This window comes from uncultured Salegentibacter sp. (assembly GCF_963972535.1).
In the GTDB taxonomy this organism is placed as follows: Bacteria; Bacteroidota; Bacteroidia; order Flavobacteriales; family Flavobacteriaceae; genus Salegentibacter.
Genome location: NZ_CAXAVR010000001.1, coordinates 1 through 57671 on the forward strand (window position 1 = coordinate 1; position 57671 = coordinate 57671).

Here is a 57671-nt window from a genome sequence, read left to right on the forward strand (position 1 = left end):
AGGAGAAGATAATTAATCTTTTCTTTTTTCAACAAAAATTTAAAAGCATCCCAAAGGGGGTGCTTTTTTTGTTTTAAAAGTCTTTCAAAATAAATCTTAACAAACAACCTGGGAAGCCAGTTCAGCATTTAAATCTGGATTATCGGGTAAAAACTTTTAGTTAGATATTCTAATAATTTTATCTTTACCAAAACAATTGTTATGCTGTCTTTCTTCGGAAAAATACTCAGTAAGAAAAAGCCCCAGGAAGAAGAACAAGATCCCATGAAGAAATTTTTGATCGTAGGACTGGGAAATCCAGGTCCTAAGTATGAGAACACCCGTCACAATATTGGATTCAAAATATTAGATTATATAGCCGAAAAGGAAGAGGTGAGTTTTTCTACAGAAAAATTAGGAGATATAGCTACATTTAAGTTTAAAGGCCGAACCTTTATAATGCTAAAACCTTCAACTTATATGAATTTAAGCGGGAAGGCTGTTAACTACTGGCTTCAAAAAGAGAAAATTGAATTACAGAATTTATTGGTAATTACAGATGATTTAAATTTAGCATTCGGTACTATTCGGCTAAAAACCAAAGGTAGTGATGGTGGCCATAACGGCTTAAAAGACATTCAAAATACCTTAAACACCACAAAATACAATAGGTTTAGATTTGGAATTAGTGATGAGTTTTCTAAAGGCCAGCAGGTAGATTATGTTTTAGGAGAATGGGGAGAAGAAGAGAGAAAAGAATTGCCAGAACGTTTACAGAAATCAGCCGAATTGGTAAAATCTTTTGGCACTGCAGGCGTTTCAAATACTATGAATTCATTTAACGGAAAATAAGTTGGCCTTGAAAATACATAAAGGAGCAAATGCTTTTAAAGGTGAGAAACAAACCGTAGTCACCATCGGTACTTTTGACGGGGTTCACGCCGGGCATCAAAAAATTATAAAACGGCTGGTAGATGCCGCCAAAATTGAAAACCTTGAATCTGTTATCTTTACTTTTTTTCCGCACCCAAGAATGGTTCTGCAAAAAGAAAGCGGGTTAAAACTTATAAATACTATAGAAGAACGTACCGAAATCCTTGAAAAAACAGGGATAGATCATTTGGTGGTGCATCCTTTTACCCAACAATTTTCAAGACTTACCGCGCAGGAATTTGTTCGTGATATTCTGGTAAATCGTTTAAAAGCAAAAAAAGTAATTATTGGTTACGATCATCGTTTTGGTAGAAATCGTACCGCAGATATCAATACCTTAAAACAGTTTGGTGAAGAATATGGTTTTGATGTAGAAGAGATCACCAAACAAGAAGTAGATCAGGTCGCGGTTAGTTCTACAAAAATTAGAAATGCGCTTCTAGAAGGGCGGGTAGAAAAGGCTAATAGTTATATGCAATCTCCTTTTTGCTTAACCGGAAAGGTGGTAAAAGGCCGTGGATTGGGAAAAGAATTTAATTATCCTACCGCTAATTTAAATATTGAAGAAGATTATAAGTTAATTCCGAAAAACGGGGTGTATGTTGTGTGTTCTAAAATTAAAGGAGAACGCTTCTTTGGAATGATGAATATTGGCACCAATCCCACGGTGGGAGGAAAAGACCAAACCATAGAAACTTATTTCTTTAACCTGGACCGGGATCTTTACGGCACCGAGCTAAAAATAGAAATGCTGGTAAGGATTCGCGATGAGAAAAAATTTGATTCTGTAAATGCTTTAAAAATCGCAATGAAACAGGACGAAGCTTTCTCAAGGCAATACATTAGAGACAATTATGCTCAATAAATGGCTTTTTAAGCAAGTAGATAATTCGGCGCTTATTGCTTTCCGAATTATTTTTGGCTTGCTTATTACCATTGAAGCTGTTGGTGCTATTTTTACCGGTTGGATTCGTAGAACTCTCATTGAGCCCGACTTTACTTTTAATTTTATAGGTTTTGAATTCCTGCAACCGCTGCCAGGAAACGGAATGTTATATTATTACGGAATATTAGGGCTGTTCGGTATTTTTGTAATGCTGGGCTTTAAATATCGTTTCAGTATTTTTTGCTACACCATTATGTGGGCGGGAGTTTACCTAATGCAGAAATCTTCTTATAATAATCATTATTATTTATTGATGCTTTTATGCGGAATAATGTTTTTTCTTCCCGCACACCGCTATTTTTCCATTGACGCCTGGAAAAAACCTGCGTTAAAAAAAATTTCCATGCCAAAATGGGTTTGGCTTTTTGTCGTACTACAGTTATGGATAGTTTATACTTACGCTTCAATTGCGAAATTATATCCAGATTGGCTTGATGGTACTTTGCCGGCTATGCTAATGAGTGGAAAGGCAGATTACTGGCTGGTGGGAGAATTTCTTCAGCAGGGATGGGTTAGGTATGTAATAACTTATTTCGGGTTAATCTTCGATTTATTAATTATCCCGGCGCTTTTATGGAGACCAACAAGAATGCCGGCTTTTATTCTTGCCATTTTCTTTCACCTGTTTAATAGTTTTATTTTTCATATTGGTATTTTTCCTTACTTATCGCTGGCTTTTTGCCTGTTCTTTTTTCCTTCAGAAAAGATCAATAAATACATTCTTCGGAATAAAAAACCTTATTATAATAAAGGAGAAATTGTTATCCCCTCGTATAGAAAACCATTAATTACAGTGCTTTCTATTTGGTTTGTAGTGCAAATCGCTTTACCGTTAAGACATTGGTTTTTTCAGGATAATGTACTTTGGACGGAAGAAGGCCATCGACTAAGCTGGCGTATGATGTTGCGCTCCCGTTCTGGAAACACCACTTTTAAAGTGGTTGAAAAAGGAAAAAGAGACACTACGTATGTGAATAAAGCACGCTATTTAAGCCGAAAACAAATTCGCTCGGTAAGTGCTAAACCCGATATGATGTGGCAGTTTGCTCAACATCTCGAAAAAGAATATGCTGAAAAGGGGAAAGAGATACAGGTGTTTGTAAAATCTAAGATAAGTATCAATGGGCGCCCTTATGAGCCTTTTATTGATCCAAAAGTAGATCTCGCTGCAGAAGAATGGCAGCATTTTAAACACCACAATTGGATTTTACCTTCAAAATTAGATTAAAAGTCTTCAGTGCTTTTCTTACATTTGCAGCTTCAAATTAGGAAATAGAAAGCTATGTTACAGGTTAATAATATCAGGGAAAATAAAGAAGAATTTATCAAGGGACTCAAAAAACGAAATTTTGAGGCTGAAAGTATTCTTGAAGAGGTGCTGCAGTTAGACGAAAAACGTCGTGCCACCCAGGTAAAACTCGATGATATTTTAGCTGAATCCAATAGACTTTCCAAAGAAATTGGGATGATGTTTAAAAATGGCGAACATCAAAAAGCCAACCTAATTAAAGGGAAAACAGGGAAACTAAAAGAAGATTCTAAAGCGCTTTCTGAAGAACTTTCAGAAACAATCTTGAAACTTGAAACCTTACTCTATACTATTCCTAACGTACCACACGAATCTGTGCCCGCCGGGACTTTAGAAGATGATAACGAAGAGATCTTTAAGGAAGGTGATGTGCCGGTTCTTGCAGAAGGTTCATTGCCACACTGGGAACTTGCCAAAAAATACGATATCATAGATTTTGAACTGGGAAATAAAGTAACCGGTGCCGGTTTTCCGGTTTATAAAGGAAAAGGAGCGCGCTTACAAAGAGCTTTAATTACTTATTTTTTAGATAAAGCTATTGATGCCGGTTATACCGAATATCAATTGCCTTTAATGATTAACGAAGCTTCTGGTTTGGGAACAGGACAGTTGCCGGATAAAGAAGGGCAAATGTATCATATCACAGCAGATGATCTTTATATGATTCCAACTGCCGAGGTGCCCATGACGAATATGTATCGTGATCGTTTGCTTATCGATAAGGATTTCCCAATCGCCTGTACCGGTTATACGCCTTGTTTTAGACGGGAAGCAGGTTCGTATGGTGCCCACGTTCGCGGACTTAACCGTTTACATCAATTTGATAAAGTGGAGCTGGTAAGAATTGAAAAACCTGGAGATTCTTATGCGGCTTTAGATAATATGGTGGAGCATATTAAAGATATTCTGGCCGATCTAAAATTACCTTACCGAATTTTAAGACTTTGCGGCGGTGATCTTGGATTTACTGCAGCCCTTACTTACGATTTTGAAGTGTTTTCTACCGCGCAAGATCGCTGGTTGGAGATTAGCTCTGTTTCAAATTTTGAGACTTTCCAGGCTAACCGACTTAAACTTCGCTATAAGAATAAAGAAGGTAAAAAAGAGTTGGTGCACACCTTAAACGGAAGTGCTTTAGCCTTGCCTCGTGTACTGGCTGGAATTCTTGAAAATTACCAAACAGAAGACGGAATTAAAGTTCCTGATGTTTTGGTGCCTTATACAGGTTTCGATCTGATAGATTAAACGGCTAAACATAATTATTCACAGGTCAAATCCTTATATTTACAGGATGCGCTCTGTCTTATTTTTTCTTGTTTTTATTTGCTCAATTTCAGGTGCCCTGGCGCAATCTGAGTTGTTGGCGCGTAATTTTTTTGATCAGGGAGAATTTGAGAAAGCCCTGAAAACCTATGAAAAATTAGTTGAAGAAAATCCGCAGAATACTTCTTATTTTTTCGGATTGGTAGAAAGCCATCAGCAATTGGAGAATTTCTCCCGGGCTGAAGAATTACTTCGGAATAAATTAAATAATTCGGCAAACAATCCCACGCTTTTAATAGAGCTGGGGCATAATTATGAGCTTCAGCAAAACACAGAAAGTGCGGAGCAATTCTATGCAGAAGCCTTAAGCGCGGTAGATGCTCGTCCTAATTACGCCTATTCCATAGCCAGAACTTTTCAGAAATACAGTTTGCTTGAAAATGCTGCAGCAACCTATGAAAAGGCAATGCAGCTAAATAATGAGCTAAACTTTAATATGCAACTTGCAAGAATTTACGGGGAGCAGGGTAAAACCGAACTTATGTTTGAGAATTACCTGGAACTTATAGAAACGAATCCCGATTTTTTCCCCATCGCCAATCGAGAATTCGGTAAATATATCTCAGCAGATGCTTCAAGTGAAGCCAATACAATTTTTAGAAGGTTGTTGCTTACTAAGCTGCAAAAAGATCCCAGCTTACTTTATAACGAAATGCTGAGCTGGCTTTTCACACAGGAAGAGGAATTTTTGAAAGCTTTTTCTCAGGAAAAAGCAATATACAGGCGTAGTGATAAAAGTTTACAAAGTATTTTAAACCTTGCGGTTATGGCTCGGGAAGCTTCAGATTTTGAAGCCGCAAAAGAAATTATTGAATACGTAATAGAAGAAGCTCCTTCAGAAAATATCGTGTTACAGGGTAACCAGTTTTTATTAAAAATGAAGGTTGAAAATGAAGAAAAAGAAAATTATTCTGAAATAGAAAAGAGATATACTGAATTATTAGAACAATTTGGCACCGGACTAAACACGCTGAATTTACAACTTGATTTCGCAAATTTCCTTGCCTTTAAGCAAAATAAAAAAGAAGAAGCTATCGCTTTATTGAAACAGGTTTCAGATAAGGCGAATCGCGATTTTGATAAAGCGATGATAAAAATCGCACTGGCCGATATTTTGGTGCTTCAGGAGAAATTTAACGAAGCGCTTATCTATTATTCCCAGGTTCAAAATTTGGTAAAAAACGATCAAATCTCTCAAAACGCCCGATTTAAAGTGGCAAAAACCAGTTATTTTAAGGGAGATTTTAAATGGGCAAAACAGCAGTTGGATGTTTTGAAATCTTCTACTTCGCAACTTATTGCCAATGATGCGATGGAGCTTAGTTTGCTTATTGAAGACAATTCTATAGAAGATTCTACCCAAACCGCGCTTAAAAAATATGCCCGGGCTGATTTGCTCGCTTTTCAGGAGAAAAATTCTGAATCAATTGAACTTTTAAGCGAGATTTTAAACCTTCATAAAGGAGAAAAAATTGAAGATGAAGCTTTGCTCAAGCAAGCTCAACTATTTGAAGAAACCGGCCAGCTCAGAAATGCTGAGAATAATTATCTCGTAATAATCAAAGATTTTAATGCCGATATTTTGGCTGATAACGCTCGTTATTATTTAGCCGAATTATATGCAAATGAGCTGGAAGATCCCGAGAAAGCCAAAGAATATTACGAACAAATAATTTTTAATTTTGCCGATAGTATTTATTTTGTGGAAGCTCGCAAAAAATACCGTGCGTTAAGAGGAGATTATGAAGAAACCCCTTAAAAAATAAACATGTACATATATAACGTAACCATAAATATTGAGGAAGCTATTCACGATGAATGGGTAAAATGGATGAAGGAAGAACATATTCCCGAAATGCTGGATACCGGAAAATTTAAAAAAGCTTTAATGACCCGCGTGATGGTAACCGAAGCTATGGGTGGCATTACGTATTCGGTGCAATACACCGCCGAAAGTAAAGCTGAACTTGATAAGTATTATGAAGAAGATGCTGAAAGGTTAAGAGGAAAAAGTAAAGCTTTTGAAGGCAAGTTTGTTGCTTTTAGAACCGAAATGCAGGTAATTAGCGAGCAATAATTTATGGGAAAATATAAGAAAAGAGGAAAGCCTTCTCAGTCAGAAGACGGTGAAGTAAGGGCAAAAAAGCATCTTGGCCAACATTTCTTAACCGATGAAAGTGTTGCGGAGCAAATAGCCGAAACCCTTACCTATAAAGGTTACAATAAAGTGCTTGAAATTGGCCCCGGGATGGGCGTTCTCACCAAATATTTACTGAAACAGGATGCTGAGGTTCACGTAATAGAAATTGATACCGAAAGTGTTGCTTACCTGCAGGAACATTATCCGCAACTGGAAGATAGAATTCATCAATTTGATTTTTTGAAATATGATGTAGCAACTGCTTTTCGCGACGAAGCTTTTGCGATTATTGGTAATTTCCCATATAATATTTCAACCCAGATTGTTTTTAAAGTTTTAGAATTAAAACACCAAATTCCTGAGTTTTCTGGAATGTTTCAAAAGGAAGTCGCGAAGCGAATTTGCGAAAAAGAAGGCAATAAAACCTACGGAATTCTCTCGGTATTGGTTCAGGCTTTTTATGAAGCTGAATATTTATTTACCGTTCCGCCTTCAGTCTTTAACCCGCCACCCAAAGTAGAGAGTGGGGTTTTGCGTCTAACAAGAAAAGAAGATTTTAGCCTGCCCTGTAACGAAAAATTATTTTTTAGGGTAGTAAAAACCGCCTTTCAGCAGCGTAGAAAGACGATGCGCAATAGTTTAAAAACTTTCAATTTACCCGATAATTTAAGGGAAGATCCTATATTTGACAAACGTCCTGAGCAACTCGGTTATCAGGATTTTATAGATTTGACCCTTAAAATTGAGTCGTATGCAGTTTCAAATCAGTAGTGAGTTAATAGAAAAATTACAATTCCTCATAGAACAGCAGAATAATGAGGAATTGCTATTGCACCTTGAAGATGTGCACCACGCTGATATTGCTGAAATTTTAACTGAACTTTCTTTAGAAGAAGCTACTTATATTGTTAAGCTTCTGGACAGCCAGAAAACGGCCGAGGCATTAATGGAGCTGGAAGAAGGCGTGCGGGAACGTATTCTTGATACCCTTTCAGCAAAAGAAATTGCCGAAGAGCTAGAAGAAATGGATACCGATGATGCCGCCGATATCATTTCTGAACTATCTCCCGAGCGCCAGCAAAATGTTATTGCCGAACTCGTAGACGAGGAACATGCCGATAATATTGTAGAACTGCTGCGCTACGATGAAGATTCTGCCGGCGGACTTATGGCTAAGGAACTTGTAAAAGTTAACGAAAACTGGAGTGTGACCGGTTGTATGACCGAGATGCGCGAACAGGCCGAAAATGTGACCAGGGTACATTCTATTTACGTTGTAGACGATAAAAATAAGCTTAAAGGCAGGCTTTCGCTTAAAGATTTACTCACCGCACCAAGCCACGCGAATATCCAGGATGTTTATATTCCGCAGGTAGATTATGTAAACGTGCATACTGAAGGCGAAGAAGTGGCCCGGGTAATGCAGAAATATGACCTGGAAGCAATTCCCGTGGTAGATGAAATGGGTCGTTTAGTGGGGAGGATTACCATTGATGATATTGTAGATTTTATTAAAGAAGAAGCCGAAAAAGATTACCAAATGGCTTCTGGTATTTCAGAATCTGTAGAAGCCGATGATAGTTTATGGCGCCTTACCAGGGCCCGATTACCCTGGTTGGTTCTTGGACTTTTTGGAGGTTTGGGCAGTGTTTACATTATGAAAGGTTTTGAAGAAGCCCTGGAGCAATTTCCAATTTTATTCTTTTTCACTCCTTTAATCGCCGCGATGGCTGGAAATGTTGGAGTACAATCTAGCGCGATTATTGTTCAGGGACTTGCGAATGATAATTTACGTGGTAGCTTATTACAGCGTTTAATAAAGGAAGTAGGCCTTAGTTTAATAAATGGAGTTGCATTAGGAATCCTGGTTATTTTATTTGGGTTAATTGTTGGTCAGGATCAACTGGTAAGCATAACTATAGCTGCCTCTTTACTTTCGGTAATTATTGTGGCCGCACTGGTGGGAACTTTTGTGCCCATTATTTTAAATAAACAAGGTATTGATCCCGCGATTGCTACCGGTCCTTTTATCACAACTAGCAACGATATCTTCGGAATTTTTCTCTTCTTCTATATTTCTAAATTGGTGCTTGGTTTTTAACTAAAAGGCTTCAGGCTTTAAGTTTTAAAAATCATTCTTTAACTTTGGTTTTTCGTAATGAAAGTTCCCTTGAATAAATCTGGGGAATTAATTTGAAAACTAAATTAGGTTGTTTGAATTGTCATCCTGAACTTGTTTCAGGATCTAGCACGTTAGAAGCTGAAACATCCCGAAGCGTCGGGACAGCCTGACGTAAAATTTTTCACACAGCCTCATAAAACCTCACTTAGTGAGTAAACAAATGAAACCGCCTTCATTTCAAAATCCATTTTTTCTAACTTAATTTTATTTATAATGCGGATAAGCCAGTTTTGAGCTTAATCCCGGCGGGCGTTATATATAAAAATTAAAAACTCAATTTAGAGCAATGATTATCTTACATTCAGATACCAATCATCCAACTTTAATCAAACAATTACAAGATGCCGGGCATCAAAATATTGAAGGCTTTACCCAATCTCGGGAAGAAACGCTGGAAAATCAACATCTCTACGATGGGATCGTTATTAGAAGTCGATATACTATAGACAAAGAATTTATTGACGCCGCACCAAATTTAAAATTTATCGCAAGGGTAGGCGCCGGGCTGGAAAATATTGACGTAGAATATGCTGAAGCACACGGAATCACTTTATTTTCTGCACCTGAAGGAAACCGAAACGCTGTAGGCGAACACACTTTAGGAATGTTATTATCGCTTTTTAATAGGTTGAATAAAGCAGATAGGGAAGTGCGCGATGGTCTCTGGCACCGTGAAGAAAACCGTGGTTTGGAATTAGACGGAAAAACCGTGGGAATAGTCGGCTACGGAAATATGGGAAAAGCCTTTGCTAAAAAACTACGCGGATTTGAAGTTGATGTAATTTGTTACGACATTAAAGAGGGTGTAGGCGACGAAAATGCACGGCAGATGTCTTTAGAAGAATTTCGGGAGAAATGTGACGTAGTAAGCTTGCATACGCCCTGGACGCCCGAGACTGACCAAATGGTGAATAAAGAATTTATTGATGCTTATAAAAAGCCGTTCTGGTTTATAAATACTGCCCGCGGAAAAAACGTGGTTACGGCAGATCTTGTAGATGCTTTAAAAGACGGTCGTGTACTTGGTGCAGGGCTTGATGTTTTAGAATATGAAAAAGCGTCATTTGAAAGTCTTTTTTCTAATAAAAAGAATGTTTCGTTAAGTATTGAAAATCAAATTCCAGATGCTATGCGTGAACTTATGTTCTTAAATAATGTGATTTTGAGTCCGCATGTAGCGGGTTGGACCGTAGAATCTCATGAGCGCCTGGCCAGCGTGATCGCCGGCAAGATCATAGATAAATTCGGAAGAGGAGAAGAGAAGTAATGTTCAAAATTTAAATATTTAAACCTCACAGGTCTTGAAGACCTGTGAGGTTTTTTTATGATTTTTTGTCATTGCGAGGAAGCGATAGCAGACGCGGCAATCTGTAACTTGTTTTAGTAATTGATCGTCTTGCAATTATTTCTACCGAATTATCGTATTTTCCGGAAAATTAATTCAGAAAAAATGGATAAAAGAGTTACAGGAATTGGTGGAGTTTTCTTTAAAACCAAAGATCCAAATGCGGTAAAAGAATGGTACAGCAAGCATCTTGGTTTAAATACAGACCAATGGGGTTGCACCTTTTGGTGGCTGGACGAAAACGGAAATAAATGTTCTACGCAATGGAGTCCGTTTAAAGAAGATACCAATCATTTTAAACCTTCCGAAAAAGATTTTATGATGAATTACCGCGTTGAAAATCTTGAAGAATTACTGGAAACTTTAAAAGGCGAAGGTGTAGAAGTTATGGATGAAATTCAAAAAGTAGAAGAAGGGAAATTCGGCTGGATTATGGATTTGGAGGGAAATAAAATAGAGCTCTGGGAACCTAACGATAAAGCTTTTCTCTAAGCTAAAACATTCTTTTTTAAGTATAAACAGAAAAAATATTTGATTCTTCTTTTTTCCAATTCTTATTAATCGTAATATTGCGATATATAAATATTAAAATTATGAAAACATCAGAATTATTCGATTTGCTGAAACAACATCAGGAAAAACCCCTGTTGTTTGAGTACGCACCCAACTTATTGGTTGGAGCAAATTATCATATTACCGAAGTAAAACACTTAAAAATAGACTCGGTAGACTGTGGCGCGGGAACCGATGCCTGGAACGAAACTATTATTCAGTTATGGGAAAGTCCGGAAGAAATTGGAAAAACGGAATTTATGCAAGTTTCCAAAGCTTTATCTATTTTAGATAAAGTCGGGCAAATGAAAGCTTACGATATGGACGCTGAGGTAAAGTTTGAATACAGCAATGCAAATTTTCACACCGCTCAATTATTCGTAACCGGCTTTAGTATTAAAAATGGAAATTTATTAATGAAATTAGACGTAAATCCAACAGATTGCAAGGCGAAAGAAACTTGTGGTGTTGCAGAGCCGGCGATGGAAAGTGCTAACGAATGTGCACCCGGTGGTGGTTGCTGCTAAAAAACCTTATATGAAGAACGTACTCGTACTTTGTACCGGGAATTCTTGTAGAAGCCAGATGGCGCAGGGATATTTAAAGCATTTTGCCAAAGAGAGGGCTACAATTTACAGCGCAGGAATTGAAACCCACGGGCTAAATCAAAAAGCGGTGGCAATAATGAAAGAAGATGGGGTAGATATTTCGCATTATACCAGTAATCATGTAGACGAATACAAAGAAGTGGACTTCGATTTTATTATTACGGTTTGTGATCACGCCAATGAAAATTGCCCGTTTATTCCTTCGGAAAGTGCAGTGAGATTACATCAGAATTTTAAAGATCCTTCAAAAGTAAAAGGTTCTGGAGAAGAAGTTCAGAAGGCTTTTAGAAGCACCAGGAATGAAATTAAAGCCTGGTGTGAAAAATTTGTGAATGATAATCTATAAAACAAAAAATGCTGTTTGTAATTTAAAAGTCATCCCGAACTTGTTTCAGAATCTAACATTTGAAATTATCAAACAGCATTTTAAAAAGCTCTATCTATTTTTTTAATTATTCTGGCTCAATTCAATAAGAGCAGATTTAATAGATTCTTCTCCTTCCAGCGCCTCGAAGGCCATATTTTTTCCTAAAGGATCGGCAAGGCACATCACCAGTAAAAAGGCTACATCATCACGTGAAATTTCTCCACGTTCATTCAGTTTTAAGTCTAATTTTACCTTGGCAAGCCCCATATCATCAGTCAAAGCACCTGGTCTAACAATAGTATAAACAATTCCGCTATCTACTAAATAATCATCGGCTTCTTTTTTCGCTCTTAGGTAATGTTCAAGGTCTCCACCTTCTTCCGGCTTATCGGTTCCCATCGCGCTAAGCATGATGAATTTTTTTACGTTGAATTTCTTAGCAGCATCAACCATTTTTTTAGCACCTTCCTGGTCTACCGCCGTAGTTTTGTCTGGGCCGGTGCTACCACCAGAACCTGCTGCAAAAATTACCCGGTCAATTCCTTTAAAAGCGTGTTCTATATCGCCTTCAAGGTCTGCCATCACGCTTTCTACATCCATATCGTCAAAGATTTGCTTCTGCTCCTCTTTACGAATCATTGCGATTGGCTTAAAATTTTCGGTATTGTTTAAAATTTCAATAACCCTTTTTCCTGTTTGTCCGGTAGAACCGGCTATTAATATCTTTTCCATTTTTTCTTTAAATTTTTAATCAGTTTGAAGATAAGGATGAATTAAAAACCTTCATAATGAATGCTTCAGAATAACATGAAATTAACAGCTTAATGTATTGAATTAAATTTTTCTTCCAGTTCTTTCTGAAACTCTTCCATCACCGGTTTTACGGTGCTTTCAGGTAAATCTTCAATTTTTATATACATTAATCCATCTACCGCATTATTAAAAAGTGGGTCTACATTAAAGGCCACTACTTTTGCATTCTGTTTAATGTATTTTTTAATTAAAACCGGTAAACGCATATTTTCTGGTTCAATTTCATCAATAATCTTATCGAATTTATTGAGATCGGCATCGCTGGCGTCAAAAACAAGATCTTTATCGGCGTCTTTTAGTTTTACTTTAAACTCTTTTTTCGGTTTAATATATTGCGCCACATTTGGATCGAAATAATGAGATTTCATAAACTCGATCATTAAAGATTTAGAGAAATTTGAGAATTTATTACTAATGCTAACGCCGCCAATAAGGTATTTATGCTCAGGAAAACGTAGGGTGCAATGTACAATCCCTTTCCAAAGTAAAAAGAGCGGCATTGGTTTTTGCTGATATTCTTTAATGATAAATGCGCGGCCCATTTCTATAGACTGGCTCATCATTTTATGCAATTCTGGCTCAAACCTAAATAATTCCTGAAGGTAAAATCCATTAATCCCTTGCCTGGCATAAATTTCATTTCCCATTCCCATGCGGTAAGCACCGGCTACTTTTTTGGCTTCATTATCCCATAAAAACAAGTGGTAATAATATTCGTCAAATTTATCAAGGTCGGTAGCATTGTTGGTGCCTTCACCAATTGCCCTAAAAGTGATTTCCCGTAACCTTCCAAGCTCGGCTACGATATGCGGAATCACCTCTTTTTTTGCAAGGAAAACTTCATAATTCTTACTGGAGAGTAACCGCTTGTCCATTTGGCGGCAGTTTTCTACCTCTATTTCCATAAGTGCCTGCGCCGTTTCTGCTGCAATTTTTTTGGGAGATTTTGGAAGTTTTAGGTGTTTGGGTATTTTCTCAAAAAGTTTTTTCTTTTCAAAAACGTTGGCCAGCATATAGGTTTTTCGACGTAAAAATGCAGTAAAAGCTTCTAAATTTGAATGTTCTAATTGGTCTTCTACCAAAATGGGATTTCCAATCCGCACCTTAATTTTTCTTCTTTTTTGAGTAAGCATTTCGCTGGGGAGTTTGGCGGTGCGCAAAATATCGCTCATGGAAGCCAACTTATAGAAAAAAGTAGAATTTTTAGCGTGGAAATAAATAGGAACAACCGGAACTTTTGCCTTTTGAATAAGTTTCATTGCAGCAGGTTCCCAGGGCTTGTCTACAATAAGTTTCTCGTCTTTATAGGTGGAAACTTCGCCTGCCGGAAACATTCCCAGGGCGTGGCCTTCTTTTAAATGAGAAATTGCTTCTTTAATTCCGCCTAAACTAGACTTTGCATCCTTATGGTCTTCAAAAGGATTCACCGGCATAATATAAGGCCGTAACGGGTCTAAACGATGCAAAAGAAAATTAGCAATTACCTTATAATCGGGGCGCTGGTGTAGTAATAATTTCATTAAAATCATTCCATCAATTCCGCCAAGAGGATGATTAGAAATGGTAATAAATGCACCAGATTTGGGAATTCTTTTTAAATCTTTCTCGGGAATTTCAAAATCTATTTCAAAACCTTCTAAAATTGAATCAATAAAATCAATTCCATTTAAGTTTTTTCTTTTCTGGTATTCTTTATTTAACCTGGAAAGTTTAGTAGTTCGAAGAATTAACCAACCTATTGAGGTTCCAAACAGACCTAGTTTTTGGAGGTTCATTACTTTGGCAACTTCCCTAGCACTTACAATTCCCATATAAATTTAGTTTCGGGTTACAATTTGAAGCGTGTTATGGGTAAGCTGTTTTAGCAGTATTTCTTTATCTTTTTCAAGGCTTTTAATCGCTTCATCGTTAAAATGCCGAATGGTAAAAAGGGAAACTCCTGGCACAAAACTCACTTTAAACCTGGCTTTTAAATGCTGAATTAATTTTTCTAACAGGTTAAATTTATTGTCTACACAAACCGAAAAACTAATCGCAGAATTTTGAATTAAATCTACCTTCATTTGATATTGATGAAAAAGCCTGAAAACCTCACTGATATTTTCTTCTACCATAAAGGAAAAATCCAGTGTGGAAAGTGAAATTAAAACCAGGTCTTTTTTAACGATAAAACAAGGAATTTCAGGAAAAATAAGTTGCCCTTTTCCAACTTTGGTACCTTCGCTTTCGGGATTTAAAAAGGGTTTTACAAAAAGCGGAATTTCTTTTTGTTGAAGTGGTTGTAAAGTTTTTGGGTGAATTACCGACGCTCCATAAAATGCTAATTCAATAGCTTCTTCATAAGAAATTTGCTGAAGTAACTCCGGGTTTTGAAATTCTCGAGGATCGGCATTTAAAACTCCGGGAACATCCTTCCAAATAGTTACATTTTCAGCATTTAAGCAATAAGCGAAAATTGCCGCGGTATAATCACTACCTTCTCTACCAAGCGTGGTGGTAAAGTTATTGGGATCTGAACCAATAAAGCCCTGCGTAATATTTACCTGGCTTATATTTAGATTGGTTTGAATTGCTTCGTGGGTATCTTCCCAATTTACACCGGCATCCCGGTAAACACTATCGGTTTTAACAAGATGCCTCGCATCAAGCCAGTTATTTGCTATGTTTTGGGAATTGAGATATTCACTAACTATGGTAGTAGAAACCAACTCACCATAGCATATTACCTGGTCGTAAACAAAGTCGTATTGCTCAGACTTATTATGCTGAAGAAAATTTCTAAGTTCAGTAAAAAGTGTATTTATTTTATTGAAAACCGGGGATTTAATTTCCGCAAAAAGTTCGTTTATTATCTCAAAATGTGCATCTTCAACCGCTTGTAGGCTTTCGGGAATTTGCTTTTCAAAAAGATAATCTTTAATAACAATTTCCAGCGCATTGGTGGTTTTTCCCATCGCCGAAATCACGATCACTTTAGGGCCGTTACCGGTTTTCTCTAATACATTTTGAACATTTTTTACTCCTGCCGCATCTTTTACCGATGCGCCTCCAAACTTAAAAACCTTCATAAAAATTTAATCGATGTTTTTCTGAATTCCGGTTTCATCCATATGCACGGTGTACCAGTTTTTCTTGATGTCTGCTCCCGTATTTTCATAGAATTCCTGGGCATTTTTGTTCCCTTCAGAAACTACCCACTCTACTCTTTTAACGCTATTTTCGTGGCCATATTTTACGACTCTTTTATAAAGAGCACCGCCAAGACCTGTGCCCCGCATACTTTCTCTAACAATTAGATCTTCCAGGTGAACGGTACGGCCTTTCCAGGTAGAAAACCTAAAATAAACCAGCGCCATCCCTTCAATTTTACCTTTTACATCTGCGACAAAACATTTAAAATTGGCTTCATCAAAACCCTCATGTTCCAAATCACTTACGTGAATTTGAACCTCATCTGCTGCACCCTCGTAAGAAGCAAGTTCTTTAATAAGTTCCAAAACCGCGGGCATATCTTCCCGCTTAGCTTCGCGTATAACGTATTCCATAAGTCTGGTATTTCTACAAAAGTAGGAATAGATTTTAATAAAAAGGGCTAATTATATAGGCTTAGCGTATTATTAACGTGTTTTCTCGAGAAATTTGTCCATTGCTTGCTCTTCCATTTGCACAGTACACCAATGGGTAAAAACAGTGGCACCACTACGGCTGTAAAAATCACGTGCGTGGGTATTCCAGTCTAAAACCACCCATTCGGTACGTTTTACACCTTCTTCTTTCGCAAATTGAATCACACGTTTATAAAGGGCATTTCCTAAACCTTTGCCTCTCATATTCTCTCTTACTACCAGATCCTCGAGGTGTACGGTTTTTCCTTTCCAGGTAGAATATCTAAAATAGCATAATGCCATTCCTTCAATCTTTCCTGCAGCTTCGGCTACAAAACAGGTAAACGACGGATTTTCCCCAAAACCATCTGTTTTCAGGTCTTCCGCAGTAATAATTACTGCCTCGGGCTCTTTTTCGAATTCAGCCAGTTCCTGTATAAGTTCTATAACCGCTGACATATCTTCTGGCCTTGCTTTTCTAATTGTAAATTCCATTTTTTAATTTGTTTTCGTTACAAAAGTAAAGATTGAAATTTCAAATTAGGGATTTCATAAAATATCCGTTGAAAAAATTAGTAAGTAAAGTCTGAAAATAGGTTGTATTAAAATTTCGTAAAATTCAATATAATTTTTACGAAAACGTTTTAGTAACTAAATAAAATGAATAATTTTGACGCAACTAACGATATTAGTACATAATGGTTAAGAAAAATCAGACTTTAGGCGAATTTATAATAGAAAATCAGGAAGCATTTCCTTATTCTTCGGGTGAACTTTCCCGCTTAATTAGGTCCTTACGCCTGGCGGCTAAAGTGGTAAATCACGAAGTGAATAAAGCAGGCTTAGTAGATATTTTAGGCTTGCATGGAGATACCAACATCCAGGGAGAAGATCAGCAAAAACTAGATGTTTATGCAAATGAGACTTTTATTCAAACCCTGATAAATCGTGAAATTGTCTGTGGAATTGCTTCCGAAGAAAACGACGATTTTATAACTATTTCAGGTAAAAATAACGATAATAGAAATAAATATGTGGTGCTTATGGATCCGCTAGACGGAAGCTCCAATATTGATGTAAATGTATCTGTTGGAACTATTTTTTCTATTTATCGTCGTGTGACTCCAATCGGAACCCCAGTTACAAAAGAAGATTTTTTACAACCCGGCAATAAACAGGTGGCTGCCGGTTATATTATTTATGGGACTTCTACGATGCTGGTTTATACCACGGGCTGCGGAGTGAATGGGTTCACCCTCAATCCCGCGCTGGGATCTTGGTATTTATCACATCCCGATATGAAATTTCCGGAAGACGGGAAGATTTACTCTATGAATGAGGGTAATTATGTGCATTTTCCCGATGGTGTAAAGAAATACATAAAGTACTGCCAAGAAGAAAAAGAAGACCGTCCCTATACATCAAGGTATATTGGTTCTATGGTTTCAGATATTCATCGGAATATGATTAAAGGCGGAATTTTTATTTATCCTAAAAGTTCTAAAGCCAGCAACGGAAAACTGAGATTATTATATGAATGTAATCCTATGGCCTTTATCGTGGAACAGGCGGGAGGTAAGGCCACCGATGGTTTTAGTCGAATTATGGATATTCAACCTACAGAATTACACCAACGTGCGCCATTTTTCTGCGGAAGTAAAAATATGGTAGAGAAAGCTGAAGAATTTATGCAGACATATGGATAGAGATAATGGCCTAATAGAAAAGTGATATAATTTTCAGTTAGGCCATTATTCAATATTTTAATCTTATTTATCCAGTAAATACTGGTAATCTTCAAAATTAAGTTGACCGCTAAAAATCTGGATAGATCTTTTTATAATTTTTTCTGCATTTTCACTTGAAAAACCAAGACCTATAGCATAACGTTTAATGAGGGTTTCTTCTTCATTATCTATTTCGTTATCGGCAAAAATAATCTTAAAGAGGTCGTGCAACCGCTCTAAACGTTTTTCGGCACTATTATAAGAGTTAATAGGGAATTCAGCCGGGCGTTTAATCACCATTTTATATTCCTGTTCGCTTATATCTAGTTTACGGGCAAAACGCTCTAAAAGAACACGTTCCTTTTCATTGATTTTTCCATCTACACTCGCCAGGTTTACAATAGATGCAAAATGGTTAATGTTGCGAAGATGTTCCCCCGAATCAAATAAATCTGAAAATGACATTTTTAATATTTTGGTACTGCAAATATACTTAAAGCTTAAAATAAAATTCATCAAAAAACTTTTAAAAGTTTAGGATTTCATCAATCGCTAATCTTTTCTTAATCCCTTTTTTAAGCCTTTCATTTTCGGTAATTTCATTTTAAGTACTCAAAAAATGAAACCACCATTACTGGCTTTTAATAAAAAAGGAATTTACTGCGAAGCTGCAGATGTGTATCTGGACCCTTGGAAACCGGTAGACAAAGCTATTATTTCCCATGGCCACGCCGATCATTCTCGGTGGGGGCATAAAAAATATATTACGCATCACAGCAATGTTCCTATTATAAAGCATCGCCTGGGTGAAATTGAAGTTTCCGGGAAAGAATGGAATGAAACTTTTAGCATTAATGGCGTAAAATTTTCCCTTCATCCCGCCGGGCATATTATTGGTTCTTCGCAAATTAGGGTAGAATATAAAGGCGAAGTTTGGGTTTTTACCGGCGATTATAAAGATGAAGACGATGGTGTAGCGGTGCCTTATGAACCGGTAAAATGCCACACATTTATCACCGAATGTACTTTTGGTTTGCCTGCTTTTAAATGGCAGCCGCAAGCGGAAGTTTTTACCGAAATTAATAAATGGTGGCAGCAAAATAAGGAAGACGGTAGAACCTCTGTGATCTTTGGATATTCCCTCGGAAAAGCACAGCGTTTACTGAAACATCTTGACACTTCTATCGGTAAAATTTACACTCATGGCGCTATAGAAAATATGACAGAGGTGATTCGTCCTTTATCTGAAATGCCAGAAACAACGAGGGTTACCCGTGATACCAAAAAAAATGAATTTAAAGGAAATATCGTGGTGGCACCTCCAAGTGCCCACGGCAGCCCCTGGATTAAAAAAATGGTGCCTTATGTCACAGCTTCTGCAAGTGGCTGGATGACATTTCGGGGGGCTCGTAGAAGAAGAGCTATAGACCGTGGTTTTGTTTTATCTGATCATTGCGACTGGCAGGGACTTTTGAAATCTATAAAAGCTACCGGTGCCGAAAAAGTGATCTGTACTCACGGATATACCGATATTTTCTCACGCTATCTAAGAGAATTAGGATATGATGCTCGAACTGAAGAAACACAATATGAAGGAGAAATGGGAGAGGAAGAATCAAAAAAAGAAATCGAAAACTAAATGCTTTGTCACTTCAAACACAGTCGATAAGTAAATAAAATAAACTAAAATGAAGGACTTTGCAGAGCTTATAAAAACCCTGGACGGCACCAATAAAACTACCTTAAAAGTTGAGGCCTTAACGCATTATTTTAAAAATGCCGAAGATAAAGACAAGGTTTGGACCATCGCTATTTTATCGCATCGCAGGCCGCCAAGACCTGTAAATACCACTTTAATGCGCCAATGGGCTTCAGAATTAGCTAATATTCCTTTATGGCTATTTGAAGAATCTTATCATATTGTAGGCGATCTGGCCGAAACAATCGCGCTGGTGATTCCGCTGGCCGAAGAAAATACCGAAAAAAGCCTTAATCAATTCCTTCAGGAAATACTGGAATTAAAACCTAAAACCGAAGCAGAGAAAAGGGACTATTTACATAAAAACTGGCTGGAGCTTAATTATTACGAGCGTTTTGTGTTTACCAAACTCATCACTGGAAGTTTTCGCATAGGTGTAAGTCAAAAATTAATGACGCGTGCACTTTCAAAAGCAACTGATATCGACGAAGATATTCTTGCCTATAAGATGATGGGCAATTGGAAACCCGAAAAAACCACCTTCAAAAAACTGATTTTAGAGGAAAATGAAGAAGATTATTTGTCGAAACCATACCCGTTTTACCTGGCTTACGCGCTGGATGGCAAAGTGGAAGAACTGGGCGATGTAGAAGAGTGGAGCGCCGAGCATAAATGGGATGGCATTCGTTCCCAGGTAATTGTTAGAAATGACGAACTTTTTGTTTGGAGTCGCGGGGAAGAGCTAGTCACCGATAAATATCCCGAATTTGAAGATTTCGTTGGTAAAGTTCCTAATGGAACGGTAATAGACGGCGAAATATTACCATTTCCAGATGGAAAAATAGGAACCTTTAAAGATCTGCAAACCCGAATTGGAAGAAAAAATATTAGTAAAAAATTGTTGGAGAAAACCCCGGTGATTTTAAAAGCTTACGATGTTTTAGAATGGAAAGGAGAAGATATAAGAACCGAGCCGTTTATGGAAAGAAGAAAAATTCTTGAGAAGCTGTATGCTGAGGTTTCATCAGAAGAAATTCCCTTGCATTTATCTGAAAGAATTTCTTTTAAAAACTGGGCTGAAGTTGCCGAAGAACGCGAGCGTGCCCGGGAGGAAAAATCGGAAGGTTTGATGTTGAAAAGATTGGATTCACCGTATTTAGTGGGAAGAAAAAAAGGCGACTGGTGGAAGTGGAAGGTAGATCCGCTTACGGTAGATGCCGTGCTCACTTATGCTATGCGCGGTCACGGAAGACGAAGCAATTTATTTACCGATTATACATTCGGGCTATGGGATGATGAAAAAAAGGAACTGGTGACTTTTGCGAAAGCCTATTCCGGTTTAACCGATGCCGAATTTAGAAAACTGGATGCGTGGATCAAGAAAAACACTTTAGAACGTTTTGGGCCGGTAAGAAGCGTGACACCACACCATGTTTTTGAAATCGCTTTTGAAGGAATTGCAGAATCTAAACGCCATAAAAGTGGCGTGGCAACAAGATTTCCAAGAATGCTGCGCTGGCGAACCGATAAAAATATACAAGAAGCAAATACGCTGGGTGAGTTGCGGGATTTAATCCCCGATTGAACCACCCCGCCCTATCGGGCACCCCTCCTTAAAAAGGATGGGAACTCTAAAAGGGTAAAGAAAAAGAACAAAAGCTCCTTACCTTTTTAAGGGAAGGTGGCATTCCGAAGGAATGACGGAAGGGTTCCAGGATAAAACCTAAAAACAATGAAAAAGCCAAGCCATAACAGAAAATATTTAGAGCCCTATCGAAAGGCATTAAGGAATAACTTGACTCCAGCAGAAGCATTTTTATGGAAACAGCTACAACGAAGAAAGTTCAAGGGAAGAAAATTTAGAAGACAGCATAGTATAGAAAATTTTATAGTAGATTTTTATTGTGCGGAAGAGCAACTCATTATAGAACTGGATGGAGATGTACACAAGAATCCTCTAGCTGAAGAAAATGATGAAAAACGGACTAAAAAACTGGAAGATTTGGGATTTAAAGTAATACGGTTTGAAAATAAGATGGTGTTTGATTTTTTGCCTTCGGTTTTGAAAGAAATTGAGGATAATTTTAAGAAGTGAACCACCCCGCGCTATCGGGCACCCCTCCTTAAAAAGGAGGGGATCTCTAAATGGGTAAATAGAAAGCACAAAAGTCCCTTCCCTTTTAAGGGAAGGTGGCATTCCAAAGGAATGACGGAAGGGTTAAAACATGAATAGAGATCAACTTACAAAAATCGCCGAAACCTGGTTTTCTAATCAGGAATGGAAGCCTTTTGCTTTTCAGAAACAAACCTGGACAGCTTTTTTGCAAAAAAAGAATGGACTTTTAAACGCACCCACGGGTAGCGGAAAAACTTACGCACTTTGGGTACCAATAGTACTGGATTATTTAAAGAAAAACCCGGATTATAAAACGAAGCAAAAAAAAGGTTTAAAAGCAATTTGGATCACACCACTTCGTGCGCTTTCCGTAGAAATTGAGCAGTCGGCGCAACGATTTGCTGATGAAATTGGGAGTGGTTTAACGGTAGGGATTCGCACGGGAGATACCCCGCAAAAAATTCGTGCTGCACAAAAAAAATCAATGCCCGATTTGCTGATAACCACTCCCGAAAGTCTGCAGTTATTGCTTTCCTCAAAAAACTACGATAAAACATTTAAAAATCTAAGTGCCGTGGTAGTTGATGAGTGGCACGAATTGCTAGGTACCAAACGCGGCGTGCAAATGGAACTCGCTTTGTCTCGTTTAAAAACGGTTTCAAAAAATTTGCGAATTTGGGGAATCTCGGCCACGATTGGGAATTTAGAGCAGGCGCGAGAAGTTTTGCTCGGTCCTAATTCAGAAGCCTTCCAAAATTCGGTATTGATAAGAGCGAACTTGAAGAAGAAAATCAGCGTAAAATCTATTATTCCAGAGAAAATGGAAAAGTTTCCCTGGAGAGGCCATTTGGGTTTACACTTGATTGATGAGGTAGTGCCGATTATAAAAAATTCCAGAACTACATTACTCTTTACCAATACCCGTTCGCAATGCGAACTTTGGTTTCAGAAATTAATGCACAAATATCCCGAGTTTGCCGGGGAAGTAGCAATGCACCACGGTAGCATTAATAAAGAAACCAGGCTTTGGGTTGAACAGGCCATTAGAAATGAAACTTTAAAAGCTGTGGTTTGCACTTCCAGCCTTGATTTAGGAGTGGATTTTGCCCCTGTGGAAACCATTATTCAAATTGGCGGGCCTAAGGGTGTGGCCAGGTTTTTACAACGCGCGGGAAGAAGTGGCCACCAACCAGGTAAAGAAAGTGTAATTCATTTTTTACCCACGCACGCCATAGAACTTATTGAAGCTTCAGCTTTACAAAAAGCGGTACAGAAGACTGCAGTGGAAGATAGAATTCCGTATTTGTTAAGTTTTGATGTTCTCGTGCAATACCTCACAACTTTAGCGGTTTCCAATGGATTTTTTCCGAAGGAAATCTGGCCCGAAATTAAATCTACTTTTTGTTTCCAGGGCATTACTGAAGACGAGTGGCTTTGGCTATTGAATTTTGTAACTAAAGGAAGCCAGAGTTTGCAGGCTTATGATGAATACAAGAAAATTGAAATTGAAGAAGACGGACTTTTTAAAGTAAATAACCGGGGCATTGCGATGCGTCACCGCCTGCAAATTGGAACGATTGTGAGCGATGCAGTTTTAAATGTAAAATACCTAAAAGGTGGTTATATTGGTACGATTGAGGAATGGTTTATTTCCAAACTTACACCCGGTGATGTATTCACTTTTGCTGGAAGAAACCTGGAATTAGTGCGCATTAAAAGTATGCAGGTTTTAGTTAGGAAATCGAAGAAAAAAACGTCTAAAGTACCGAGTTGGATGGGCGGGAGAATGGCTTTTTCCGCGCAGATGAGTGAACTGCTTCGGGAAGAAATGTATGCCGCTTCTGCTTCGACTGCTGCAGGTTCTTCGGAAAAATCAGAAGAATTAAAAGCTTTACAACCAATTCTGGAACGACAACAAAAGGAATCGATTATCCCTAAGCAGGATGAGTTTTTAATTGAAACTTTTAAAACCCGTGAAGGTTATCACGCAATCTTTTACCCGTTTGAAGGTCGATTTGTACACGAGGCTTTGGGAAGTTTACTGGCGTATCGCATCAGTTTGCTTTCTCCAATTTCCTTTAGTATTGCTTTTAACGACTATGGCTTTGAATTGCTCTCAGACCAGGAAATTCATATGCAGCAAGTGTTGGATAACGATCTTTTTTCAGCAGAATTCCTTATGGATGATCTTTATAAAAGTTTAAACGCTACAGAAATGGCCAGGCGAAAATTCAGGGATATTGCAGTAATTGCCGGGATGGTTTTTACCGGTTACCCGAATAAACTGATTAAAAGTAAACATTTGCAAAGCAGTTCGCAGTTGCTATTTAGCGTTTTTAAAGATTATGAGGACGATAATTTATTGTATTTGCAATCTTTCAGGGAGACTTTTGAGCACCAGTTGGAAGAAGGCCGATTAAGATTTGCTTTAGAACGCATTCAGCATCAAAATATCATTTGGAAAAACTGCGAAAAACCAACGCCGTTTTCTTTCCCCATTATTACCGACAGGTTACGAGAAAAATTATCTTCAGAAAAACTGGGAGACAGGATTAGAAAAATGTTGAAAAGTCTGGAGAATTAATTTCTTTCATTCAGTCTTTTAAGAACGGTACTTCTAACAACTTCAGTGGTAATTCCAAACAGTACGTGGGCAAACAGCTCGTTCATTTGCATTTTAATGGGCACATCTGTAGGCTTAGGCTCCAGCCCCATCATAGGAAGCGAAGTTTCGTGTGTTGAAATCCAGGTAGAACCACCTAAAATTATCCCATCCCTAATATTTAATTCTTCGTTGTCTTTCTTTCCAAAACCATAAGCAGCCCCAACGCTGGCACCCATAGGGAAATTTACTAATTGCTCGGCCAATTCTTCATTATTAACACTTATAGGAGACCCGGTGATTTTTGTAGAAAGATCGTCTACAATTTTAATTTGGGCAGAACGTTGCTCTATTTTTCTAACCGGTAGAAAATGTTCAACCAGGCTTTTTACCGCTGTACCGGCAAGTCCGCCAAGTACTCCTGCAAGAAGCCCGCGGCCGGTAGCTTTAGAATAAGAATCTTTATTTAGTAAGGCTTGTACTTTCATAATTAGCTATTTTACAGATTAAAACTATCCATTATGTGAGTTTTCTACAATTGTTTAACAAGGATTTAGCAGCAGATATTTAAAATTTGGTAATTTTGAATATGGCACAGAAATTAAACACCGCACTAATTCAGGCAAATTTAAAATGGGAAGATCCCCAGGCTAATCGCAGCTTTTTTTCAAAAGAAATTAAAGCACTTTCAGAAGAAATTGATCTTATTATTCTTCCGGAAATGTTTACTACCGGGTTTAGTATGAACGCCCGTAAATTAGCCGAAAAAACCGATGGTTTAACGCTAAACTGGATGCGTGAAATGGCAAAATTGAAAGACGCTGCAGTTACCGGAAGCGTGATTATTTCTGAAAATGATAATTTTTACAATCGGCTTTTCTTTGTTTTTCCTGACGGAAGTTATAAAATCTACGATAAGCGGCATACGTTCACGCTCGCTAAAGAAGATAAAACCTATACCGCCGGAAAAGATAGATTAATTGTTGATTATAAAGGTTGGAAAATTTGTCCGCTGGTTTGTTATGATCTTCGTTTTCCTGTTTTTGCAAGAAATACCGAAGATTATGACCTTTTGATCTATGTTGCCAACTGGCCAAGCAAGCGTGTTTTTGCCTGGGATACACTTTTAAAAGCCCGTGCTATAGAAAATATGAGTTACTGTATTGGCGTTAACCGTACTGGAAATGACGTTGATGGCTACGAGTATAATGGCCACACAGCAGCTTACGATTGTTTGGGAAAAAATCTTACAGAGCTGGACCGCGAAGAATCTTTTGTAAAAGAAATTACGCTAGATAAAAAACATCTTGAGGAAATACGGGGGCAGTTAAAATTTCTTCAGGATCGCGATGAATTTACTCTAAAGTAAAAGTCTCTGGCATATCCCAATTAGACCTAACATCTATAGTATCCCGATAATATTGAATTTCTTCCGGTTGAATTCTTTTTAAGTAATTCCCGGTATCCCATTTTCGGTTATCATTATCATCAAAAATAACCCGAATAAGGTATTTACCTGGCTTTAAATACTGGAAATGTAAATTGGTATCGCCATTAGAATATTTTTCTGCCTGTACTTCTCCTTTTTCGTTAGTGAGCTGAACCAGCAACGGAAATCGATTAACATTCTGAAGCCTTAGAATAATACTACCATAATCTGCATAAGATTTGGTATTTAAACTTTGCTGAAGGGTATCGTTGGTTTCCTCAAAAAGATCGGTAATGGCGCCCGGTAAAGCAGTTACGCGATAATCTGTACTTTCTTCTTTTTCAAAAGAAATTACAATTTCATTTTCCAACCTGCGCATTTCAGCATTAAAAGGAACAATTACTGAATCTCCATCCCGAATACTAATAAGCTCCCGGTTAAAATTTGTAATTGGAGTGTTGGCTTTCAACTTAAAATCCTGGCCAAACCCTATTCCGCCAGAAGGTTCTGTGGTAATATTTAGGGAATCACGGTCGGCTTCTGCTATTTTTGTGAATAGGGTGTCACGGCGGGTAGGGCTAACTACTTCAAAAGAAAGGCTGTCGTATTCGGGACGAATATTATACCAATAGTAAAGTGTATCGGTTTTTCTATCTTTTACAATCCTGGATTTAAAACCTTCAGGTTCTGGGGTTAATAAATTAATTTCTACACTATCTACTCCTTTTTTCCCTTCGTAACCAAATAAAATTTGATTTCCTTTTAGGAGTTTTGGTCTTTTAGGTTCAAATTCCAGTTCTTCTTTAAAGATGGTGATTTGGTAAGTAGAATCTGTAGGTAGTGTGATATAATCTTCAATAAACCCTATTTTTTCGTTCTTAGGATTAAAATTATAATTATCGTTTTTGTCTTCTACTGCAAGAATCTGGTAGGTGCCTTCCTTAAGATTTTCCAGTTCAAAATTTACGCTACTGTCTAACGTGTAAGTTACATATCTTGGAGTTTGTTTGTATACCAGGGAATCTGAAAAAGTTGAATCTACTTCATATAAAAAAATAGAAATAAATTCGTTTGGAGCTTTCAAATTAGCGTCTTTTATAGTTCCAGAAATTTTTAAAGAATCCAGGTAGTCACCGGTGGAGAAAACATATTTAAAATATGGTAATGGGTTGCCCTCGTTATTATCTACAATGCTTTTTCCAAAATTTACGGTGTAAGTAGTATTTTCCTGAAGAGAATCCATATTTTGGATACGTACATCTTTGCGTGCCGTACCCATTGGAATAATTGTAGGCCGTGGTTCTATTGGAGGCGAAATTACTATTTGTTGGCGTGCATCTTCTAACTTCACATATTCGTTGAAGAAAATCCTGATTTCTTCTGCAGAGAAATTAGTATTGTAATTTTCTGGGTTTGCCCTAATAAATTTTGGCGGTTCTTCGTCTTCAGGGCCCCCTTCAGGCATTCCTTTTTTAGCGCATTGCACACAAAGCAAAAGTAGAGCAACCACAAGTAAAATTCCCGGAATTCTTTTCAGCATAATTTAAAAATGAAATCTAAAAGCAAAGAAACAATTATTTTAGGTTTTAACGTGAGTATCAATCGGTAATTGCCATAGTCGCTATACTTAATTTAGTGTTTTTAATTTCCAGTAACTTATTGCCGCAAGCTTCCAACGTAGCTCCCGTAGTTACTAAATCGTCTACCAACAGGATATGTTTGTTCTCTACTATTTCTGAATTTTCTATCATAAAAGTAGCATCAATACTGCCCCACCGGCCAAGACGTTTTTTAAAGGTTTGGGTGCGTGAACCAGATTTCTTTACCAGGACGTTTTCAATAAATTCGGCATCTAATTTTTTGGCGAGTTCCTGTCCAAAGCCGGTAACCTGGTTATATCCCCTTTGTTTTAATTTTCTACGATGAAGTGGAACTGGGATTACACAATCAATTTTTTTAAACGCGGGATGTGATGCCAGTTCTTCTCCCAGCCAGGCTCCCAGAAAAACTCCCACCTCTTCCTGCTTTTTATACTTAAGATTATGAATAAGGTTTTGAACCATTCCTTTCTTTTTAAAATAAAGTAGGGAAGTTGCATTTTCCAGAGGTAAACGGGCAGAAAATACTTTTTTGCTAAGGTTTTCGTTATCAAGGTGATAATTAGTGGTTGGAAGTTTATGTAAACAGGAAGTACAAATTACTTTTTCTGTCTTTAACAAGGGGCTGTCACAGCAGTTACATATTGCAGGATAGAATAGGTTTGCTAAATCGTGAAACATTTGTTAAGTCCTTGCTGTTTACCTTATTAAACTCCTAAATTTACAAACAAAATTTATTAATATGATGACCGAAAAGAAAAACAACACCGCGCTTAAGATTTTAACCGGAGTGTTAGCTGTGGCCTTACTGGCCTTAGGTATCTATACAATTAAATTCTATAACGAAGAGAAAGAGAATAAGGCAATTCTTACCAAAGAGAAAGAGGTAATAGAAGACGAGCTTAATGATCTAATTAAGAAATACGACGAGGCCATAGATGAAAATCAGGTGATGGATCAAAATCTGGTAGATGCCAGGAATAGAATAGAGCGTTTGCTGGATTCCGTAGAAGATAATGAAGCCAACCTGGTTTTAATTTCTCGCTATCGCAGGGAAATTAGCAATTTAAAATCTGAGAAAGATCGTTTATTTAGAGTGGTAGACAGTCTAAACCGCCAAAACCAAATGATGTCTCAAACTTTAGACAGTACTAACGTAATTCTACAGGAAAGAACCAGGGTTTCAGATTCTTTACAAACTACCAACCAGGATCTTTCTAACAAAGTAGATCGGGCAGCGCAGCTTAAAGTTACCAATTTACGTGGGGAAGGAGTTATTGTAAGAAACAGTGGTAAACTGGTAGAAAACGACAGAACCCGAAGAATAGACCAGATTAGAACTTGCTTTACTATAACGGCTAATGATCTTGCCGGGCCGGGAGAAAAGAATATGTATGTGCAGGTTTATAATCCTGAAAATGAATTGGTAGGTGATGAAATTGTGATAGAGCACGAAGGCGGGCCTATGGTTTATAGCGCGGCTTCTAAAGTTTATTACGAAAACAACGAGTTAGATGTGTGTTTGTTAGCTAATACCAACGAAAATAGATTGCTGGAAGGTACTTATAAACTTTACGTATATGCCGATGCAATTTTACTGGGAACAGCATCTTTTAACCTAAGATAATTAAAACTTAAAATTCAAAGGCCGCCCTGCTGTTTATCAGGGCGGTTTTTTTATTTTTGTGCTATGGCAAAACAAGAAGATTTTTTTAAAAATGTAATATCCCATGCTAAAGAGTATGGGTATATTTTTGCATCGAGCGAAATATACGACGGACTTAGTGCTGTTTACGATTACGGGCAAAATGGGGCCGAATTAAAGAAAAACATCAAAGATTACTGGTGGAAAAGTATGGTGCAGTTGCACCAAAACATCGTTGGTTTAGATGCCGCGATTTTAATGCACCCTACCACCTGGAAGGCTTCGGGTCACGTAGATGCGTTTAACGATCCCTTAATTGATAATAAAGATTCTAAAAAACGATATCGGGCTGATGTTTTGGTTGAAGATTATGCTGAAAAGATCAATCAAAAAGCGCAGAAGGAAATTGCTAAAGCAAGGAAACGTTTTGGAGATAAGTTTGATGAAGAAGAATTTGTAAGTACCAACCCAAGAGTTATTCGTTATAAAAAAGAGGAGAAAGAAATTCTTGAGCGCCTTGCCAAATCACTTACCGATGAAAATTTGGCCGATGTTAAAGCGCTAATTGAAGAGTTGGAAATTGCCTGTCCCGAAACGGGTTCTAAAAACTGGACAGATGTTAAGCAGTTCAATTTAATGTTTGGAACCAAACTGGGTGCTTCAGCCGATTCAGCTACCGATTTATATTTGCGCCCTGAAACCGCGCAGGGAATTTTCGTGAATTTTTCGAACGTGCAAAAAACCGGTCGGATGAAAATTCCTTTTGGAATTGCACAGATAGGAAAAGCTTTTAGAAATGAAATTGTTGCGAGACAGTTTATCTTTCGCCAGCGGGAATTTGAACAAATGGAGATGCAATTTTTTGTGCGTCCCGGCGAAGAATTAAAATGGTTTGAGCACTGGAAAGAAACCCGCCAGAATTGGCACGCTTCTTTAGGTTTGGGCGAAGAAAATTACCGTTTTCATGATCACGAAAAAATGGCGCATTATGCTAATGCTGCTACCGATATAGAATTTAATTTTCCTTTTGGATTTAAAGAATTGGAAGGAATTCATTCCAGAACAGATTTCGATTTAAAAGCACACGAAGAACATTCAGGGAAGAAATTACGTTTTTATGATCCTGAATTAAAAGAAAATTATGTGCCTTATGTAATTGAAACTTCAATTGGTTTAGACAGAATGTTCTTAGCGGTTTTTTCAGCTTCGTTAAAAGAAGAAGAACTGGAAGGCGGAACAACAAGAACGGTTTTAAAACTACCTGCTGTATTAGCGCCAACCAAGGCGGCGGTACTGCCATTAGTTAAAAAAGATGGCTTGCCAGAGCTTGCTCACGAAATTATTGAAGAATTAAAATGGGATTTTAGAGTTCAGTATGATGAAAAAGATGCAATTGGTCGTAGATATCGCAGGCAGGATGCTGCGGGAACACCATTGTGTATAACTGTAGATCACGATTCACTTGAAGATAAAAAAGTGACCGTGCGTTACCGTGACACTATGGAGCAAAAACGAGTAGGTATTACAGAGCTTAAAACACTTATTCAACAGGAAGTAGATTTTAAGACCTGGATGAAGAAATAACTTAAAAGTGTTTTTTAAAATTATTAAAAGGAGCGATTAATCAACTTAATCGCTCCTTTTGTTTTAGATACGCATAGAATCATTATTTTTAGAAAGTAAAAGAAGAAGTCTCATCACAATGAAGAAAATTTTATTCCTTTTAGTTTTAATTTTTGGTTTTCACACTATATTTCACGGGCAGGATAGAGAAACCTCGGGCCCTGTTTATATAGATTCTGCCAAAGCAGTAACTTCTTCTGCAATGTCTAAAAGGAAATTAATTCCGCCGGGAAAAGAATTCAAAATCTACAACCCAAGAAATCGTGGAATTAACAAAATTGTTCCGGGAAAAGGTTTACCAAAAATCAAAGATAAAGCGATTCAGCAAAAAATGGGGGAAATCCCCGTAAAGGCTCCCAACTTTACGTTTGAAGCTGCTTCTACACAGGCCACTCCTACAGATCCTACCGGGGCAGCGGGACCAAACCATTATGTAAACGGTTGGAATTCGGCATTTTCCATTTTTGATAAATCGGGGAATAGGATTATGGAACCTGCTTCTCTTGCCAGTATTGGTGGCGAGTTTACCAATGAAACCCTTGGAGACCCTATTATTTTATATGACGAATTTGCCGATAGGTTTATAATTTCACAGTTTAGCGATACCCCAGAAAGTTTTTTAATCGCGGTTTCACAAGGACCAGACCCTATGAATGATGGTTGGTACACTTATAGATTTACCACTAACGGGGTTTTACCAGATTATCCAAAGATTTCAGTTTGGGGCGACGGTTATTATATCACCACTAATAAAAATACCAGAACAGCAGCTACGAGCCAGGTGGTATATGCATTAGAAAGAGATAAAATGCTGAACGGAGAAACTGCCCAAATTATGTCATTTCCTTTACCCGGCATTAGAACTAACGGATTTTACAGTCCGGCGGGATTTTCAGGAATTGGAGGAGAATTACCACCACAGGGAAATTCGCCTATTATCTTTCTTCAGGACGATTCCTGGGCAGGAGTGAATGAAGATCATTTAAAACTATGGCTCATAAATGTAGATTGGAACAATCCTTCGGCTTCAACAATTTCAGAATCTCAGGAATTGGGAGCAGCAGAAGGTGTTTCGCCATTTATAGCCACTTTTGATGGAGGCTCTTTTTCAAACCTTTCTCAACCCGGGGAAGATACTCCAGAAATTGATGTCTTACAGGCCACAATGATGTATATGACCACTTATAGACGATTTCAGAATTATAACGCGGTAGTGATGAATTTTGTGGTAGATGTAGACCCCAGTGCGGCAGAACATGCCGGGATACGTTGGTATGAATTGCGGCAGCAAACCGCGGGTGGACCCTGGCGCGTTTACCAGGAAGGGACCTATGCCCCAGATAATAGCGACCGGTTTAGCGGGAGTATTGGCCTTGATGCCGAAGGAAATATCGCTCTTGGTTACACCGTTTTAAATGATAATCCGCAAAATCCGGTTTTTCCCTCGCTTCGATATACCGGGAGATATCTAAATGATGAACCGGGAATTATGACTATTGAAGAACAAAATATTATTGAAGGCCAAAGTCCAAATCCCAATTCCCGATATGGAGATTATGCGCATTTAAGTGTAGATGCAGCAGATGGACTCACTTTTTGGCACAACGGTGAGTATTTTGTAGGCCAGGAAAGGAAAAATCACGTAGGCGTTTTTAAGATAGCACCAGATTTTGATAATGATCTTGGTGTAGTTTCTTTGGTTACTCCTCAAGATGCAAGTTTAGGTACAAACGAAGAAATAACTATTAAAATCAGGAATTATGGCCGAAATGCGCAATCTAATTTTGAAGTTAGTTATAGCATAAATGGTGGTGCTGAAGTGACTGAAACTTTTGAAGAAAGTATTGCAGCAACAAGTTCTGCAGAATTCACTTTTTCTGAAACTGCCAATCTTTCTCAAGTTGGAGAAACCTACGAATTTCTTTTCAGCGCTAATTTAGAAGGAGATGAAAATAGAGAAAATGATACATTAACTGCTTCAGTTAGGCATTTGCCGCCAAACGATGTTGGAGTAACTTCAATTGATGCTCCGCAAACCGGTGAAAGTTTAGGAAATTCAGAAGAAATAACCGTGAGTATAGAAAATTTTGGAGGCGAACCACAACAGGATATTCCGGTTTTTTACCAGGTTGGTAATAACACACCGGTAAAAGAAGTTTTTAATGGCACGCTGGAAGTTGGAGGTCTTGAAGTTTATACTTTTAATCAAACTGCAGATATTTCACCTTCCGGAAGCTATAGAATTACCGCCGGCACACGGCTGGAAAACGATTTTGATGCCAATAACGACACAAGTGTAAGATCTGTAGCTAATTTAGATTGTATTCCTGAAGGCTCTGATTGTAGTTTTGGCGACGGGATTTCGTTTTTTGAATTAGAAGATGTCCTCAACGAACGTATTCCCTGCGGAAATGGTTATGCCGATTTTATTGGACTTTCGGCTACTTTAGACCGTTCCCAGGGCGAATTTACCGTTTCAGTCCAATCTCACTTTGCTGAAGAGGATAAGGAACAATTCTCAATGTGGATAGATTTTAATGACGATGCCGTTTTTGATGATGATGAACGCGTAATCTCTTCTGAAGTTATTCCTAATGCTAATACTTGGTACTCTTACAATTTTAGTATTCCCGCTGATGCATCTTTAGGACAACATCTTCTGCGAATAAGAGCCGGGGATACCAGTTTTGACGGTGATCTTAATAATCCGTGCGAAGTAATGGATTATGGAACAACCCACGATTATTCAGTAAATATTACCGATTCTACTTTAGATATTGAAGATTTTATTCTTAACGAAGCCGAATTGGTGGTGGTTTCAGAAGAAAATAAACAGTTTAGAGTAATTATGGAAACCGATTATGAAGAAACCCTAAGAATTACGGTTCATAATATTTTAGGACAAAAAATGTTAGAAAATCAGGTAGAAAATAACGGTACAGGCTATGTTTATGAGCTTGATATGTCTTACGCAGCACGAGGGGTTTATTTAGTAAGAATGGGAACGCGCGAAGTAGGAAAAGTAAAACGCTTTATAGTAGAATAGACTTAAATCATAATTTTAAAGGTGTATACTCAAGAATTTACACACAGGCTTGATGAACTTACCCATAAGTTTAAAAAGACATTTGGAGAGCTCAGTGAAAGCCAAATTCACAGGAAACCAGATGCCGAGACCTGGAGTATTACCCAAAATTTAGAGCATTTAATATTAATAAATGAGTCGTATTTCCCAGTGATTGATAGGCTGAGAAATAAAAATCATAAAAAGCCATTTACGGCAAAATTGGGTTTTTTGGTAAATTTCTTCGGAAAAGTTATTTTAAAATCGGTACAACCTGATACCTCAAAAAAAACCAAAACCTTTTCAATTTGGAAACCTTCTGAAAATACAGCTTCAGAAGATATTCTAAAAAGATTTATAGAACACCAGGAGAAATTAAAAGAGAAAATCTTAGACTCTGAAGACTTACTGGAGCAAAACGCGGTAATTTCTTCTCCTGCAAATCCTAAAATTGTCTATAAACTTGATGCTGCTTTTAAAATTATTCTTGCTCACGAAGAGCGACATCTTCAGCAGGCTAAAAAGCTACTGGAATTTCCACAATCCAACTTGTAAATCTTGCATTTAGCCTTATTTTTGAGGAAAATTGACTTAAATGAAGATTATTTCATATAACGTAAACGGAATTAGAGCTGCCGTTAGAAAAGGCTTTTTAGATTGGGTGCAACAGGCAAATCCAGATGTGGTTTGTTTACAGGAGATAAAAGCAAATCCTGAGCAATTAGACCTTAACGATTTTAAAGAAGCCGGCTATCCTTATCATTACTGGTATCCCGCTCAAAAAAAGGGTTACAGCGGTGTGGCAATTTTAAGTAAGCATAAACCGCTGCATATTGAATATGGCACCGGTATAGATTATATGGATTTTGAAGGTAGAACCATTCGTGCCGATTTTGAAGATTTTTCAATTATAAGTTTGTATTTACCCTCGGGAACAAATATTGCCCGTTTGGAGCATAAACTCCAGTTTATGGACGATTTTCATCACTATATAAATGAGTTAAAACAAGATTTCCCCAATTTAATAATTTGCGGAGATTATAATATTTGCCACCAGGCTATAGATATTCACGATCCTGTGCGCTTAAAAAATGTATCAGGTTTCTTACCTGTAGAGCGTGAGTGGATAGATAATTTTATGAAAAGTGGTTTTATAGATTCCTTCAGGCATTTTAATGAGGAAGGTGATAATTATTCCTGGTGGAGTTACCGTGCAAATGCCCGCGCCAACAACAAGGGCTGGCGTATAGATTATAATTTGGTGGCCGAGCCTTTACAAGAAAAACTAAAAAGAGCCGTTATATTACCCGAGGCCAAACACAGCGATCACTGTCCTGTTTTGGTAGAATTGGAATCAGATTTTTAGAAAGCACGTCATTACGAACCAAGTGAAGTAATCTCTACCAAGTTGCAGATTGCTTCACCCGATAATTATCTGGCTCGCAATGACGGTAAATTAGAAGATAATTGAACTTAAAATTATAAAAATGAAAAAAATACTTGTTTTAGCAGTTTCAGCAGTTCTTATTATGACCTCCTGTGTGTCCTCAAAAAAATATGAAGAACTCGAAGGCAGGCACGCCGATTTAAAACGCGAAAACCGAAATACACAATCTGAACTCGATAAATATCGAAATTTAGATGAAGAATATTCAGCATTAAAAAAGGATTATGCTGCAGCTACTGCTGAAAGGGATCGACTAAAAGATGAGTTGGAAAGCTCTAGAAAGAACTATGCAACCCTTAAAAATTCTTACGATGCCTTAGAGGAAAACAGCTCGGCAGCGATTGCAGAAAATTCACGGCAAAACCGTCAACTTTTAGCTGAATTAGAAGAAAAAGAACAGGCGTTGGTAAAGGAGCAAACAAGGTTAGATAAATTACAACGTGATCTTGATGCACGTTCCAGAAGGGTAAACGAGCTGGAAGAATTAATCGCAGCCAAAGATGCTAAAATGAACGCTTTAAAAGATGCAATTTCAAAGGCTTTAACCAATTTTGAAGGCAAAGGTTTAACGGTAGAGCAACGTGACGGTAAAGTTTATGTTTCTATGGAGAATAAATTATTATTTAGCTCTGGAAGTTGGGCTGTAAATGCTGAAGGAAGACAGGCCGTGCAACAATTAGGTCAGGTTTTAGCAGAAAATCCCGATATCGCGGTTTTGATTGAAGGGCATACCGATAATGTACCTTATGGCGGAAGTGGACCTTTAAATGATAACTGGGATCTTTCAACAAAAAGAGCGACTTCAATAGTTCAAATTTTGAAAGAAAATAATAATATAGATCCGCAGAATTTAACCGCAGCCGGGCGTGGGGAATATGCACCAATCGCAACAAATGAAACTGCTGAAGGAAAAGCAAAAAACCGAAGAATTGAGGTGATTTTAACACCAAAATTAGATGAGGTTACTAAATTGCTGAATGAAGAATAATAACGATGCAGAAATATAATAAATGAAATATACCACACTCCCGAACACCGATATAAAAGTTAGTAAAATTTGCCTGGGAACAATGACCTGGGGCGAACAGAATACAGAAGCCGAAGGCCACGAACAAATTGAATTTGCCCTTGAAAAAGGTGTAAATTTCCTTGACACGGCCGAGATGTATTCTATACCCGGAAAAGCCGAAACCCAGGGCAGTACCGAAAAAATTATTGGTACCTGGTTTAAAAAATCGGGAAAGAGGGAAGATGTAATCCTGACTTCTAAAGTAGTTGGTCCCGGAAATTCTATGGAGCATATTCGGGATAATCTTGGATTTTCTAAGGAAGCTATAACCGATGCTCTGCATAAAAGCCTGAAGAGATTACAAACCGATTATATAGATCTTTATCAACTTCACTGGCCGGAAAGAAATACCAATTTCTTTGGGAAATTAGGTTACGAGCACGATGAAGAGGAAAAATGGGAAGAAAATTTCCAGGAAGTACTTGAAACTTTAAATGAGTTTGTAAAAGAAGGAAAAATAAGGCAGGTTGGTTTGTCTAATGAAACGCCTTACGGACTTTCCCGTTTTCTGGAAGAAAGCAGAAAGCACGATCTTCCAAAAATGATCACGATACAAAACCCGTATAATTTATTGAATAGAAAGGATGAAATTGGCTTAACTGAAATTCTTCATCGTGAAAATGTGGGTTTATTTCCTTATTCCCCATTAGGAATGGGAACTTTAAGTGGAAAACATTTAGACGGAATTCAGGAAAATTCAAGATTAGGTTTGTTTCCGCAGTATAAAAGATATTCAAATGAGCAGGCGGTAAAGGCCACCAAAGCTTATGCAGAAATTGCTAAAAAGTATAATTTGAATTTTGCGCAAATGTCGCTGGCTTTTGTGAATACGCGACCCTTTGTGACCAGTAATATTATTGGTGCAACTTCCATTAAACAATTAGAAGAAAATATTGGTAGTATAGAGGTAAAGCTTTCAGAAGAAGTTTTAGAAGAGATCAATAAAGTTCACGAAGCTTATCCTAATCCTGCGCCATAAAAATCTGATTAATTCCCCCTTCGGGGGTTAGGGGGCTATTGGTGTAACCAAACTTTTATGGATAAAAGAGGCTTTATTCGCTGAGGTTCTTACGTGAAACCACTCACTGGTTTTTCCTAAGAACTGAAGCGTATCCTGAGCTTTTAAAGTATTTAGAATCCTGGAATTTGACGTGGTTGGCTTATTTCTAAGATTGGCTTTGCTACTCTGTACAATCAATTTGAGCGGAATACTATCTAATTTCTCGGGTTCGGTTTGCAGTGAATTGGCCTGGTAAACAAAATATAGCGGATTTATCGCGCCACGGTAACTTTTGTAAATACCAAAATGAAGGTGTGGTGGCGTGGTTCTGGCATTTCCTGTATTGCCCACAAAACCCAAAGTATCGCCTCTTTTTACACTTCCGGTAATATTTGCAATACTATCTAAATGCGCATAATAAAGCGACTGGTTGCGCTTCCGGTCTCGTAGCCAAACCTGTTTGCCGCCAAGGCCTTTTTCGCCGGTATAGCCAATACTACCGTTTGTAGCCGCTACCACAGGTGTTCCTCTTTCTGCGAAAATATCAATGCCTTCGTGGCTTCTTGCACCACCATCGCGATTGTCTCCCCAGTAACTTTGTACGTTGGTATTGACTCCAGAAGCTACCGGAAATAAATAAGCAGGACTTTTCTCCATTTTAAACGCAAATGGAGTGGAGGCTTCAATTTCTGGCTGGATTACCACTTTGTATGTCGCTGTTTTTTCAGCTTCAAAACTTAAAGTTTTCTTTTGAAAATCTGAAGATTTGACTTTTTCAAATTTATTGATTGTATCAGCGGTTTTTTCAAAAATCTCAATAAAAACCAATTGTTTTGTAGAATCGGTTTCTACTTTTAAGTTAAAGACTTCACCGGGTTGGAGTTGGATTTCATAAGAATAGACTGAAAAACTTTTAGGAAAGAATTTACCGGTTTCGGCGTAAGGAAGGTTTACACTTACACTATCCTTAAAAACGGTTTCAACCGAATTTTCCCAAATGGAGAACAATTCATCTGAAACTTTAAAATCTCGTTTATACTGTTCTTTTGCGGTTGGATTGGTAATAAAATCGGAGGCTTTATTGATTTGCGAACATCCCGAAATTATTAAAATAAGAAATAAGCTTAAACTTTTTATCTGCTTCATAGTCTTGCGTTTCCGTGCAATTTAAAGCAGTAATTATGCCAGATTAAGATGCTATTTTTTCAGCATTCTATTTTTTTATTACCCAAACAAATGGCTTACAACATCCTCAATTTTCGCCACTTTCACTACGTTAATATTGAAGTTATTTTTTGGGATCTTGCTTTGTTTGGAAACCAAAATTGAAGCAAAACCAAGTTTTTCGGCTTCAATAATGCGCTGTTCTACGCGGGTCACAGGTCTAATTTCACCGGCAAGTCCAACTTCTGCAGCAAAACAAATATCTTTTGGAATAGAGATATCTTCATTGGAAGAAAGGATCGCAGCAATGACGGCCAGGTCTATTGCGGGATCGTCTACACTAATTCCACCTGTAATATTTAGGAAAACATCTTTGGCGCCTAATCTAAAACCGGCTCGCTTTTCTAAAACCGCCAATAACATATTCAGTCTTTTTACATTATAACCGGTGGCAGAACGTTGTGGAGTTCCATAAACAGCTGTGCTAACCAGCGCCTGAATTTCTATCATAAGCGGGCGCATTCCTTCCAGCGTGGCTGAAATTGCTGTTCCGCTTAGATCTTCGTCATTTTTGGAAATGAGGATTTCAGAAGGATTACTTACTTCCCGTAGTCCGCTGCCCTGCATTTCGTAAATTCCCAGCTCGTGGGTAGAACCAAAACGGTTTTTATGGGCTCTTAGAATTCGATATACGTGGTTTCTGTCGCCTTCAAACTGCAAAACGGTATCAACCATATGCTCCAGCACTTTTGGGCCGGCAATGCTTCCTTCTTTTGTAATATGGCCAATTAAAATAACCGGAGTATTGGTTTCTTTGGCGAATTTTATAAGTTCTGCGGTACATTCCCTAATTTGGGAAATACTCCCCGGCGCACTTTCAATATAATCGCTGTGTAGGGTTTGTATGGAGTCTATAATAATTACTTCAGGCTCAATAGCTTCAATTTGCCTGAAGATATTTTGAGTTTTGGTTTCGGTAAGAATATAGCAATTGGCAGCAACGGGATTGATGCGTTCTGCACGCATTTTTATTTGCTGCTGACTTTCTTCGCCCGAAACGTATAAAACTTTGTAGTTTAATTGAAGTGAGATTTGAAGGAGAAGTGTACTTTTTCCTATGCCCGGTTCACCGCCCAGTAGGGTGAGCGATCCCGGAACAAGTCCGCCGCCTAAAACACGATCCAGCTCATTATTGCCGGTATGCCATCGGTTTTGAGGACTATTTTCAATTTCAGCTATTTTTAATGGCTTGGCGGTACGCTTAGCTTCGCGTTCGCTAGGAGATTTCCAATCTTTTGCATCGGGTTTTTCTACAATTTCTTCAGCAATAGTATTCCATTCTCCACAAGCGCTGCATTTGCCCTGCCACTTTGCATATTGGCTGCCACAATTCTGGCAATAAAACGTTGATTTAACCTTGGCCATTTAGCTTTGATTTTTCCCGCTAATAACCGAAATCTTTTTTAATTGCATCAGCTTTTGCCAGCATAAAATCGGTATCTAAGAATGCAATTTTTTCCTGTCCGTAAGCATTTTGATAGGTGCGCATTGCTTTTTTAGGATTGCCGGTTTCTTCTTCATAACGGGCTTCAAAAAAAGTTCCCAGCATAGTGCCCGGATAATTATCGTAAGCTAATTTGCTTAATTCTTTATAATCATCCCATCTACGGGTTTTTTCTATCGCGTTATGAACGGCCATAAAATCTTCTAATCTTATTTTTTTCTGAATATTAAAAAGCTCATTAATGCTCTCATATTTATCAGTTAAAAACTTAACAGAAGACACCGAAGTTTGCAATAAAAGTTCGTTATAATCTTTTTGGCTAATAGGCCGGTAAACGCTAAACATGCTTTCTAAGGCAGAGGGTATTGCTTTTCCTACCAGTGAATAGTGCGTGGCATTATCAAAATTATCGAACTTATAAGTTACCAAATCGTTTTCTATTGCCGCAAGCTGGGAGTTTAGATCTTCAATTCCCTTTTTTAATTGTGGAATATCTGATGTTCCCGTAGCCAGATAAATCCATTTTTTAGTTTCAGATTTAGCTAAATTACTGCTGATGCGATCTGCCATTGGAGGCGCTAAATCTGGGCTAAGATTGATATAGCCATCAAAAATAGGATCGGGTTTTAGTAAATAATAATTGATAAAATTTGCGGTATAATCGTGGCCGGCAATCACCCTGAAATCTGCAGTTCGATATTTATTATCCAGGTGCTGCATAAGCTCCATTCCCAGGAACTCAAAAAAGGCTGCGCCTTTATCTGCCGGAAGAAAATTTCGCTCGTCATAATAAGCATCGTCCATACGGGTTTTGCTCTGGTTAATGCCAACCACAATCATTTCGGGCGCATCTTCCCAGTAGGAAGCATAGTCTACATTACCTGCCATAGGCTCAAACAGGTAGTCACCATCTAACACAAGAATTACCGGATATGTTTTTTCGGTATTTTCCTCGTAGTTTCGTGGGAGTTGAATCTTGATTTCTCTTGTTTCACCGAGCTTTTCGGAAGAAATCGTTTCGTAAAGAGTTTGTGCTGAGCTTAGTAGCGGCGCCACTAGCAGCACAAAAATGAGTAATTTTTTTACCATAGGTGTTAGGTTTTGTTTAACCTACACAAGATATATATTATTTTTGACGGTTGAAAATGGGAAGAAATATAAAGGATAATCCGCCTAAGATGAGCACCATTAGGGTTTGCGTACCCCAGGTGAGCCAGCCAAATGCTTCGCCACTTTGTTTGGAAATGCCAAAAAGCATCAAAATTGCGCCAATAGCTACAGGATAAACGCCAATTCCGCCATTTGTTGCAGAAATGGCAAAAGAACCTACTACAAAAGCAGCCATGATTATTGAAAATTCAGTATTTCCTAATCCTGGTATTGAAAATACAATAACATAAAACATTAAAATATACATGAACCAAATGAAAAGGGTATGAAAGATAAAAGCCCATTTTTGTTTCATTTTCAAAATACTGCGCATTCCTTCTAAAAGCCCATAAGCCATTTTCTTAATGCGTACCAGGAACGGAAGTTGAGATCTTTTAATAATTTGAAGTCCTAGAACTCCTAATAATACCAGGGCTAAAAGAATTCCCAGGCTAAATAACGGATTGATTTCGTTGGCTCTAAAATAAGCGAGAAGGTGTTCGGTTTGAAGAAATAAAGTGATGGCTGTAATGCTAAGCATCACGATAACATCGGCTATTCTTTCAGAAATAATGGTCCCGAAAGCTTTTTCAAAAGGAACTTTCTCATAAGAAGAAAGGCTGGCGGCTCTAAGCACCTCACCAGATCTTGGAATTCCAAAGTTAGCCAGGTAGCCGGCCATTACCGCCATAAAACTATTGGCTAATTTAGGTTTGTAGCCCAGGGGTTCCAGCATGAATTTCCACCTATATGCCCTGGACAGGTGAGAAAGGCCTCCAAAAAGCATGGAGAGTAGTAAAAACCAGGGATTGGCCGTTGAAATATTTTCCCATAATTCCTGCCGTTCCTGTGGGGTGGCACTTTTAAGAGAATACCAGATTAAAAAAACTCCCAATAATAATGGGAGTACGATTTTAAGTATTTTAATTATCTTTTTTTTCACCTGATTAACTCAAGAGATTGGTTTCTTCGTTTGGGAAAACCAGGGAGGGTTTAAAAGCTTTCGCTTCTTCAAAATCCATAATCGCATATGCGATAAGAATTAAAATATCGCCTTTAGCCACTTTTCTTGCTGCAGCACCGTTTAAAGTAATTTCGCCAGAATTTCTTGGCCCGGGAATTACGTAAGTTTCTAAACGTTCACCATTGTTATTATTTACAATTTGAACTTTTTCGCCTTCAATAATATTTGCAGCTTCCATAAGATCTTCATCTATAGTGATGCTTCCAATATAATTTAAATCGGCGCCTGTAACTTTTACTCTATGAATTTTTGATTTTACTACGTGAACTTGCATAGATTATTCTTCGTTGTTTAAAGCGATATTATCTATAAGCCTAATATCGCCGGCATAAGCCGCTATAAAAGCGCGGTAATTATGACCTTTTCTTTTTCGGTTAATTTTTTTTAAAGTTTGGGTATTTGCAATTTCAAAATATTCCAATTCCAGAACGGGATGATTTTTAAATTGTTCTTTTACCCAGTTGTGTATATAATCTGCACTTTTTGTGCCAAATAGTTCCCTGGTTTTAAGAAGGGTCTGGTAAATAAACGAAGCTTCTTCTCGTTGCTCTTTATCTAATCTTTCATTACGTGAACTTCTTGCCAAACCGTTATCTTCCCGTAAAATGGGACAGCCAATAATTTCTACCGGAAGCTCTGCTTTTTCGGTTAATTTCCTAACAATTTGCAATTGCTGAAAGTCTTTTTCTCCAAAAAAAGCTTTGTGTGGCTCTACTATTGTAAATAGTCTTTTTACAATTGTTCCTACCCCGTCAAAATGTCCGTTTCGGTATTTTCCCTCCATTACCTGCTCCAAACCGTCAAAATTAAACTGTTCAGAACTTATATTTTCGCCATATAATTCGTTAGCGGTGGGAGCAAAAATCCAGAGGTGGTCACTGGCCTCTTCAAGGAGCTTAATGTCTTCGTCTAAAGTGCGTGGATATTTCTCAAGATCTGCAGGATTGTCAAATTGAGTTGGGTTAACAAAGATGCTGATAATCACCCGGTCACAACTTTCTAAAGCCTGTTTCACTAAAGATAAATGCCCGTGGTGTAGAGCACCCATTGTAGGGACTAAGCCAATGATTTTGGCTTTGGATTTTTCGGCATTAATGGCCGCTTTTAAAGGGGTTTTTTCTTTGAAAACCTGCATTTTATTATAAAATTAACAGCGTGCAAACTTAATATATTACCAGCAATCTGCATAAATTTTTGTAATTTTGCGTGTTTTTTGTTCGCAATCGCAATTAAAGCAATCAATTTATGAAAGATAAGAGGATATTGTACGTATCATCTGAAGTTATTCCTTACCTGCCTGAAACCGAAATATCATCCACGTCTTTTGAAGCCGCAAAAATGGTAAATAATATTGGAGGGCAAATTAGAATTTTTATGCCCCGGTTTGGTAACATCAACGAACGTCGCCACCAGCTACACGAAGTGATAAGGCTCTCGGGGATGAATTTGGTGATTAATGACCTGGATATGCCGTTAATAATTAAAGTGGCTTCGATCCCAAAGGAAAGAATGCAGGTTTACTTTATAGATAACGAAGATTATTTTAAAAGAAAAGCTACTCTTACCGATGAAGAAGGCAATATGTTTGACGACAACGACGAACGAGCCATCTTTTTTGCCAAAGGAGTAATAGAAACCGTTAAGAAATTAAACTGGTCTCCCGATATTATTCACGTTCATGGCTGGCTGGCATCTTTGCTGCCGCTATACCTTAGACGCTATTATGGAAATGAGCCATTATTTAGTGGAGCAAAAATAGTTACCTCAATATACAATCAAGACTTCGAAGGAACGTTAGATGAAGATATGCAGGAGAAAGTTTTGTATGACGGGATGGAAAAAGAAGATATAAAGCATTTAAAAACCCCAAACTACGTTAATTTAATGAAGCTTGCGGCAGATCATTCAGATGCTATAATCACTGCAGGCGAAGACCTTCCTGAAGATCTTTCAAAATATATTGGCAGGCTTAATAAGCCAATACTTCCATATAAAAACAGGGAAGAATTTAGCCAGGCTTATCAGGATTTTTACACTAACGAAGTTTTATCTGAATAGAAATTTTTATCGAATGAATTTAATGAGAATGATGTACAAAACAGCAACTTTATTTGTTGTTGTTTTTGCTTTTGTGGGCTGTGATGATGAATATAGCACCGTTGGCGGTGAAATTATAGAAAACCCGAGTAACCTTGAGCTGGAAGAAGTTGAAGTAACCGCTTACAGCAAAAAACTAAATTCAGTACAAACCAATAACCTGAGCAATCATTTACTTGGCGTTTATAATCACCCTATCTACGGGCAAACTACAGCCAGTATTCTCAGCCAGCTTTCTTTACCTACCAATAACCCAACTTTTGGGGTAGAACCAGAGCTTGATAGCGTGGTTTTAACCATTCCTTATTTTAGTACCGAAGGAGATTTAGACGAAGATGGGAATATTCAATACGCTTTAGATTCCGTTTACGGAAATACACCCATAAAAATCTCACTTCAGGAATCTAATTATTTTCTGAATACTTTAGATCCCGAGGCCGATTTCCAGGATAGCCAAAAGTATTATTCAGATCAGCAGGAATTATTTGAGGAGAACCTAATTGGTGATGTTATCTATGAAAATGACAATTTTGTGCCTTCTTCTCAAGCCATCGTTTCTTATGAAGAAAACGACGAAGATGAACAGGATACCATTACTTCTGGTCCCGCTTTAAGAATAAAACTGCCGGTAGAATATTTTGAAAAGAAAATTATTGATAAAGAAGGTTCCAGTGTGCTTAGCAATAATAATAATTTCAAGAATTATTTACGCGGAATGTTCATTAAAGCCGAGGCAACTGCTGAAGATGGGACTATGATGTTATTTAATCTTAAGGCTGGTGATGCTGGAATTGAGCTTTTCTATACTACTGAAGTAGAAACTACTAATGATGACGGTGATACTGAAACGATAAGAGATCCAAGAAGTTATAAACTTAGTTTTGGAAGCACCATTGTAAATACTTTTAAAGGCGAATATCCTGGAGATGTTTTGCAGGCTATAGAAGAAAGTAATGAAGATTCTGGAGCCGAAAAACTCTTTCTTAATGGAGGGGAAGGAACCATGGCAGTGATTGAGCTTTTTGAAAGTGAAGAACAAATAGCAGCATTTAGAGAAAACGAATGGTTAATTAACGAAGCGAATCTTACGTTCTATGTTGGCCAGGATTTTGTGGCCGGTATTGATGAGCCATCTCGTTTGTATCTATACGATTTGGATAATAATAGAATTATAGCCGATTATAGTTTTGCGAGGAATTTTGTGCAGGATGGCAATGAAAATAATCCGTCTACGTCGCTTACTTCTTTCTCTACGCCTTTAGAAATTGATGAAGATGAAAACGGGGTGCGTTATAAACTAAATGTTACGCAGCACGTTTCCAATATTATTGAAGAAGAGGCAGATAATGTGAGATTAGGTCTTGCTATTACTCAAAATATTAATATTACCAATAACGCGGCGGTTAGGAATACTGAAGCGGTAAAATTCTATCCTGCGATGGGGATTATTAGTCCAAAGGGTACTGTACTACACGGTAACCTTTCTAACGACGAAGAAAAAAGATTAAAACTAAGAATTTACTATACTGAAATTAATAATTAAATAACACCAATATACTATGTGCGGAATTGTAGGATATATTGGGCATAGGGATGCTTATCCCGTTGTCTTAAAAGGACTCCAAAGACTGGAATATCGTGGGTACGATAGTGCAGGGATTGCCCTTTATGATGGAAAGGAACTTAAACTTTGTAAAACCAAAGGGAAAGTGGCCGATCTAAAAGAAAAACTTGAAAACACGATTACTACCAATGGAAATGTAGCTATTGGACATACTCGTTGGGCAACTCACGGGGTTCCAAACGATGTGAATTCTCACCCGCATTACTCAAATTCTGGAGATATTGTAATTATTCATAACGGAATTATAGAAAATTATGATGCGCTTAAAAAGGAGTTAAAAACTCGTGGTTATACTTTTAAAAGTGATACTGATACCGAGGTTTTGGTTAATCTTATAGAAGATGTAATTATTAATGAAGGCGTTAAGCTTGGTAAAGCAGTGCAAATTGCATTGAACCAAACTGTTGGAGCCTATGCGATCGCGGTTTACAATAAAACAAAGCCAGACGAGATTGTAGTAGCCCGTTTAGGGAGTCCGCTTGCCATTGGAGTTGGAGAAGATGAATTCTTTATCGCTTCAGATGCCTCTCCCTTTATTGAATATACCAATAATGCAATTTACCTGGAAGACGGGGAAATGGCTGTGGTAAGAAGAGGTAAAGAGGTTAAGGTTAGAAAGATTAAGGATGATACTTTGGTAGATCCCTATGTTCAGGAGCTTCAATTAAATCTTGAGCAGATTGAAAAAGGTGGTTACGATCACTTTATGCTTAAAGAAATTCACGAGCAACCTACTGCAATTAAAGATACTTATCGCGGTAGAATGTTGCCTGATGAAGGTTTAATAAGAATGGCCGGGGTAGATGATAACCTTGAGCGTATTGCTAATGCAAAACGAATTCTAATCGTGGCCTGCGGTACCAGCTGGCACGCCGGTTTGGTAGCCGAATATATTTTTGAGGAGCTTGCCAGAATTCCTGTAGAAGTAGAATATGCTTCAGAATTCAGGTATCGTAATCCTATTATTTCAGAAAAAGATGTAATTATAGCAATCTCCCAAAGTGGGGAAACTGCCGATACCATGGCGGCTATAAAACTTGCTAAAGAAAAGGGTGCATTTGCTTTTGGAGTTTGTAACGTGGTAGGTTCTTCTATTTCCAGGGAAACTCACGCCGGGGCTTATACTCACGCCGGTCCTGAAATTGGGGTAGCTTCAACAAAAGCTTTTACTACACAAATTACGGTGCTTACCTTAATGGCGCTAAAACTTGCAAAACATAATGGTACGATCTCTAATACAGATTTCATGACCTATTTGCAGGAAATGGAACGTATTCCAGCAAAAATTGAAAAAGCACTGGAAGGTGATGAGCATATAAAAATGATCGCCGATATTTATAAAGATGCCAGGAACTGTCTTTACTTAGGTAGAGGATTTAACTTCCCCGTGGCTTTAGAAGGCGCTCTTAAATTAAAAGAGATTTCCTATATACACGCTGAAGGATATCCTGCTGCCGAAATGAAACACGGGCCAATTGCACTTATAGATGAAGAAATGCCGGTGGTGGTTATTGCAACCAAAAAAGGACATTACGAAAAAGTAGTAAGCAATATCCAGGAAATTAAATCCAGAAGCGGTAAAATTATCGCGATTGTGACTGAAGGTGACGAAGAGGTGAGAGACCTTGCCGATCACGTGATTGAAGTGCCAGAAACTTTAGAGCCTTTAACACCGCTTCTAACAACTATTCCACTGCAGTTATTGTCATACCATATTGCGGTATTACTTGAAAAGAATGTAGATCAGCCAAGAAACCTGGCCAAATCTGTTACAGTTGAGTAAACTTTCAGAATAAATTATAAGAGTATAAAAATCCCTTTTGAAGCTTTTTCAGGAGGGATTTTCTTTTAAAATAATACTTTCAGAAGAATTTTTGCCTGCTTTAATAAGCTTCAAAAAAGTTATTTTAAGAGAGGTATGATTTTATTAAGAAAAAACTATCTTTGCAGCCTGAAAATACCCTTGTGCTATTTTAACACATTGTGAATTATTGCATTGAGTATTTCCAGATATTTTTAAATACGAAAACATTAAAGAATTAAATAATGTCTAAAGTAACAGGTAAAGTTGCCCAAATTATTGGCCCTGTAGTTGATGTTGTGTTCGACTCAGAGAATGCTGAATTGCCAAAAATCTACGATTCTTTGGAAATCACCAGAAAAGATGGTTCCCTTCTAATTTTAGAAGTGCAATCTCACATTGGTGAAGAAACAGTGAGAACAGTATCTATGGATTCTACCGATGGTTTAAGCCGCGGGGTAGAAGTAGTAGCAACTGGAGCGCCTATTCAAATGCCGGTTGGTAAAGAAGTTTATGGCCGTTTGTTTAACGTGGTAGGTGATGCTATTGACGGGCTTGGGAATTTGCCTAAGGCCGGAAAAGATGGGATGTCTATCCACAGGGAAGCACCAAAATTTGAAGACCTATCTGTTTCTACAGAAGTTTTATTTACCGGGATTAAAGTAATTGACCTTATTGAGCCTTATGCAAAAGGTGGTAAAATTGGTCTTTTTGGTGGTGCCGGTGTTGGTAAAACCGTACTTATTCAGGAATTAATTAACAATATCGCTAAAGGCCACGGTGGTCTTTCGGTATTTGCCGGAGTAGGAGAGCGTACTCGTGAAGGAAATGACCTTCTTCGAGAAATGCTTGAATCTGGTATTATAAAATATGGAGACGCTTTTTCTGAATCTATGGAAGAAGGCGGTTGGGATCTTAAAAAAGTAGATAAAACTGCTATGTTAGATTCTAAAGCAACTTTCGTTTTCGGGCAAATGAACGAACCACCTGGAGCACGTGCTCGAGTAGCACTTTCTGGACTTACAATTGCGGAGTATTTTCGTGATGGAGCTGGAGAAGGCCAGGGGAAAGACGTTCTTTTCTTCGTAGATAACATTTTCCGTTTTACTCAGGCAGGTTCAGAGGTATCTGCACTTCTAGGGCGTATGCCATCTGCGGTAGGTTATCAACCAACTTTGGCAACAGAGATGGGTGCGATGCAGGAGCGTATTACTTCAACTAAAAACGGATCTATTACATCTGTACAGGCGGTTTACGTACCTGCGGATGACCTTACTGATCCGGCGCCGGCAACAACATTTGCCCACCTGGATGCAACAACAGTACTTTCACGTAAAATTGCTGAGCTTGGTATTTATCCTGCAGTAGATCCATTAGAATCTACTTCAAGAATTCTTACTGCCGATATTTTAGGTGACGATCATTATAAGTGTGCACAACGAGTAAAAGAGCTTTTACAGCGTTACAAAGAGTTGCAGGATATTATTGCTATTCTTGGTATGGAAGAGCTTTCTGAAGAAGATAAGCTTGCTGTATCTCGTGCAAGACGTGTGCAACGTTTCCTTTCACAGCCTTTCCACGTAGCCGAACAATTTACCGGTTTAAAAGGAGTTTTGGTTGATATTAAAGAAACTATTAAAGGATTTAATATGATTATGGATGGGGAATTAGATCACCTTCCGGAATCTGCCTTTAACCTTAAAGGAACCATTGAAGAAGCGATCGAGGCCGGTGAGAAAATGTTGGCTGAAGAAGACTAATTAAAAAGTAAACAATGGTCAGTGAGCAGTATTCGGTAAATATTTTTTGCTGAATGTTGTAAACACAAACTAAAAAATATGTACTTAGAAATAGTAACTCCTGAAGCTGTAGTTTTTAAAGCTGATGTTGATGCGGTAAAAGTTCCCGGTCACGATGGGGAATTTCAAATGTTGAACAATCACGCTCCTATAGTTTCTACATTGGTGGAAGGTGAAGTTAAAATTCAACTTGCTGCCTCTAATAAGGAATTAGACGATGAGCTTTCTGAAGAATTTAGAAAAGACTCTGCAAACAGCAACATTCTTTATTATACCATTAAAGGTGGTGTATTAGAAATGAAAGACAATAAAGCCATTATACTTGCTGATTAATTTCAGGAAATTTAATATAAGAAGAGCCGGGCAATTGCCCGGCTTTTTTAGTTTTTGGTGTATTCTAAAATATCTCCCGGCTGGCAATCTAAAACTTCACAAATCGCCTCTAAAGTAGAAAATCGAACCGCTTTTGCTTTTCCTGTTTTTAATATGGAAAGATTTGCCGTGGTAATCCCGATTTTATCAGCCAGTTCATTGCTTTTCATACGGCGTTCTTCCAGGATTTTATCCAGGTTTATAATAATAGGCATAGCTAAACGGTTAACTCGTTTTCTTCTTTCATAACCCTGGCTTGATTAAAAATTTGGGATAGGAATATTAGAAACAAGCCTATACCTATCACAAACCAGAAATTGAAAAGATCAAAATTTAACTCCATACGACCCTTAAATATAACTTTGAAAACAAATATGGATATTGCATCAACAATAGTTATTAAAATGATTAATTGACCAATTAATTTAAAACTTGCAATTTGAAGCTTCGTGAATAATGGCCCAGAAATTAGATCTTTCATTAAATTCTTGAATAAATACAGAATATAGATCCAAACTGCACTTGATAATAATTCATATGTTAAAGAGGAGTATAGTGCATTTTTAGATTTGATTTTAAATTCTTCAGCATCGTGTAATATTTCCAGGATATCGCCTGGACTAATAAAGATTGCATAAAGTAAAAAGCCGAATAAAAGTATCCAACCTATAATCATTAAATAATAAGCAACACTAAAAATGTTTTTAAGCCATTCTGAAGATTTCATTCTTCTGTAATTATTGTTTTGCGATAACAAACCTACATTAAATTATTGAAAAACAATAATTTTATAAATTAAAAACGATAAATTAATTTCAGTATTTTAAGAAATTTGCTGAGAAACAGGGTTTTTATAATGATTTAAAATAAGAAGCTATTAAATCGGAATCCTTATGGAGGTTAAACGCCGCTTTGACTGTAAAACTTAAATAATATCTCTTATATTTGCGGGGAACGGACTTTTTGAGAGGAAATATATGCTAACAGCAATACTTTTAGGTTTTTTATTCGCAATATTCCTGGTTTTCGCAGGAAAGTTCTTCAGGGGGAAATTAGCCGTTCTTTCCGCCCTTATTCCGGGTGGACTTTTTGCATATTTTGCAAGTTTTATTCCGCAGATAAGTTCGGAAGAAATAATTTCTAAAACTTACCAATGGGTTCCAGCTTTTGGAGTAGACCTTAGTTTTAAGCTCGATGGGCTTTCCCTTCTGTTTTCATTGATGATCACCGGGATTGGTTTCCTGGTTTTTGCATATACCGCATCGTACCTTAGAGGACATAAATATCTTGACCGTTTCTACGGATATCTGAGCTTGTTTATGGCAGCCATGCTTGGTTTGGTGCTTTCAGACAATCTTATCTCACTTTTTGTTTTTTGGGAATTAACCAGTATAAGTTCATTCTTCTTAATCGGATTTAATAATACCAACCCGGCTTCCCGAAAATCGGCTTTAACCGCTTTGGGAATTACCGGTTTTGGAGGGTTTTTCTTATTAGCAGGGGCTTTGTTGCTAGGTAGTATTACCGGCACTTACAGCATTTCTGAAATGCTAAGTATGAAAGAAACTATTGCCGGAAGTGAATATTACATCCTGGCGGTGATCTTTATTTTTGTGGCTGCATTTACCAAATCGGCGCAATTTCCATTTCATTTCTGGTTGCCCGGTGCGATGAAAGCGCCAACTCCGGTTTCTACTTATTTACACTCGGCCACGATGGTAAAAGCGGGGATTTACCTTCTTATGCGTTTTACACCGGTTTTGGGAGATTCAGAATTCTGGAATACAACATTGATTATTGTTGGTGGAATTACGATGGTTTACTCTGCAATTCACGCACTTTTTAGAACCGATCTTAAAGGTGTTTTGGCGTATTCTACTATTTCGGCCCTGGGGATTTTGGTATTCTTAATCGGTTTGGGAACAAAATCGGCTTTCCTTGCTTCTGCTGTATTTATTATTGTTCACGCGCTTTATAAAGCTACATTATTCCTGGTTACAGGTATTATAGACCACCAAACCGGTACACGGGATGTTACTACATTAAGCGGATTAAGAAAAATTATGATGCCGGTAGCGATTGCCGGTATTCTGGCGGCAATTTCCAGTGCGGGTATTCCGCCATCGGTAGGTTTCCTCGGAAAAGAACTTACTTACGAAGCCAGTACCCATGCTGAAACTTTTACAATAATAATTGTAATTGCAATTGTGCTAACAAAAATACTATTGCTTTGGGCAGGTTTTGTGGCCGGAATTAAACCTTTTGTAGGTAAACTTCCTGAGGCGCATAAAGATGTAAAAGCGCCTGATTTCTTAATGTGGGCACCGGCAATTATTCTTGCTGTTTTAGGAATTGTTTTCGGAATTTTCCCTATGCTTATTGAATCGGCCCTGGTAAAACCGGTGGTTTCATCTTTAGGGGCAGATGCTTCAGAATATCACCTTGCGCTATGGCACGGTTTCAATACTGTTTTGCTATTAAGTGCAATTACTATTGCTGTTGGGGTTCTGCTATATTTCTTCCTGAAACCTTCAGCAAAACTGGAAACAAGAATTGGAAAATTTGAATTTATTTCTCCAAAAAGCATCATGGAAAAAGGAACTCATTATTTCAGTGTGTTTTCAGCATTCTGGACTAATGTTTTTCAAAATGGATATTTAAGAAATTATGTAACGACCATTGTGTTGTTTCTTGTAGTTTTAGTAGGCTACGTTATGTTTGGAAACCCAAGGGTAATGATAGATCATACCCAGCTTTCTAAAGTTACCGCTTACGAGTTGGCGGTGGTAATTATATTAATTGCCGGAGTTTTCTATACCGTTTTCACAAAATCCAGACTTGCTGCAGTTGCCGCAATGGGAGTTGTAGGTTTGGCTATTTGTTTGATTTTTGTTTTCTACAGTGCACCAGATTTGGCGATGACGCAATTTTCTATTGATACCTTAACAGTTATATTGTTTGTACTGGTACTTTACAGATTGCCAAAATACCTTACACTTTCAGATTATAAAATGCGAATTAGGGACGGAATCCTCTCCCTGGCCTTAGGAACGGTAATATGTTTACTTGCGTTGCAAGTACTTGCTGAACCTACAAATACTGAAGTTGGTGATTTCTATGCGAAAAATGCCTATATCCTGGCTCACGGTAAGAACGTAGTAAATGTTATCCTGGTAGATTTTAGGGGAACAGATACGCTTATGGAAATTGCGGTATTGTCTATTTCTGCAATTGGAGTATTTGGATTACTAAAATTGAGATTGAAAAGTACAGACAGGTCGCAATAAAAGAACATTAAAGTCGGGGTAAAATCTGTCTTTTTCTAAAAAATATATAAATGAAAACCTTAATATTAAGAACAGCTTCCGATTATCTTTTGCCATTACTGCTGGTGTTCTCTGTTTTTATCTTATTACGCGGGCATTATTTGCCCGGCGGTGGTTTTGTAGGCGGACTTATAGCTGCAATTGCTTTTGTTTTGCACGCTTTTGCCAACGGACTTGATAATACAAAAGGTCTTTTAAGATTTCATCCCGGGTTTTTAATGCCTGTTGGTTTGGGTCTTGCTTTTTTAAGCGGTTTGGCACCGGTAATTGGTTTAGACGATCCTTTTATGACGGGACTTTGGTTCCCAGAGCCCTTCCCGGTTATTGGGAATGTAGGTTCAGCTTTATTTTTTGATATAGGAGTTTACCTGGTGGTAATTGGAGTCACCCTCACAATAATATTTACAATTTCAGAATCAGCTTAATTTATGGAAATTCTTTTAGCGATAATTATAGGGGTTCTGTATGCCGCAGGTATTTATATGATTCTGCGCCGGAGTTTGGTGAAACTCATTATCGGAATTATTTTGTTAGGAAATGGAGCAAACCTGCTAATTTTTCTGTTGGGAAGAATTACAGAAGGGGCACCGCCAATTATTCCTGAAGATTCCAAGGTTTTTTTAGAAGCTTATGCAGATCCTGTTCCGCAGGCATTAATATTAACCGCTATCGTAATTAGTTTCGGTTTACAATCTTTTGCAATTATTCTTGTAAAAAGAGCACACAAAGTAGTGAAAACCGATGATCTGGACGAAATGAACGCAACAGACGAAGATTCATGACACAACAAATAATATTATATCCTTTACTGCTGCAAATGCTATTGGCTATCATCCTCATGTTTTTCTGGAGGAAGATAAATGCACAGCGAATAATTAGTATGTTTGGAAGCCTTGTGCACCTTGCTGTTAGTATTACTGTTTTTGCGTATATCTGGAATAATGGTACCCAAACGGTACAGGCCGGGAGTTGGGAAGCTCCTTTTGGAATTACCTTTATTGCAGATACTTTCTCTGCCACTATGGTGCTACTTACCTCCATTGCAGGTTTGGCTGTATCTATATTTTCCTCGGGTTCAGTTATTGGTGATAGATTGAGATTTGGGTATTTTCCCATTTTCCATTTCTTACTTTTAGGACTTACCGGCGCTTTTTTAACCGGGGATATCTTTAACCTTTATGTTTGGTTTGAAATTATTATTATAAGCTCTTTTGTTTTAATTACTATTGGTGGGGAAAAAGCTCAATTAGAGGGTGCGGTAAAATATTTTACGCTGAATTTCCTCGCTTCCATGATCTTTTTAACAGCAATTGCGGTGCTATACGGTTTAACCGGAAGCTTAAATATGGCCGATCTTGCCAATAAAGTGGCTGCAGTAGAAAACCGGGCTCTTGTAGAAATAACTGCTATTTTATTTCTAATTGGCTTCGGAATTAAATCGGCTATTTTTCCTTTATATTTCTGGTTACCGGCTTCCTATCATACGCCACCTTCAGCGGTGTCAGCTATTTTTGGAGGCTTGCTTACTAAAGTTGGGGTGTATGCTTTAATTAGGGTGTTTACTTTAATTTTTGTAGATGATGTTTTCCTGGATCAAATTCTATTGGTGCTTGCTATTTTCACCCTGTTTAGTGGGGCATTGGGCGCACTGGTTCAAAATAATATAAGGAAGGTATTCTCTTATTTAATTATTTGTCATATTGGTTATATGATTATTGGTTTAGGAATGTTTACCGAAGTTGCTATTGCAGGTGCAATTTTTTACCTGGTGCATGATATTGTGGTAAAAACGAATCTTTTTATGATTAGTGGTCTTATATACCGAATAAAAGGTTCTAATAGTATGCGGGCTTTAGGAGGCTTTTATGCTAATTATCCCAAGTTGAGTTTGTTGATGTTTATCCCGTTATTTTCATTGGTTGGGATTCCGCCTTTATCGGGTTTTTGGCCTAAAATATCATTAATTACTGCCAGTTTTGAATCTGGAAGTTATTGGAGCCTGGCCGCAATTATCTTTGCAAGTTTTATTACCTTGGTTGTAATCGCGAAACTTTGGGCTGAAGTGTTTTGGAAAGATGCACAGGAAATTCCTGTTAGACCAAAATTCAGGTATTTTCATGCAATTAAAAATATAAAAAGAGTTCAGATAATAGTACCTATAGTTTTTTTAAGTCTGGTATCCTTATATGTAGGTTTTGGCGCAGAACATATTCAAACGCTTTCAGCTAGAATTGCATCAGAATTAATGGATAATCAACAATATATAGACGCAGTACTTAATACACAAACACCCGAATAATGAAGAGCAGGTTTGTATCTAATTTATTACTCACTTTTGTATGGGTAGCCCTAACCGGAGATTTTACTTTCCAGAATTATATATTTGGCTTTGTGCTTAATTTCTTTATTCTGTGGGTGATAACAAGAGGGAATAGTGATGCCCGGTATTTTACTATTATTCCTAAATTGATAGCCTTCTTTTTCTTCTTCCTGTGGGAATTATTTAAAGCAAACCTACAGGTAGCTTACGAAGTTGTAACCCCAAAATATGGAATGAAACCGGGAATTGTAAAAGTACCGCTTACCATACAAAGCAACCTGGGGATTACATTTTTGGCGAATATGATCTCGCTTACACCAGGAACCCTTAGCCTGGATGTCTCTAACGATAAAAAAGTGCTTTATGTACATGCGATGTATGTAACCGATAAAGAGGAATTTATCGATAGTATTAAAAACGGATTTGAAAAACGTATTTTGGAAATATTGAGATGACGCTAACAGATTATTTATATTATATTATTCTGCCAATCCTGGCCTTTTCGGTGCTGCTAATAGTTTACCGATTTATTAAAGGTCCCAGTATTGCCGATAAAATTATTGCCCTGGATGTGCTTATCACTACCGGTATTGGAATTATTGGAGTTTACAGTATTATTCACGGAAGATCTACATTTTTAGATACTGCAATGATCCTGGCTTTAATTGCTTTTTTAAGTACCGTGGCTTTCTCATATTACCTGGAAAAAAGAAACCGAAAGAAATGAGTTCAATAATTATAGTAATATTAATCACTTTAGGAACCTTGTTCGTACTGCTTTCTGCAATAGGACTCGTAAGAATGCCCGATACTTATATGAGGATTTCGGTAAATACTAAAGCGGCCACGCTTGGTGTTGGTCTTATTTTAGTGGGAACGGCCGTTTTCTTTAACGATCTTTCTACCACTTCCCGTGCACTTGTAATTATTCTTTTTGTATTTCTAACCGCCCCCGTAAGTGCACATTTAATTGGAAGGGCATCCTATTTTATGGGAGTAAAACTCTGGAAAGGCTCCGTTATGGACGATCTTAGAGGAAAATATCAGAGAAATTCTCACGTATTAAAAAGTGAAATTGACGATACACCGCAAAATAACATAGATCACACAAGAAACGAAGATGATATTGTAAAGTAGTTTAGTGTTCAGTATTATCATGTTTTCTTTTTCCCCTTATAAGTTTCTTTTCCAGAAACCCAAAAACTAGATTTATAACAACAATTGTTATACAAATTATAAGTAGTTCGGCATACATTTGTAAAGCAGCGAGCCCGCCAGCGGCGGCACTACACCAAATGGTAGCAGCAGTAGTTAAACCCTTTACATTTTTCCCGTGCTGAAGAATGGTTCCTGCACCAATAAAACCAATACCGGTGACCACCTGGCCAATAACCCTGGTAATATCTACAAATTCTTCTCCCTGAAATTGTAGAGAAAGTAAAATAAAAACACAAGCACCCAGGGCCACAAGAGCATTGGTTTTTAAACCTGCGCTTTTGCCGGTAAATTCTCTTTCTATACCTATAAAAAGTCCGGCCACAGCTGCCAAACCAATACTAAGACTAAATTCTGCCAGTTCCATATTTTTTAGTTCGTTAAAGTTGTAATTTTGAACTATGCAATTACCTTTAAAATTAGCGAAAAGTTTAGAGAAGAGAAAGGATGAAAATGCTTTGCGGTCTTTAAAGAAGAACGCTCAATTAATAGATTTTTCCTCAAACGATTATTTAGGATTAGCTTCCTCTGCAAAAGTCTATAATGGGGCGCATCAAATTTTAGAGCAGAATAATCTTTTAAGAAATGGAGCCACCGGTTCCAGGTTGCTTTCTGGGAATCATAAAATTTATGATTTAGCCGAAAATTTCCTTGCCGAATTTCATAAAACTGAAGCCGCTTTAATTTTTAATTCCGGCTACGATGCTAATATTGGATTTTTCAGTTCAGTGCCTAAACGTGGGGATTTTATTTTTTATGATGAACTAGTTCACGCTTCTATAAGAGATGGAATTTCAATGAGTAATGCAAAAGCTTATAAATTCCGCCATAATAATATTGAAGATCTCAAAATCAGGCTGAATAAACTTTCACAACCTGAAAATTCAGAAATTTATATTGTAACTGAATCTGTTTTTTCAATGGATGGAGATCTGGCGCCGCTACGAGAGTTAGCAGCAATTTCAGAAGATTTTAAAGCCTTTTTGGTGGTAGATGAAGCCCACGCTACGGGTATTTTTGGTGAAAATGGAGAAGGTTTGGTTCAGGAAGAAGGAATTCAGGATAAAGTTTTCGCGCGTTTAAATACTTTTGGAAAAGCACCCGGTTGCCACGGCGCGGTTATTTTAGGAAGTAAAGGTTTAAAAAATTATCTGG

At 37.7% G+C, this 57671-nt stretch carries 56 protein-coding genes (1 of these 56 running past the window's edge); 38 read left to right on the top strand and 18 right to left on the bottom strand.

The annotated features are described in order from the left end of the window. Positions 1-201: 201 nt before the first annotated feature. The 12 genes from pth (at position 202) to AACZ30_RS00060 (ending at position 11663) form a co-directional block, all read left to right on the top strand. Positions 202-831, top strand: coding sequence for an aminoacyl-tRNA hydrolase (pth, locus tag AACZ30_RS00005; protein ID WP_057482765.1), 630 nt, complete (start codon positions 202-204; stop codon positions 829-831). Positions 832-838: 7 nt separating this feature from the next. Then, positions 839-1777 carry a bifunctional riboflavin kinase/FAD synthetase gene (locus AACZ30_RS00010; RefSeq protein ID WP_339646374.1) on the top strand — a complete coding sequence of 313 codons (939 nt, stop codon included), beginning with the start codon at positions 839-841 and terminating at the stop codon, positions 1775-1777. Continuing rightward, positions 1767-3086: an HTTM domain-containing protein gene (locus AACZ30_RS00015; RefSeq protein WP_339646376.1), complete on the top strand. Its 1320-nt coding sequence runs from the start codon at positions 1767-1769 to the stop codon at positions 3084-3086. The genes AACZ30_RS00010 and AACZ30_RS00015 overlap by 11 nt, the downstream gene beginning before the upstream one ends. A 54-nt stretch (positions 3087-3140) precedes the next feature. Then, positions 3141-4412, top strand: coding sequence for a serine--tRNA ligase (gene serS, locus AACZ30_RS00020; RefSeq protein WP_339646379.1), 1272 nt, complete (start codon positions 3141-3143; stop codon positions 4410-4412). A gap of 46 nt (positions 4413-4458) precedes the next feature. After that, positions 4459-6249, top strand: a complete 1791-nt coding sequence (locus AACZ30_RS00025; RefSeq protein ID WP_339646382.1) for a tetratricopeptide repeat protein — start codon at positions 4459-4461, stop codon at positions 6247-6249. Positions 6250-6258: 9 nt separating this feature from the next. Next, positions 6259-6567: a DUF4286 family protein gene (locus AACZ30_RS00030; protein WP_075325543.1), complete on the top strand. Its 309-nt coding sequence runs from the start codon at positions 6259-6261 to the stop codon at positions 6565-6567. Between the two features lie 3 nt (positions 6568-6570). After that, positions 6571-7401, top strand: a complete 831-nt coding sequence (gene rsmA, locus AACZ30_RS00035) for a 16S rRNA (adenine(1518)-N(6)/adenine(1519)-N(6))-dimethyltransferase RsmA (protein WP_339646389.1) — start codon at positions 6571-6573, stop codon at positions 7399-7401. Beyond that, a complete protein-coding gene (gene mgtE / locus AACZ30_RS00040; RefSeq protein ID WP_093306133.1) occupies positions 7382-8731 on the top strand; it encodes a magnesium transporter in 1350 nt (449 codons plus the stop codon). Before rsmA ends, mgtE begins: the two co-directional genes overlap by 20 nt. Positions 8732-9098: 367 nt before the next feature. Next, positions 9099-10079, top strand: a complete 981-nt coding sequence (locus AACZ30_RS00045; protein WP_339646396.1) for a 2-hydroxyacid dehydrogenase — start codon at positions 9099-9101, stop codon at positions 10077-10079. 183 nt (positions 10080-10262) lie between these two features. Then, on the top strand, positions 10263-10649 hold the full coding sequence (locus AACZ30_RS00050; RefSeq protein ID WP_339646399.1) for a VOC family protein: 387 nt from the start codon (positions 10263-10265) through the stop codon (positions 10647-10649). Between the two features lie 101 nt (positions 10650-10750). Beyond that, entirely contained in the window at positions 10751-11236 is a 486-nt protein-coding gene (locus AACZ30_RS00055; protein ID WP_339646402.1) for a DUF6428 family protein, read from the top strand. A 10-nt stretch (positions 11237-11246) separates the two neighbouring features. After that, positions 11247-11663, top strand: coding sequence for an arsenate reductase ArsC (locus AACZ30_RS00060; protein WP_339646405.1), 417 nt, complete (start codon positions 11247-11249; stop codon positions 11661-11663). 102 nt (positions 11664-11765) lie between these two features. Here AACZ30_RS00060 and AACZ30_RS00065 read toward each other — a convergent pair whose 3' ends face one another. The 5 genes from AACZ30_RS00065 to AACZ30_RS00085 all read right to left on the bottom strand — a co-directional run bounded on the left by AACZ30_RS00065 (position 11766) and on the right by AACZ30_RS00085 (position 16597). Next, positions 11766-12416 (bottom strand): SDR family oxidoreductase, encoded by a 651-nt coding sequence (locus tag AACZ30_RS00065; protein WP_075325550.1) that lies wholly within the window; start codon positions 12414-12416, stop codon positions 11766-11768. An 89-nt stretch (positions 12417-12505) separates the two neighbouring features. Beyond that, positions 12506-14308, bottom strand: a complete 1803-nt coding sequence (locus AACZ30_RS00070; RefSeq protein WP_339646408.1) for a lysophospholipid acyltransferase family protein — start codon at positions 14306-14308, stop codon at positions 12506-12508. Positions 14309-14314: 6 nt separating this feature from the next. After that, complete coding sequence (locus AACZ30_RS00075; protein ID WP_075325552.1) at positions 14315-15565, bottom strand: aspartate kinase; 1251 nt, start codon at positions 15563-15565, stop codon at positions 14315-14317. A gap of 6 nt (positions 15566-15571) precedes the next feature. Beyond that, complete coding sequence (locus AACZ30_RS00080) at positions 15572-16042, bottom strand: GNAT family N-acetyltransferase (RefSeq protein ID WP_075325553.1); 471 nt, start codon at positions 16040-16042, stop codon at positions 15572-15574. Between the two features lie 72 nt (positions 16043-16114). Beyond that, a complete protein-coding gene (locus tag AACZ30_RS00085; RefSeq protein ID WP_075325554.1) occupies positions 16115-16597 on the bottom strand; it encodes a GNAT family N-acetyltransferase in 483 nt (160 codons plus the stop codon). Between the two features lie 203 nt (positions 16598-16800). Here AACZ30_RS00085 and fbp point away from each other — a divergent pair, with 203 nt between their 5' ends. Beyond that, entirely contained in the window at positions 16801-17808 is a 1008-nt protein-coding gene (fbp, locus tag AACZ30_RS00090; RefSeq protein WP_075325555.1) for a class 1 fructose-bisphosphatase, read from the top strand. Between the two features lie 63 nt (positions 17809-17871). Here the strand turns inward: fbp and AACZ30_RS00095 are convergent, their stop codons facing one another. Continuing rightward, positions 17872-18294 carry a hypothetical protein gene (locus tag AACZ30_RS00095; RefSeq protein WP_093306129.1) on the bottom strand — a complete coding sequence of 141 codons (423 nt, stop codon included), beginning with the start codon at positions 18292-18294 and terminating at the stop codon, positions 17872-17874. A 154-nt stretch (positions 18295-18448) separates the two neighbouring features. Here AACZ30_RS00095 and AACZ30_RS00100 point away from each other — a divergent pair, with 154 nt between their 5' ends. The 4 genes from AACZ30_RS00100 (at position 18449) to AACZ30_RS00115 (ending at position 24228) form a co-directional block, all read left to right on the top strand. Next, on the top strand, positions 18449-19468 hold the full coding sequence (locus AACZ30_RS00100; RefSeq protein WP_339646414.1) for a ligase-associated DNA damage response exonuclease: 1020 nt from the start codon (positions 18449-18451) through the stop codon (positions 19466-19468). 49 nt (positions 19469-19517) lie between these two features. Further along, complete coding sequence (locus AACZ30_RS00105; RefSeq protein WP_339646417.1) at positions 19518-21113, top strand: ATP-dependent DNA ligase; 1596 nt, start codon at positions 19518-19520, stop codon at positions 21111-21113. A gap of 147 nt (positions 21114-21260) precedes the next feature. Continuing rightward, positions 21261-21623, top strand: coding sequence for an endonuclease domain-containing protein (locus tag AACZ30_RS00110; RefSeq protein ID WP_339646420.1), 363 nt, complete (start codon positions 21261-21263; stop codon positions 21621-21623). A gap of 130 nt (positions 21624-21753) precedes the next feature. Further along, positions 21754-24228 (top strand): ligase-associated DNA damage response DEXH box helicase, encoded by a 2475-nt coding sequence (locus AACZ30_RS00115; protein ID WP_339646423.1) that lies wholly within the window; start codon positions 21754-21756, stop codon positions 24226-24228. Here AACZ30_RS00115 and AACZ30_RS00120 read toward each other — a convergent pair. Beyond that, positions 24225-24734, bottom strand: coding sequence for a DUF1440 domain-containing protein (locus AACZ30_RS00120; protein ID WP_075325559.1), 510 nt, complete (start codon positions 24732-24734; stop codon positions 24225-24227). The genes AACZ30_RS00115 and AACZ30_RS00120 overlap by 4 nt on opposite strands. 101 nt (positions 24735-24835) lie before the next feature. Here AACZ30_RS00120 and AACZ30_RS00125 point away from each other — a divergent pair, with 101 nt between their 5' ends. Further along, entirely contained in the window at positions 24836-25615 is a 780-nt protein-coding gene (locus AACZ30_RS00125) for an amidohydrolase (RefSeq protein WP_339646427.1), read from the top strand. Here the strand turns inward: AACZ30_RS00125 and AACZ30_RS00130 are convergent. Beyond that, the gene (locus tag AACZ30_RS00130; RefSeq protein WP_339646430.1) at positions 25602-27215 is read right to left on the bottom strand and encodes an Ig-like domain-containing protein; all 1614 of its coding nucleotides are present in this window, start codon (positions 27213-27215) and stop codon (positions 25602-25604) included. The genes AACZ30_RS00125 and AACZ30_RS00130 overlap by 14 nt on opposite strands. A 58-nt stretch (positions 27216-27273) precedes the next feature. Continuing rightward, positions 27274-27954 (bottom strand): phosphoribosyltransferase family protein, encoded by a 681-nt coding sequence (locus tag AACZ30_RS00135; protein ID WP_339646433.1) that lies wholly within the window; start codon positions 27952-27954, stop codon positions 27274-27276. Between the two features lie 61 nt (positions 27955-28015). Here AACZ30_RS00135 and AACZ30_RS00140 point away from each other — a divergent pair, with 61 nt between their 5' ends. The 7 genes from AACZ30_RS00140 to AACZ30_RS00170 all read left to right on the top strand — a co-directional run bounded on the left by AACZ30_RS00140 (position 28016) and on the right by AACZ30_RS00170 (position 37100). Next, on the top strand, positions 28016-28900 hold the full coding sequence (locus tag AACZ30_RS00140; protein WP_339646436.1) for a hypothetical protein: 885 nt from the start codon (positions 28016-28018) through the stop codon (positions 28898-28900). Between the two features lie 63 nt (positions 28901-28963). After that, positions 28964-30502 carry a glycine--tRNA ligase gene (locus AACZ30_RS00145; RefSeq protein ID WP_339646439.1) on the top strand — a complete coding sequence of 513 codons (1539 nt, stop codon included), beginning with the start codon at positions 28964-28966 and terminating at the stop codon, positions 30500-30502. A gap of 118 nt (positions 30503-30620) precedes the next feature. Beyond that, on the top strand, positions 30621-33587 hold the full coding sequence (locus AACZ30_RS00150; RefSeq protein WP_339646442.1) for a GEVED domain-containing protein: 2967 nt from the start codon (positions 30621-30623) through the stop codon (positions 33585-33587). 21 nt (positions 33588-33608) lie between these two features. Beyond that, a complete protein-coding gene (locus tag AACZ30_RS00155) occupies positions 33609-34160 on the top strand; it encodes a DinB family protein (protein ID WP_339646444.1) in 552 nt (183 codons plus the stop codon). Between the two features lie 40 nt (positions 34161-34200). Next, the gene (locus tag AACZ30_RS00160) at positions 34201-34971 is read left to right on the top strand and encodes an exodeoxyribonuclease III (RefSeq protein ID WP_339646447.1); all 771 of its coding nucleotides are present in this window, start codon (positions 34201-34203) and stop codon (positions 34969-34971) included. Between the two features lie 121 nt (positions 34972-35092). Further along, positions 35093-36040, top strand: a complete 948-nt coding sequence (locus tag AACZ30_RS00165) for an OmpA family protein (RefSeq protein ID WP_075325568.1) — start codon at positions 35093-35095, stop codon at positions 36038-36040. Positions 36041-36062: 22 nt separating this feature from the next. Then, complete coding sequence (locus AACZ30_RS00170) at positions 36063-37100, top strand: NADP(H)-dependent aldo-keto reductase (protein ID WP_339646454.1); 1038 nt, start codon at positions 36063-36065, stop codon at positions 37098-37100. 27 nt (positions 37101-37127) lie between these two features. On the opposite strand, the gene AACZ30_RS00175 is transcribed toward AACZ30_RS00170, so the two are convergent. The 6 genes from AACZ30_RS00175 to panC all read right to left on the bottom strand — a co-directional run bounded on the left by AACZ30_RS00175 (position 37128) and on the right by panC (position 43097). Beyond that, on the bottom strand, positions 37128-38267 hold the full coding sequence (locus AACZ30_RS00175; RefSeq protein ID WP_339646457.1) for a M23 family metallopeptidase: 1140 nt from the start codon (positions 38265-38267) through the stop codon (positions 37128-37130). Between the two features lie 78 nt (positions 38268-38345). Continuing rightward, entirely contained in the window at positions 38346-39710 is a 1365-nt protein-coding gene (radA, locus tag AACZ30_RS00180; protein WP_075325571.1) for a DNA repair protein RadA, read from the bottom strand. A 19-nt stretch (positions 39711-39729) separates the two neighbouring features. Continuing rightward, positions 39730-40878 carry an alpha/beta hydrolase-fold protein gene (locus AACZ30_RS00185; protein ID WP_339646463.1) on the bottom strand — a complete coding sequence of 383 codons (1149 nt, stop codon included), beginning with the start codon at positions 40876-40878 and terminating at the stop codon, positions 39730-39732. A gap of 37 nt (positions 40879-40915) precedes the next feature. Beyond that, entirely contained in the window at positions 40916-41881 is a 966-nt protein-coding gene (locus tag AACZ30_RS00190; protein WP_075325573.1) for a lysylphosphatidylglycerol synthase transmembrane domain-containing protein, read from the bottom strand. A 4-nt stretch (positions 41882-41885) separates the two neighbouring features. Beyond that, positions 41886-42236: an aspartate 1-decarboxylase gene (panD, locus tag AACZ30_RS00195; RefSeq protein WP_075325574.1), complete on the bottom strand. Its 351-nt coding sequence runs from the start codon at positions 42234-42236 to the stop codon at positions 41886-41888. A 3-nt stretch (positions 42237-42239) separates the two neighbouring features. Continuing rightward, positions 42240-43097 carry a pantoate--beta-alanine ligase gene (gene panC / locus AACZ30_RS00200; protein ID WP_075325575.1) on the bottom strand — a complete coding sequence of 286 codons (858 nt, stop codon included), beginning with the start codon at positions 43095-43097 and terminating at the stop codon, positions 42240-42242. 110 nt (positions 43098-43207) lie between these two features. On the opposite strand from panC, the gene AACZ30_RS00205 reads away from it, so the two are divergent. From AACZ30_RS00205 to AACZ30_RS00225, 5 genes are all read left to right on the top strand, one after another. Then, entirely contained in the window at positions 43208-44020 is an 813-nt protein-coding gene (locus tag AACZ30_RS00205) for a glycogen/starch synthase (RefSeq protein WP_075325576.1), read from the top strand. A 13-nt stretch (positions 44021-44033) separates the two neighbouring features. Next, positions 44034-45602 carry a DUF4270 domain-containing protein gene (locus AACZ30_RS00210; protein ID WP_339646474.1) on the top strand — a complete coding sequence of 523 codons (1569 nt, stop codon included), beginning with the start codon at positions 44034-44036 and terminating at the stop codon, positions 45600-45602. 16 nt (positions 45603-45618) lie between these two features. Then, positions 45619-47466 (top strand): glutamine--fructose-6-phosphate transaminase (isomerizing), encoded by a 1848-nt coding sequence (glmS, locus tag AACZ30_RS00215; protein ID WP_339646477.1) that lies wholly within the window; start codon positions 45619-45621, stop codon positions 47464-47466. 263 nt (positions 47467-47729) lie between these two features. Continuing rightward, positions 47730-49244 carry a F0F1 ATP synthase subunit beta gene (atpD, locus tag AACZ30_RS00220; RefSeq protein ID WP_339646479.1) on the top strand — a complete coding sequence of 505 codons (1515 nt, stop codon included), beginning with the start codon at positions 47730-47732 and terminating at the stop codon, positions 49242-49244. A gap of 78 nt (positions 49245-49322) precedes the next feature. Continuing rightward, positions 49323-49616: a F0F1 ATP synthase subunit epsilon gene (locus tag AACZ30_RS00225; protein WP_079711239.1), complete on the top strand. Its 294-nt coding sequence runs from the start codon at positions 49323-49325 to the stop codon at positions 49614-49616. 47 nt (positions 49617-49663) lie between these two features. On the opposite strand, the gene AACZ30_RS00230 is transcribed toward AACZ30_RS00225, so the two are convergent. Next, positions 49664-49870 (bottom strand): helix-turn-helix transcriptional regulator, encoded by a 207-nt coding sequence (locus AACZ30_RS00230; protein WP_339646493.1) that lies wholly within the window; start codon positions 49868-49870, stop codon positions 49664-49666. 2 nt (positions 49871-49872) lie between these two features. Further along, positions 49873-50382, bottom strand: a complete 510-nt coding sequence (locus AACZ30_RS00235) for a DUF2975 domain-containing protein (protein ID WP_339646496.1) — start codon at positions 50380-50382, stop codon at positions 49873-49875. 250 nt (positions 50383-50632) lie between these two features. On the opposite strand from AACZ30_RS00235, the gene AACZ30_RS00240 reads away from it, so the two are divergent. Genes AACZ30_RS00240 through mnhG form a run of 7 tightly spaced genes read left to right on the top strand, consistent with a single transcriptional unit; the run spans position 50633 to position 56438 of the window. Continuing rightward, entirely contained in the window at positions 50633-52942 is a 2310-nt protein-coding gene (locus tag AACZ30_RS00240) for a putative monovalent cation/H+ antiporter subunit A (RefSeq protein WP_339646499.1), read from the top strand. Between the two features lie 50 nt (positions 52943-52992). Beyond that, positions 52993-53406, top strand: coding sequence for a Na+/H+ antiporter subunit B (locus tag AACZ30_RS00245; RefSeq protein ID WP_075325583.1), 414 nt, complete (start codon positions 52993-52995; stop codon positions 53404-53406). Between the two features lie 3 nt (positions 53407-53409). Beyond that, entirely contained in the window at positions 53410-53763 is a 354-nt protein-coding gene (locus tag AACZ30_RS00250; RefSeq protein ID WP_075325584.1) for a Na+/H+ antiporter subunit C, read from the top strand. Then, positions 53760-55280, top strand: coding sequence for a proton-conducting transporter membrane subunit (locus AACZ30_RS00255; protein ID WP_286761287.1), 1521 nt, complete (start codon positions 53760-53762; stop codon positions 55278-55280). Before AACZ30_RS00250 ends, AACZ30_RS00255 begins: the two co-directional genes overlap by 4 nt. Next, positions 55280-55756, top strand: coding sequence for a Na+/H+ antiporter subunit E (locus tag AACZ30_RS00260; RefSeq protein ID WP_075325586.1), 477 nt, complete (start codon positions 55280-55282; stop codon positions 55754-55756). The genes AACZ30_RS00255 and AACZ30_RS00260 overlap by 1 nt, the downstream gene beginning before the upstream one ends. Further along, the gene (locus tag AACZ30_RS00265; RefSeq protein ID WP_075325587.1) at positions 55753-56028 is read left to right on the top strand and encodes a cation:proton antiporter; all 276 of its coding nucleotides are present in this window, start codon (positions 55753-55755) and stop codon (positions 56026-56028) included. Before AACZ30_RS00260 ends, AACZ30_RS00265 begins: the two co-directional genes overlap by 4 nt. Next, positions 56025-56438, top strand: a complete 414-nt coding sequence (gene mnhG / locus AACZ30_RS00270; protein ID WP_075325588.1) for a monovalent cation/H(+) antiporter subunit G — start codon at positions 56025-56027, stop codon at positions 56436-56438. Before AACZ30_RS00265 ends, mnhG begins: the two co-directional genes overlap by 4 nt. Position 56439: 1 nt before the next feature. Here mnhG and AACZ30_RS00275 read toward each other — a convergent pair whose 3' ends face one another. Further along, positions 56440-56883, bottom strand: a complete 444-nt coding sequence (locus tag AACZ30_RS00275) for an MgtC/SapB family protein (protein ID WP_075325589.1) — start codon at positions 56881-56883, stop codon at positions 56440-56442. A 34-nt stretch (positions 56884-56917) separates the two neighbouring features. Here AACZ30_RS00275 and AACZ30_RS00280 point away from each other — a divergent pair, with 34 nt between their 5' ends. Then, a protein-coding gene (locus AACZ30_RS00280) for a pyridoxal phosphate-dependent aminotransferase family protein (protein ID WP_339646518.1) crosses the window boundary here: on the top strand, positions 56918-57671 show its 5' portion. It continues 392 nt past the right edge of the window; the window shows 754 of its 1146 coding nt (coding positions 1-754); its start codon is at positions 56918-56920; the stop codon falls past the right edge of the window.

Bases quoted from the DNA above. Each gene is read 5' to 3' on its own strand.
- pth (WP_057482765.1), top strand. From the start codon at position 202: ATGCTGTCTTTCTTCGGAAAAATACTCAGTAAGAAAAAGCCCCAGGAA.
- AACZ30_RS00015 (WP_339646376.1), top strand. From the start codon at position 1,767: ATGCTCAATAAATGGCTTTTTAAGCAAGTAGATAATTCGGCGCTTATT.
- serS (WP_339646379.1), top strand. From the start codon at position 3,141: ATGTTACAGGTTAATAATATCAGGGAAAATAAAGAAGAATTTATCAAG.
- AACZ30_RS00025 (WP_339646382.1), top strand. From the start codon at position 4,459: ATGCGCTCTGTCTTATTTTTTCTTGTTTTTATTTGCTCAATTTCAGGT.
- AACZ30_RS00030 (WP_075325543.1), top strand. From the start codon at position 6,259: ATGTACATATATAACGTAACCATAAATATTGAGGAAGCTATTCACGAT.
- rsmA (WP_339646389.1), top strand. From the start codon at position 6,571: ATGGGAAAATATAAGAAAAGAGGAAAGCCTTCTCAGTCAGAAGACGGT.
- mgtE (WP_093306133.1), top strand. From the start codon at position 7,382: ATGCAGTTTCAAATCAGTAGTGAGTTAATAGAAAAATTACAATTCCTC.
- AACZ30_RS00045 (WP_339646396.1), top strand. From the start codon at position 9,099: ATGATTATCTTACATTCAGATACCAATCATCCAACTTTAATCAAACAA.
- AACZ30_RS00050 (WP_339646399.1), top strand. From the start codon at position 10,263: ATGGATAAAAGAGTTACAGGAATTGGTGGAGTTTTCTTTAAAACCAAA.
- AACZ30_RS00055 (WP_339646402.1), top strand. From the start codon at position 10,751: ATGAAAACATCAGAATTATTCGATTTGCTGAAACAACATCAGGAAAAA.
- AACZ30_RS00060 (WP_339646405.1), top strand. From the start codon at position 11,247: ATGAAGAACGTACTCGTACTTTGTACCGGGAATTCTTGTAGAAGCCAG.
- AACZ30_RS00065 (WP_075325550.1), bottom strand. From the start codon at position 12,416: ATGGAAAAGATATTAATAGCCGGTTCTACCGGACAAACAGGAAAAAGG.
- AACZ30_RS00070 (WP_339646408.1), bottom strand. From the start codon at position 14,308: ATGGGAATTGTAAGTGCTAGGGAAGTTGCCAAAGTAATGAACCTCCAA.
- AACZ30_RS00075 (WP_075325552.1), bottom strand. From the start codon at position 15,565: ATGAAGGTTTTTAAGTTTGGAGGCGCATCGGTAAAAGATGCGGCAGGA.
- AACZ30_RS00080 (WP_075325553.1), bottom strand. From the start codon at position 16,042: ATGGAATACGTTATACGCGAAGCTAAGCGGGAAGATATGCCCGCGGTT.
- AACZ30_RS00085 (WP_075325554.1), bottom strand. From the start codon at position 16,597: ATGGAATTTACAATTAGAAAAGCAAGGCCAGAAGATATGTCAGCGGTT.
- fbp (WP_075325555.1), top strand. From the start codon at position 16,801: ATGGTTAAGAAAAATCAGACTTTAGGCGAATTTATAATAGAAAATCAG.
- AACZ30_RS00095 (WP_093306129.1), bottom strand. From the start codon at position 18,294: ATGTCATTTTCAGATTTATTTGATTCGGGGGAACATCTTCGCAACATT.
- AACZ30_RS00100 (WP_339646414.1), top strand. From the start codon at position 18,449: ATGAAACCACCATTACTGGCTTTTAATAAAAAAGGAATTTACTGCGAA.
- AACZ30_RS00105 (WP_339646417.1), top strand. From the start codon at position 19,518: ATGAAGGACTTTGCAGAGCTTATAAAAACCCTGGACGGCACCAATAAA.
- AACZ30_RS00110 (WP_339646420.1), top strand. From the start codon at position 21,261: ATGAAAAAGCCAAGCCATAACAGAAAATATTTAGAGCCCTATCGAAAG.
- AACZ30_RS00115 (WP_339646423.1), top strand. From the start codon at position 21,754: ATGAATAGAGATCAACTTACAAAAATCGCCGAAACCTGGTTTTCTAAT.
- AACZ30_RS00120 (WP_075325559.1), bottom strand. From the start codon at position 24,734: ATGAAAGTACAAGCCTTACTAAATAAAGATTCTTATTCTAAAGCTACC.
- AACZ30_RS00125 (WP_339646427.1), top strand. From the start codon at position 24,836: ATGGCACAGAAATTAAACACCGCACTAATTCAGGCAAATTTAAAATGG.
- AACZ30_RS00130 (WP_339646430.1), bottom strand. From the start codon at position 27,215: ATGCTGAAAAGAATTCCGGGAATTTTACTTGTGGTTGCTCTACTTTTG.
- AACZ30_RS00135 (WP_339646433.1), bottom strand. From the start codon at position 27,954: ATGTTTCACGATTTAGCAAACCTATTCTATCCTGCAATATGTAACTGC.
- AACZ30_RS00140 (WP_339646436.1), top strand. From the start codon at position 28,016: ATGATGACCGAAAAGAAAAACAACACCGCGCTTAAGATTTTAACCGGA.
- AACZ30_RS00145 (WP_339646439.1), top strand. From the start codon at position 28,964: ATGGCAAAACAAGAAGATTTTTTTAAAAATGTAATATCCCATGCTAAA.
- AACZ30_RS00150 (WP_339646442.1), top strand. From the start codon at position 30,621: ATGAAGAAAATTTTATTCCTTTTAGTTTTAATTTTTGGTTTTCACACT.
- AACZ30_RS00160 (WP_339646447.1), top strand. From the start codon at position 34,201: ATGAAGATTATTTCATATAACGTAAACGGAATTAGAGCTGCCGTTAGA.
- AACZ30_RS00165 (WP_075325568.1), top strand. From the start codon at position 35,093: ATGAAAAAAATACTTGTTTTAGCAGTTTCAGCAGTTCTTATTATGACC.
- AACZ30_RS00170 (WP_339646454.1), top strand. From the start codon at position 36,063: ATGAAATATACCACACTCCCGAACACCGATATAAAAGTTAGTAAAATT.
- AACZ30_RS00175 (WP_339646457.1), bottom strand. From the start codon at position 38,267: ATGAAGCAGATAAAAAGTTTAAGCTTATTTCTTATTTTAATAATTTCG.
- radA (WP_075325571.1), bottom strand. From the start codon at position 39,710: ATGGCCAAGGTTAAATCAACGTTTTATTGCCAGAATTGTGGCAGCCAA.
- AACZ30_RS00185 (WP_339646463.1), bottom strand. From the start codon at position 40,878: ATGGTAAAAAAATTACTCATTTTTGTGCTGCTAGTGGCGCCGCTACTA.
- panD (WP_075325574.1), bottom strand. From the start codon at position 42,236: ATGCAAGTTCACGTAGTAAAATCAAAAATTCATAGAGTAAAAGTTACA.
- panC (WP_075325575.1), bottom strand. From the start codon at position 43,097: ATGCAGGTTTTCAAAGAAAAAACCCCTTTAAAAGCGGCCATTAATGCC.
- AACZ30_RS00205 (WP_075325576.1), top strand. From the start codon at position 43,208: ATGAAAGATAAGAGGATATTGTACGTATCATCTGAAGTTATTCCTTAC.
- AACZ30_RS00210 (WP_339646474.1), top strand. From the start codon at position 44,034: ATGAATTTAATGAGAATGATGTACAAAACAGCAACTTTATTTGTTGTT.
- glmS (WP_339646477.1), top strand. From the start codon at position 45,619: ATGTGCGGAATTGTAGGATATATTGGGCATAGGGATGCTTATCCCGTT.
- atpD (WP_339646479.1), top strand. From the start codon at position 47,730: ATGTCTAAAGTAACAGGTAAAGTTGCCCAAATTATTGGCCCTGTAGTT.
- AACZ30_RS00225 (WP_079711239.1), top strand. From the start codon at position 49,323: ATGTACTTAGAAATAGTAACTCCTGAAGCTGTAGTTTTTAAAGCTGAT.
- AACZ30_RS00230 (WP_339646493.1), bottom strand. From the start codon at position 49,870: ATGCCTATTATTATAAACCTGGATAAAATCCTGGAAGAACGCCGTATG.
- AACZ30_RS00235 (WP_339646496.1), bottom strand. From the start codon at position 50,382: ATGAAATCTTCAGAATGGCTTAAAAACATTTTTAGTGTTGCTTATTAT.
- AACZ30_RS00240 (WP_339646499.1), top strand. From the start codon at position 50,633: ATGCTAACAGCAATACTTTTAGGTTTTTTATTCGCAATATTCCTGGTT.
- AACZ30_RS00245 (WP_075325583.1), top strand. From the start codon at position 52,993: ATGAAAACCTTAATATTAAGAACAGCTTCCGATTATCTTTTGCCATTA.
- AACZ30_RS00250 (WP_075325584.1), top strand. From the start codon at position 53,410: ATGGAAATTCTTTTAGCGATAATTATAGGGGTTCTGTATGCCGCAGGT.
- AACZ30_RS00255 (WP_286761287.1), top strand. From the start codon at position 53,760: ATGACACAACAAATAATATTATATCCTTTACTGCTGCAAATGCTATTG.
- AACZ30_RS00260 (WP_075325586.1), top strand. From the start codon at position 55,280: ATGAAGAGCAGGTTTGTATCTAATTTATTACTCACTTTTGTATGGGTA.
- AACZ30_RS00265 (WP_075325587.1), top strand. From the start codon at position 55,753: ATGACGCTAACAGATTATTTATATTATATTATTCTGCCAATCCTGGCC.
- mnhG (WP_075325588.1), top strand. From the start codon at position 56,025: ATGAGTTCAATAATTATAGTAATATTAATCACTTTAGGAACCTTGTTC.
- AACZ30_RS00275 (WP_075325589.1), bottom strand. From the start codon at position 56,883: ATGGAACTGGCAGAATTTAGTCTTAGTATTGGTTTGGCAGCTGTGGCC.